Origin of the sequence: Burkholderia sp. 572 (assembly GCF_040545135.1) — a bacterium.
Classification (GTDB): domain Bacteria; phylum Pseudomonadota; class Gammaproteobacteria; order Burkholderiales; family Burkholderiaceae; genus Burkholderia; species Burkholderia cepacia.
The window spans coordinates 112,241-169,911 of sequence record NZ_JBEPLH010000016.1 but is presented as its reverse complement, the minus strand read 5'-3'; the positions used below and the strand labels follow the sequence as shown (position 1 = coordinate 169,911).

The following is a 57,671-nucleotide window of genomic DNA, read 5'->3' as shown; positions in this document are numbered from 1 at the left end:
CGCAAGCTGCCCGCGATCGCGGTTGCCGGTCTGCACGGCGAGCAGGTGCTGCGCGTCGCGCGTCGGCCGCTTGCTGACCATGTCGACGATGCCGCCGGGGCTCGCCTGCCCGTACAGCACCGACGCCGGGCCGCGCAATACGTCGATGCGTTCGAGCGTCCACGGATCGACGACGCTCGCGGCCCAGTTCACGCCTTTCGGCAGCGGCAGACCGTCGAGCATCTGCGGATTGATCGCCGCCGCCGCGAACCCGCCGAAGCCGCGCAGGAACACGCTCTCGAGCACGCCGCCGGGGCGCGAGTCCGCGTACGTGCCCGGCGTGTAGCGCAGGCTCTCGCCGACGCTGTGCACATCCTGCCGGTCCATCTGTTCGCGCGTGACGACCGACAGGCCCTGCGGCACCTCGACGATCGCCGTGTCGGTCTTGGTGCCCGCGCGCGACACGTCGGCCGCGATGCCGTTCACGGGGCCGACGCCCGTCTCGCGCCGCCCGTCGACGACGATCGGCGCGAGCAGCGGCGCATCCGCAGGCTCGCCCGCGTCCGGCGCATCTTGCGCGGCAGCCGAAGCGGCGATCGGCATCGTAGCCGCGCAGGCCAGTACGGCCGCCCAGCCCGGCACGCGCCGCAACGCCGCGCACGGCAACGGAAATCCAGGCCGCGCATCGCGGCCGATGTGTGATCGATTCATGTCGGGTTATCCGGAAAGCGGAGACGGGCGTCGGCGGATACGTCGCGCCCTTGGGTACGGAGACGGGCCGCTCTTGCAACGGCGACCTCGACTGAACAGCGAATGCGAATCATTTACGCCGACGCGGCGCGGGTAAATGCCGGTGGACGCAATCGACGAATGTGCGGCATGCATCGATCGGCCGCAGGTTTATTCGTCTGACGTTAACAAAATGTCACGTTTGAATGTCGTTATCCTGAACGACCAAATGAATGATCGGATGATAGGATAGCGACACCCTCAAGTTTCAAGCGACACACTTAATGTCAAGCCTGCCCCCGGCCACCCGACACTCCCTCGTCGATTCCGCGATCGAGATCCTCAAGTCCAACATCACTTCCGGCATCTGGCGCGTCGGCCAGCGCATTCCGACCGAGCTCGATCTCGCGAAGCAGCTCGAAGTCGGGCGCAACACGGTGCGCGAGGCGGTTCGCACGCTCGCGTATTCCGGCGTGCTCGAAGTGCGCCAGGGCGACGGCACCTATGTGCGCCGCAACGTCGATCCGGCCGAAACGATGCGCAACGTCGATCGTGCCGCGCGCAGCGACCATCTCGAACTGCAATGCATGCTCGAAACGGAATGCGCGCGCTACGCGGCGCGCCGGCGCACCGACGAGGATCTCGTGACGCTGCGCAAGCTGCTGAAGGCGCGCGGCGAGCGCGAAGCGTCGCGCGACGTGAAGAAGTTCGTCGAGCGCGACCGCGCGTTTCACATCGCCGTGGCCGCCGCCTCGCACAATCACGCGCTCGAAGCGCTGTATCGCTATTTCTCCGGCTCGATCCTCGCGAACGTGGAAGACATCCTCGTCGAACTCGACGAGGCCGAGATCCCCGAGCCGGACATGCGGGCGCACCAGGCGGTGCTCGATGCGATCGAACAGCGCGACGAGAACAAGGCGGTGCGCGCGACGCTCGCGATCCTCAAGCCGCAGATGACCTGGCTCGAGACGCGCGAGGCGCCCGCCGCCTGACGGGCCCCGTACGCCCGGGTATGGCCGGTGCGCGCTACGCGGCGACGGCCTCGATCACGTCGATCTGCCCGTCCGGCGCGGAGCGCAGCCCCGCGGGCCGCCAGCCGGCGGCGGCGAGCAGCGCGTCGTATTCGTCCCGCGTGCGCTCGCGGCCGCTGCCCCAGCACATCATGTGGATGTCGTAGAGCTTCGAGAAATGCGCGACGCCCGGCGCCGGCACGACCCGCTCGATCACGAACACGCGCGCGCCGTCGCGGGCGCTTTCGCGTGCCCGCCTGAGGATCGCCACGCATTCGTCGTCGTTCCAGTCGTGCAGGATCAGCTTCAGCAGGTAGACGTCGGCGGCCGGCACCGCGTCGAACATGTTGCCGCCCGCCTTGCTGCAGCGCGCGCTCACGCCCATCCGCTGCGCCCAGTCGTCCGCGTCGCCGTCGATCACCTCCGGCAGGTCGAACACGACACCGGTCAGCGCGCCGAACCGCCGCAGCAGGCTGCACAGCATGTGCCCCTGGCCGCCGCCGATGTCGCACGCGTGCGTACCCGGCGCGAACGTGACATCGCGCAGCGCATCGACGACCTGTTCCGACTGCACCGTCGAGAAGCTCGACATCGCGCGCTTGAAATCGCTTCGGTAGCGTTCGTGATCCTTCGCATAGTCGAACGCCATCGCGCCGAACTCGCGGACGAAGCCGTTCTGCTGCCCCTCGCGCACCATGTCGGGCAGGTGCGCCCAGATCGCGTAGTGCTCGGGGCCCTCCTGCAACAGCACGAAATCGCGCAGCGTACTCGCGGCGTCCGCGTGCAGCAGCGCCCCCGCCGCGGTGGCCCGGAAGCCGCGCCGCGTGTCCTCGTCGAGCAGCCCGAGCGCGGCGAGTGCGCGCAGCAGCCGGTACAGCAGCGGTTCGTCGACGTCGAGCGTCGCCGCGAGCGCGGCCGACGAAACCGGTGCATCCGTCGTGACCGCATCGAACACGCCGAGCCGCGTGCCCGCATACAGGATCCGGCTGCGCCACCGCCCGAACAACGTATCCAGCACCTGTTTTGCCGCATTTTCCATAAAGCACTCCTGAACAGGGTTCGACCGCGCCGGCGCGCGATGCACCGGGCGATCGCATCGTCAACGAAGCAGGCGGATCACTGCTCGTGCAGGAATTCCCGGATCGGGTAGCCGACATGGCGCTGCGCATCGAGCGTATAGCCGAGGATGCGGTCGCCACGCTTGAGCTCCGTGATGTTGTGCACGCTGCCTTTCGGCCCGAGCACACGCACGTGCCAGTCGTCCTGCGCAATGATGTTGATCGCGCGATTCGCGGCATTCTTCGCCTCGATCAGCAGCAGCGGCCGCGTCTCGACCTTCGCGCGCCCGACCACGACGCGGCGTGCCTTGCCCTGCACGTTGACGGCGAGGATCTCCGCGCCCGATTCGAGCTCGGCGAGGTAGCGGGTGCGGTTGTCCGGCGCGACGACATACGAATGGAGCGCGGCCGCGTTCACGCGGAACGGGCGCGTCGGCATGTACGGCAGCGGGTGCGTCTCGCTGCTGATCAGGATCATGCCGGTCGAATACGAGCCCACGAGGATGCCCTCGTCCTGCTCGAAGCGCGAGCAGGTGTCGACGCATACGCGCTCGCCCGGCCCCAGGTGCGTGAGCCCGACGATCTCGATTTCCTCGAGCTGCAGATCCTCGACCGTGTCGCTGCAGATCGACACGAGCTGCGTGGCCTGCCCGACCTGCGTCGGCGTGAGCAGCACGCCTTCGGGGCCGCGCTGCAGCACGTTCAGCGTCACTTCGGCATCCTCCAGGTCGGCGACGACGGTGATCAGCTCGCCCGCCGCGCGATCGGCGGCCGCCAGCAGGATCTCGAGCGGGATCTTGCTCGGGTCCTGCAGGAATTCGACGAGCAGCCACGGCGTGGACACCGACAGCTCGCACGCGCGCGTGAGCGTCGCCTCGCCCGTCACTTCGATGAACACGCCGAGCTCGACGCCGTCCGGCACCGCGAAATCGACCGGCAGTCCGTCCTTCACGAGGACGATCTGCACCTGCTCGAGCAGCGCGGCATCGGCCGGCTGCCGATCGACGACCGCGACCTTGCACGCGCTCGGCGGCAGCCGCCCGGCCTGCTCCGCATCCTTCACGACGAATGCGGACACGCCGACATGCAGCGCTTCCTCGGTGATCTCGTCCGCGAGCTCGCCGATGTTGCGCAGGTCAATCCAGGAAAGCTTCTTCAAGGCCAATCTCCTTCGAAGGGGATAAAGCAGGTTGAATGACAGGGTGAAACTAGCGACTGACGGAAACGGCCGAGCGCGACGCGGCGGCCCGCATCCGGCAATCCACCCAGCCGGCGCCCGGCTCGTAGCCGGCCAGCCTGACGCCGGGCGCGACATCGGCGAGCCCGACGGCCGTGCCGCCGTCGGTCCGGAACCGCACCGCGCGGTCGCCGCGCAGCACGACACGCGTGCTCGTGCCGGATGCGCTGCGCGTGTGCAACGCGACGAGCGGCGCGGATTCGATCCGCACGCGGCCGACCACGATCGCGCGCGTGTCGCCCGCCGCGCCGACCGTCAGGATCCGCTCGCCCGAACGCAGCAGCGAAAGCTGGCGCGCGCGGTCGCCGCCGCAGAACACGAACGATTCGGCCGAGCCCGCGTCGAAGCCGAACACGAGCGGCCGGCCCGGCGGGTGCGCGGCGCCGGCCGCGACGACGAGCAGCATGCTGGTCGCGCTCGCGCCGGCCAGCACGCACTCTTCGCCGTCGAGCTGCGAACAGCCGTCGATCACCGCATGCAGCCCGACGCCGAGCGGCTCGACGCGCTGCACCTCGAATGCCTTCAGCTTCAGCGGCTCGCGCGAGCGCAGCTCGCCGCACGCGGCCAGCACGCCGCGCAACGCGGCCGCATCGCGCGGTGCGAACGCGATGTCGACCGGCGACTGCGCATGCTTGCGCGCGAGGTAAGCCGCGCCGTGCGGATCGGCGAGCGACACGACGATGCGGCACGCGGCGTCGCGGACACCCTCGAGCAGGCGCTCGAGCGGCATCGTGGTCGCGAGCGCGTAGTCGAGCAGGACGAGCGCGTGCCGCGCGATCGCGGCGCGCGCGGCATCGAAATCGGCCGCGCCGTCGATCCTCACGCGAACGCCCGCGAGCGGCGCATGCGCATCGTCGACCAGCGTCGCGACGCCCGCCGTCGAAACGGTCAATAGCGCCGCCGCGCCGGCCGCGCACGTATCGCGACCGGCCTCGCCCACCACGACGCGGCGCGCGCCGGCCCTCGCCGCGTCGGCCGCGACGGCGCCTGCCTGCGCGCCGAGCGCGCGCAGGTCGATCCACGGATAGCGATGCATGGAAACCCTCGATGGTCGAAAAAGACCGGGTACGACGGCCCGGCGCAGCGGATCAGGCGGCCAGATGCGCGGCGCGCCGCTCGACGCCGTGCACCGCGTCCGACAGGCGGCGAATCAGCGGGGCGGCCTTCGGCGCGGCGAACACGTTGCGGCCGGCCGCGATGCCGAGCGCGCCCGCGTTCATCACCCGCGACGTGAACGCGACGAACTCGTCTTCGGGCAGCTTCGCGCCGCCCGCGACCAGCACCGGCAGCGACGAACCGGCAATGATGTCGGCCATGCTCGCGGCGTCGCCGCTGTACGGCAGCTTGACGATGTCGGCGCCGAGATCCGCCGCGACGTTCGCCGCATGGGCGATCAGTTCGGCCTGCGGACGATCGCCGAGGCCCGGGCCGCGCGGATAGATCATCGCGAGCAGCGGCAGCGACCAGCGCGCGCATTCGGTCGCGATGCGGCTCAGGTCGAGCAGCTGCTGGGATTCCGTTTTCGAGCCGAGATTCACGTGCACGCTGACCGCGTCCGCGCCGCTCGCCAGCGCGTCCTCGACGCTCGCGAACAGCGTCTTCGCGTTCGCGTCCTCCGCGTAGCGCGTGCAACCGTTCAGGTGCACGACGAGCGCGAGATCGCTCAGCACGTCGGGCGCCAGGAAGCGCGCGCGGCCCCGATGCACGACGATCGCGTCGCCGCCGTGCGCGGCGATGTCGCCAACCAGTTGCCGCAACTGCTGCGGATGGGCGATCGGCCCGTCCGCGAGCGAATGATCGAGCGGCACCATCAGACACTTGCCCGACGCGGCACGCACCACCCGCCGCATCCTGAGCGCCTTGCCAGAAACCGATAGAAGAGCGTTCATCCGTGATTCCTCGCCAGAAATGGAAAGGCCGGCCCGTTCGACTTCAGCCTGCCCCCGGGGTGCCCGCTTGCGGGCGGAACTGGAGCGACAACCGAGCAACGCTTGCAGCAAATCTTGCGACGTGTAAGACTTGCATAGACCCAATCATCCTATGATTGGATCATCCTTGCAAGTGCCTTGCGAGCGATCCAGTTTCCCGACCGGGGGACGCATTCGTCGCGGCATCGCTTCCCCTTTGCAGACAACGGCAGCACATCAACCTGTGAGGTGTCTATGAAGTTCGGCGTGTCCTTCCTGCCCGATACCGGCCCGGCCGACCGCCCGGCGGCCGACTATTACGCCCAGGCGCTGAAGCTCAGCGCGCTGTCCGAGCGGCTCGGCTACACGTACGTAAAGATGACCGAGCACTACCTGAAGCCGTACGGCGGCTACAGCCCGTCGCCGCTGATGTTCCTCGCGGCCGTGGCCGCGCAGACGAAGTCGATCCGCCTGATGACGGGCGGCATCCAGGCGTCGTTCCATCATCCGATCCAGCTCGCGGCCGAAGCCGCGCAGCTCGACGCGATCTCGAACGGGCGGCTCGAGCTGGGCTTCGCGCGCGCCTTCCTGCCGTACGAATTCGATGCATTCGGCATCGATCTCGACTCGAGCAAGACGCGCTTCCAGCAGACGATCGACGCGACGGTGCGGCTTCTTGCCGAGGAATCGGCCAGCGAGGACACCCCGTTCTTCCGCTACCGCGACGCGCAATCGCTGCCGCGCCCGACGCAGCAGCCGCGCCCGCCGGTGTGGGTCGCGGCGCTGCTCACGCCGTCCAGCTTCGAGTGGATCGGCGAACGCGGCTTCAACCTGCTGATGGCCGCGCCGCCGCGCAAGGCCGCGCTCGCGAAGACACAGGAGATGGTGGCGCTCTATCGCGACACGTTCGAGCGCCATCACGGCCACACCGGCCGCAAGCCGCAGGTCGCGATCAGCATCCCGCTGATGATCGGCACGTCGGACGCGCATGCGCTGGCACTCGCGGAGCCGCGCCTGCGCCATCACTGGCGCAATTTCGCGGAAGCGGCGAAGTCGTGGGAGCAGGTGCAGTCGCCGGCCTACCAGGGCTACAACGAAGCGATGAAGAACAAGATGGGCGGCATGGACACGGCCGACCTCGACGCAACCGCCGTGCTCGGCACGCCCGACACCGTGCGCCAGCGCATTCGCGCGCTCGAGGCCGACCTCGGCCTCGACGCGATCCTGTGGCACATCGACTACGGCGCGCAGCCGTACGAACTGATGAGCAACAACCTGGAGGTGTTCGCCCGCGACGTGCTGCCGGGACTATGACGCCATGCCGATTCCTTCCGGATCCACCACGGGCTCGCCCATGACACCGTCCCTGTCACTCGACACGATCGTCGTCGGCGCCGGCATCGGCGGCCTCGCCGCCGCGCTCGCGCTGCGGCGCGCCGGCCATCGGGTCACCGTCCTCGAGCAGAGCCGGGCGTTTCGGGAAGTCGGCGCCGGGCTGCAGGTCGTGCCGAACGCGACGCGCGCGCTGCGTGCGCTCGGCGTGCTCGACCGGCAGCGGCTGGCCGCCGTCGCCCCGATCGCGACGATCCGCCGCCGCTGGCAGGACGGCAGCCTGCTCGGTTCCTTCCCGCTCGGCGACGATGTCGAAGCCGAGTTCAACGCGCCGTACTGGAACGCGCATCGCGCCGACCTGCATGCCGCGCTGCTCGATGCCGTGCGCGACCCGTACACGGCCGGCCCGCCGGTCCCCGTCCTCGGCGGCATCGCGGTGCGCGGCCTCGACGCATACGGGCCGGACGGCGCGACGCTCGTCGATGCGGCGGGCACGCGCTGGCGCGCGGATCTCGTCGTCGCGGCCGACGGCATTCATTCGACGCTGCGCCACGCGCTGCTCGGCGACGACGCGCCGCACTACAGCGGCGACGACGCGTATCGCGCACTGATCGACGCCGATGCGCTCGACCCGCGCTCGCCCGTGTTCGAGATCGTCCGGGAACCGCAGGTGACGATCTGGCTCGGGCCCGGCCGGCACGCGATCCATTACTGGGTGCGCGACCGCCGGCTGCTGAACCTCGTCGTGATCGTGCCGGGCGACGGCAGCACGCGCGAATCGTGGAGCAGCAAGGGCGACCGCGCGACGCTCGAAGCCGAGCTCGCCGGCTGGGATCCGCGCCTCGTCGGGCTGATCCGCTGCGCGTCGGACCTGAGCCGCTGGTCGCTGCACGACCGGCAGCCGCTCACGCGCTGGGTGTGGGACAGCGTGTGCCTGCTCGGCGACGCATGCCACCCGATGCTGCCGTACCAGTCGCAAGGCGCCGCGCAGGCGCTCGAGGACGCGGTCGTGCTCGGCCGGTGCGTGACCGGGCTCGCGTCGAAGGACGCGCTCGGCGCCGCGCTGGTCGAATACCAGCGCCTGCGGATCGACCGCAGCGCGCGGATCCAGCTTGCATCGGCCGGCAACGGCGGCGTGTTCCACCTGCCCGACGGCCCCGAACAGCAGGCGCGCGACGCCGAGCTCAAGTCGCGCCGCGCCGACTTCAAGTCCTATCACTGGACCTGGGCCGACGCGTACCAGCTTTGACGCCCGCCCCGGTGCCGCGCGGCGCGACCCGCGCGGTACCGGGGCTCCTCGCGACAGGACCGCATCATGACGAACACCGTGGACATTGCGCAGCAACTGAAACAGGCGATGCGCGGCGTGGCCGCCACCGTCACGATCGTGACGACCGGCGGCGACGGCGCCGCCGCCGCACCGTGCGCGCTGACCGCCAGCTCGTTCACGTCGGTCGCGCTCGATCCGCCGACCGTGCTGGTGTGCATCAACCGGCGCGCGAGCATTCACGCGTCGATCACCGGCCGCCGGCGCTTCTGCGTGAACGCGCTGCGAAGCTGCCACGTGCCGCTCGCGCTTGCGTGCAGCACGACGGGCTCCGACGCGCGTTTCGCGCACGACGCATGGCGTACCGACGCGGCGACGGGCCTGCCCTACCTCGAGAACGCGCAGACGTCGTTCTTCTGCGACACGCTCGAACAGGTCGAGGTCGGCTCGCATTCGATTCTGGTCGGACGGGTCACGCGCGTCGCGATGTCCGCCGACGTGAACCCGCTGATGTACGTGAACGGCGCGTTCGCCGCCGTCCGCTCGCTGCCGTCCGATGCCGGCGTTGGGTAACGGGCGCACGTGACGTTGTTTCGAGCATTCGTTCGCGGGGTTCGCACCGGGCCCGGTTGCTCGAGGCAACACGCGCCCCCACCGATGCGTGCGTCACGCGTGATGCCGCACGCAATCGTTGCGTGCGCCGCAGTCACGCTGCGCGCGCACATCACGCACTACCATTGCGCCGCATGCACGCGATGAAACGGAGAAGCCGATGGCACCCGACCTGAACCTGCTGATTTCGCTCGATGCGCTGCTCGAAGAGGGCAGCGTCGTCGGCGCCGCACGCCGCATGAACCTCAGCCCGCCCGCGATGAGCCGCACGCTCGCGCGCATCCGCGAAACGGTCGGCGACCCGATCTTCGTGCAGGCCGGCCGCAAGATGGTGCCGACGCCGCGTGCGCTCGAACTGCGCGGCGTCGTCCGCGAAACCGTGGAGCGCGCATCGCAGTTGCTCGCGCCGTCCGCGGAAATCGATCTCGGCACGCTCGACAAGCAGTTCAACGTGCGTGCGAACGACGTCTTCGTCGGCCTGCACAGCAGCCGGCTGCTCGAGGAGATGGCGCGCGGGATGCCGCGCGCGATGCTGCGCTTCATGCCCGAGGAAGACGACGTCGACGACGACGCATTGCGCAGCGGCCGCATCGACCTCTTCATCAGCGCGTCGCGCCGCCTGGGGCCGGAGATTCGCGTGCAGCCGCTGTTCACGACGACCTTCGTCGGCCTCGCGCGCCACGACCACCCGATCTTCGACGACGACATCACGCCCGAGCGCTTCGCGCGCTGGCCGCACATCGGCGTCTCGCGGCGCGGCAAGTCGGCGGGGCCGATCGACGACGCGCTCGCCGCGCGCGGGCTCGCGCGCCACGTGCTGCTCGTCGTGCCGACGCCGTATGCGGCGATCTTCGCGCTGCAGGCGTCGGACCTGATCCTGCCGCTGCCCGAGCATCTCGCGCGCGGCGCGGTGCGGGCCGGGCTCGGCGTGCGCACGTTCGAACTGCCGGTGCCGCTCGAAACCGTGCTGATCACGCAGGCGTGGCATCCGCGCTTCCAGAGCGACCCCGCGCACCAGTGGTTGCGGCGTGTCGTGCGCGGGCTGTGCACCGGCCAGCCGGCGCTGCGTGCGGCGCATGCATGACGGATGCGTTGCACGCACTCGTCGAGTGCAAAGACGTCACTGTTCGGCATGCATGGCGCGACCGTAGACTGGCTTCGTCCTTTCTCATGGAGCGAGTGCAGTGCATGACGCAGCAGATCAGACGCGCGCCGTCGCGGCGCCGCCCCGCCGCCTGACTCGCGCGGCCGCGGCGCTGATCGCGCGCATCGACATCTTCACGCCGCGCGGCGCGTATGTCGCGCGCTCGGTCATCGCCGCCGCGCTCGCGCTCGGCGTCGCGTACCTGCTCGAACTGGAAACGCCGTATTCGGCCGCGTCGACGGTGCTGCTCGTGATCAATCCCGTCCAGGGCGCGGTGATCGGCAAGGGCGTGTGGCGCGTGGTCGGCACGATCGCGGGGATGGTCGTCGCGTTCGTGCTGATGGGCTGCTTCGCGCAGCAGCCGCTGCTGTTCATCCTCGGCTTCGCGTTCTGGCTCGGCGTCTGCGTCGCGGGCATGACGCTGCTGCGGCACTTCCGCGCGTCGGGCACCGTCGTGGCCGGCTACACGATCGGCCTGGCGACCTACGGCGCGATGCAACATCCCGAGCTGACCTTCGAACACGTGATCGGGCGCGGCTCGACGGTCGCGATCGGCGTGCTGTGCCTGAGCCTCGTGTCGATGCTGCTCGGCACGCGCGACGTGCACGCGAAACTCGACGCGCTGGTGACGCGCGTCACCGCCGACGTCGCGCGGGTCATCGCCGCGCAGCGCAACGGCCTCGCGGCGGCACCGGCCGACGACAAGCGGCACGCGCTGTTCGCCGGCATCTACGGCATCGACGATCTGCTCGCGCTCGGCAAGGCCGAATCGGAGGATCTCGCGCAACGCGCGGCCGCCGTGCGGCACGGGATGGCATCGCTGTTCGGCGCGCTCGCGGGCGGCATGCCGCCGCTGCCGGCCGACAGCCCCGGCGCGCGCTCGGTCGCATCGCTGCAGCCGCGTCTCGCGGCCGCGTGGCAGGCCGCCGCCGACGCATTGGGCGACGGCCCCGGCGGCGCGACGCACGCGCGTGCGCTGCTCGGCGACGCGCGCGAACGCCTGCGCGACGCGCTCGACGGCATCGCGCTCGGCGATCCGCGCGACGATGCGGCGTTGCTGATCGCCGGCGAGCGACTGATCGAGCAGATCGACGACTACCGCGCGGCGCTCGACGGGCTCGTCGAACTGCAGCGCCCGCGCCCGGGCTACCGGCCCGCGCGGGTGCGCTTTCACCGCGACACGGGCGCGGCCCTGCGCAACGGCGTGCGCGCCGCGTGCGCGATCGTGATCTCGGGCGCATTCTGGCTCGCGACCGGCTGGAACCAGGGCGACATGATGCTGCTCGTCGTCGCGCCGTACTGCGCGCTGCTCGCGACCGCCGGCAATCCGGCCGCCGGCGCGCAGGCGTTCATCAAGGGCACGGTGCTCGCCGTACCGGCCGCGTTCGTGTGCGCGTTCGGCATCCTGCCGCGCATCGAAGGCTTTCCGCTGCTCGTCGTCGCGCTCGCGCTGTTCTGGATGCCCGGCATCTACGCGACGAGCGTGCCGAAGACCGCGCTCGCGGGGCTCGCCTATCTCGTCGCGTTCAACACGCTGACCGGCGCGACCAATCCGTTCCGCCCCGACGTCGCGCTGTTCCTGAACCAGTCGGTCGCGTGGGTGCTCGCCACGTTCCTCACGCTGCTCACGTTCCGGTTGATCCTGCCGGGCAACCTGGCCACCGACGCCACGCGGCTGCGCCGCACGATCCGCGACGACACGCTCGCGCTCGTGGCCGGCCGGCGCGTCACGGCGGCGGGCTGGCAGCAGCGCCAGCAGCACCGCATCGCGCAGCTCGGCGCGCTGCTCGCCGGCCAGCCGGTCGCGATGACGCAGGCGAGCATCGAGGCGCTCGCGGCGCTGCACGTCGGCAAGGAGCTGCTGCGGATCCGCCGCGGCGCCGCGCGCGACGGCTTGCCCGACCCCGCGCGACGATGCGTGCGGGCGGGGCTCGCGGGCCTCGCGCGGCACGCGGCCGCCCCGCCGCGCGCGGCCCGGCATGCACGGCGCGCCGCGCACGCGCTGGCCGGCCTCGCCGCCGCGCAGCCGGGCAACACCGAACTGAAGTGGCTGATGGCCGCGTTCGCCGACGTCTACGTGCTGCTGCACACGTACGCCGCCTATTTCACCGCCGTTCCGGAGCGCGCCCGCGATGCTCAGTGAATTCCCGCTGGCCGGCATCTACCTGCCGCCCTTTTTCGTCTATGCGTGCGCGACCGTGCCGCTCTATCTGGCCGTGCGCGCGCTGCTCGCAAGGCTCGGCGTGCTGCGCCGCGTGTGGCATCCGGCGCTGTTCGAGTTCGCGATTTCGCTCGTGCTGGTCGCCGCGCTGATCCTCTATTTCTAGCCTCCCGTCGGAACGTATCGCGTCATGTCGCTCAAACCCCTCACCCGCTCCCTGCTGACGCTCGCCACCGTGGCCGTGGCGATCGTGCTGGTCGCCGCGCTCTGGCATGCATACGTCCTCGCGCCGTGGACGCGCGACGCGCGTGTCAGCGCGCACGTCGTGCGGATCGCGCCCGAAGTGTCGGGCACCGTCGTCGAAGTCGCGGTGGTCGACAACCAGCGCGTCGCGAAAGGCGACGTGCTGTACCGGATCGATCCGCAGCGCTTCGCGCTGGCGGTGGAACAAGCCGAGGCGCAGGTCGCCGCGACCGCCGAGTCGATGCGCCAGAAGCGCGACGAAGCGCAGCGGCGCACCGGCCTCGACGATCTCGTGCCGCGGGAGGACATCCAGCGCTCGAGCCGCGCGGTGGCGATCGCGCAGGCCGAGCACCGCAAGGCGCTGGCCGCGCTCGACGTCGCGAAGCTCGACCTCGAACGCACGACGCTGCGCTCGCCGGTCGACGGTTACGTGACGCAGCTGCGCCTGCGTCACGGCGACTACGCGGTCGAGGGCAAGCCCGGCATCTCGGTGCTCGACGCGCACAGCTTCTGGATCACCGGCTATTTCGAGGAAACCAAGCTGCGCCGCGTCGCGACGGGTGCACCCGCGACGATCCGGCTGATGGGCTTCGATCCGCTGCTGAGCGGGCACGTGACGAGCATCGGCCGCGGCATCGCCGACGAAAACGGCACGCTCGACGAACTCGGCCTGCCGGCCGTCAACCCGACCTTCAGCTGGGTGCGGCTCGCGCAGCGCATTCCGGTGCGCATCGAGATCGACCGGGTGCCGGCCGGCGTGCTGCTGGCGGCCGGCATGACGTGCAGCGTCGAAGTCGGCGAACGCGGGCGCGAGCGCACGCCGCGCGGCCGGCTCGCGTCGTGGCTGCACGCGTGGATGTGACGGAGGCGACGATGCGATGCCCGTTCCCTCCGGTGCGCGCGACGTGCCGCGTGCGCGCCTTCGTCGCGGCCTGCGCTTGCGCGCTCGCCGCGTGCACGACGGTCGGCCCCGATTACGTGGCGCCGCGGCCCGCGCACCCGCCCGGCTGGAGCGCGCCGCGCGACACGGTGACGGCCGACCCCGCGCAGTTGCAGGACTGGTGGCGCGCGTTCGGCGATGCGCAGCTCGATGCGCTGGTCGAGCAGGCGATCGCGCACAACCAGGATCTCGCGATCGCGCGCCAGCGCTTGCTGCAGGCGCGCGCCGAACGCGACCAGATCGCGAGCCGACTCGGCCCGACCGTCACCGCGGGCGGGAACGCCGATGCGCTGCGCTCGTCGCGCGCGCTCGAATGGCCGCCCGGGATCGGCCAGTCGCGCACCTACCGGCTCGGCTTCGATGCGTCGTGGGAACTCGACCTGTTCGGCGGCACGCGACGCGCGGTCGAATCCGCCGATGCGCAGATCGACGCGCTCGACGACGATCGCCACGCGATCCTCGTGAGCCTGCTGGCCGAGCTTGCATCCGATTACGCGGAACTGCGCGCGACCCAGGAGCGGCTGCGGATCGCAACGGACAACGTCGCGAGCCTCGACGCCACGCGGCAGCTGACCGAGCGCTCGAACCGGCGCGGCCTCGGCACGTCGTTCGCGGTCGCGCAGGCGCGTGCCGAACTGCAGCTCGCGCAGGCGGCGGTGCCGCCGCTGCAACAGGACGTCGCGCGCCTCGCCCACGCGATCGGCGTGCTCGTCGGCGGTTTTCCGGAAACGCTGCGCGACTCGCTGAGCGCGCCCGGCGCGACCCTGCCGGTCGCGCCCGCGCTGCCCGTCACGCTGCCGTCGGACGTGATCCGCGAGCGCCCCGACATTCGCGCCGCCGAACGGCGGCTCGCCGCCGCGACCGCGCAGATCGGCGTCGCGCGCGCCGAGCAGTTTCCGCATTTCGCGATTCCGCTGAGTCTCGGCACGACGGCGAGCCTCGTGCAGGACCTGTTCTCGGGCGCGAGCGTCGCATGGTCGGTCGCGCTCGACGGCACGCAGACGCTGTACGACGGCGGCCGCGCGAAAGCCGGCGTCGACGCCGCGCGCGCGGCCGCCGAGGCGGCCCGGCTCGCATACGAGCAGCGCATCCGCGGCGCGTTTCGCGATGTCGAGGACGCGCTGGTGGCGATCGGCGCCGCGCGCGACCAGCAAGCCATGCTCGCCGCGGCGGTCGACAGCAGCCAGGATGCGCAGTCGCGCGCGACGCGGCTGTACCGCAACGGCCTCGGCGAATACCTGTCGGTGCTCACGGCGCAGCGCGCGACGTACCGCGCCCGCGATGCGCTCGCGCTCAGCCGGCTCGCCCAGGTGCAGGGCGCGATCGCGCTCTACAAGTCGCTCGGCGTCGGCTGGCGCGCCGCGCCGCCGGTCGCGCAGGCCGGCGCGGCGCAAGCGAGCGCGCATTGAATGCCCACGCACGGCCACCCGACGCTTCGGCGTCGCTCATCCAACGGAGAACCCTCGATGTCCGCTCTCAATCCGAATGATTTCGCGTTACACGACATCCATCTCTTTCCGGTCTGCGTGTTTCGCCCCGAACACGCGACACCGGGCTACGCGCCGCGCTGGGAAGGCGAGATCGACACGCTGATGCGCCACGGCGAGCCGTTCGTGATCGTCTACGTCGAGCTCGACACCGACGAGAGCCACGACGACCGCAAGCATCGCGCGGTCTGGCTGAAGCAGAACAAGGTCGAGCTGGGCGCCGTCTGCAAGGCGCTCGTCAGCGTCGAACCCGATCCCGACCGGCGCGCGGAAGTGGCCGCGCAGGGCGAGGTCGCCGTCAAGGCATTCGGGATTCCGCATCACGCGGTGGCGTCGTTCGGGCAGGCCGTCTCGCTCGCCGCCCGGCTCACGCGGCAGCATCCGGGCAATGACGCGCTGCAAACCGGACAACAGGCATGACGGGGCCGGCATGCCGGGCCACGTCGCATCCGCCACCGACACGAGGGCCGGCATGCGCTATCCCGCCCTGACGATCACCAGCTCGCACACGCTGGCGTCATGTCCGTCGCGGCTGCCCGCTCCGGGCGAGATCCTGTTGTGGCGACTGCGCGGCGAATGGCAGCTCGTCACCAGCGAGCAAGGCCACCTCTGCCTGTCGAAGACGGAACTGCGGCGTGCCAGGATGCATCCGAACCGCGCGCACGGCCGCCGCTTCGCGATCGGCCGGTCGGCGCTGCGCGCGATCCTGGGGACGCTGGCCGGCCGCGCCGCCGACGAGCTCACGCTGATCGAGCGCGAGGCCGACCATATCGCGATCGCGGGCTGCGACTCGCTGGACGGGCTCGACATCGTGGTCGGCCACGCCGGCATCTGGATCGTGATCGCGATCGCCCGTGGCCCGATCGGGCTGGGCATGGCGCAAGCCGGCACGTACGCCGGCCCGGCATCGCGCGACCAGCTTCGGCTGGACAGCCTCTCGAATGCATGCGGAAGCGGACACGGCGCGACGCTCGCGTCGCTGGCGCCGTTTGCGGGACCGTTCCGCGAGGTCGATACGCCGCATGCGGGCCGCTGGCGCCTGCTCGACATCCCGCTCCCCGGCCTGGCCTGCGCGGCTACCGTTGCCGCGCGCCAGATGGACAAGATCCATGCGGTGGGCTGGCGCGGCGAACGCAAGGACTGGCTGGCCGACCGCGATCGCCACCTGCGGGCGGCGACGTCGTGCGGCACAGCGGCCTGCATCGCGGCCGAGACCGGATAAACCGGCGCAGCAATCCTCGCGGCGCATGCTTGCGCGCCGGCCGCTGTCGGCATCGATGATGGGATGCCGTTCATGGGAACGCGCGAAGGTTCCCGGTTATGGGAGCACGCGCTCCGGATGTAAAGCGCCGACACCGCCGCCGCATCGCCGTTCCGCGATTCTTTCGCCGCCTCCATCAAACCTCCATCTTTCCGCACAAAAAACTCCATCGGGCACACGCACACTGCGAACCGAAAATGCGGGCCATCGGGTGCCTGCGTCCCATGGAGTCCACATGAAGAATCAGAAACGAGCCTGCTACGGCGCCGTGTGCGCGCTGGTGGCAGCGATGCTGGCGGGCTGCGGGCCCTCCGAACAGCAGGCCGCCGCGCCGGCCATCCCGGTTGCGGCAATGACGCTCGCGGCCGCGCCCCTCGACCTGACCGAAGACCTGCCCGGCCGCGTCGCGGCGCACCGGATCGCCGAGATCCGGCCGCAGGTCAGCGGCATCGTGCAGCGACGGCTGTTCGAACAGGGCTCGGAAGTGCGCGCGGGCGAGCCGCTGTTCCAGATCAACCCGGCGCCGTTCAAGGCCGACATGGACACGGCCGCAGCGGCCCTGCAACGTGCGCAAGCCGCGCTAGAACGGGCCAAGGTGCAGACCACCCGCCTCAAGCCGCTGGTGGAAGCCGACGCGATCAGCCGGCAGGTCTACGACGACTCGGTGTCGCAACGCGACCAGGCTGCCGCCGACGTCGCGCAGGCCCGCGCGACGCTCGCGCGCCGCCAGCTCGACCTGAAATTCGCGACCGTCGAGGCGCCGATCACGGGCCGCATCGACCAGGCTCTCGTGACCGAGGGTGCACTCGTCGCGAGCAGCGACAGCCAGCCGATGGCACGCATCCAGCAGATCGACCAGGTTTATGTGGACGTCCGCCAGCCGGCCGCGTCGCTCGATTCGCTGCGCGGCGCGCTCGCCGGGCAGCCGGACACCGCGGGCAACGGCCTGCCGGTCGACGTGCTGCGCGACGACGACTCGCGCTACGACGTGAAGGGCCGCATGCTGTTCTCGGGCGTCAACGTCGATCCGGGTACCGGTGACGTGCTGCTGCGCGTGCTGGTCGACAACCCGAAGCGCGAGCTGCTGCCGGGCATGTACGTGCGTGCCCGCATCCCGCGCGCGCACTACGCCGACGCGCTGACCGTGCCGCAACAGGCGATCGTCCGCGCCGGCGGCAAACCGCAGGTCTGGGTGATCGACGCGAAGAACCAGGCACACCTGAAGGCCGTCGAGGTGGGCGAGCTGACGAACCGCAGCTATCGGATCAAGTCGGGGCTGCAGGCGGGCCAGAAGATCGCCATCGAAGGCATGGAGCGCCTGAGCGATGGTGCGCCCGTGACGGCGACCGCCTGGAAGGCGCCTGAAGCGGTCAAGACCGCTTCGTCGCACTGAGTCACGGGGAGCATCCAGTCATGTCCCAATTCTTCATCCGGCGCCCGGTCTTCGCGTGGGTGATCGCCCTCTTCATCATCCTGCTGGGCCTGATCGCCATCCCCGAACTGCCGGTTGCGCGCTATCCGTCGGTCGCGCCGCCGACCGTCACCATTACCGCCACCTACCCGGGCGCCACGCCGCAGACGATGACCGACAGCGTGCTGAGCCTCATCGAGCGCGAGCTGTCCGGCGTCCGCAACCTGCTGTACTTCGAATCGGCGTCGGATACGTCCGGCCAGGCGAAGATCACCGCGACCTTCAAGCCCGGCACCGATTCGGCGATGGCGCAGGTCGAGGTGCAGAACAAGCTCAAGTCGGTCGAGCCGCGCCTGCCGCCCGTCGTGCGGCAAAACGGCGTGATCGTCGAGTCTGCCTCCACCGGCTTCCTGTTGTTCGTCGGCCTGAAGTCGGACAGCGGCCGCTACGACGAAAACGCGCTGGCCGACTACATGGCGCGCAACGTCGTCGAGGACCTGCGCCGTGTCGAAGGCGTCGGCAAGGTGCAGCTGTTCGGCTCCGAACAGGCGATGCGCATCTGGGTCGATCCGCAGAAGCTGATCACCTACGGCCTGTCGATGAACGACCTGACGACGGCCGTCGCCCAGCAGAACGTGCAGATCGCCCCGGGCAGCCTCGGTGCGGCACCCGCGCTGCCGGGCCAGCGCGTGACGGTACCGCTCACCGCGCAAGGCCAGCTCACGTCGCCCGAGCAGTTCGCGAAGATCGTGCTGCGCGCGAACGCGAACGGCTCGAAGGTCGTGCTCGGCGACGTCGCGCGGGTCGAACTCGGCCCGCAGTCGTTCACCTTCGTCAACAGCGAGAACGGCAAACCCGCGACCTTCGCCGGCGTGCAGCTGGCGCCGGGCGCCAACGCGGTGAAGACCGCCGAGGCCGTGCGCGAGCAACTGGACATGATCGCCAAGACGATGCCGTCCGGCATGACCTACTCGATCCCGTTCGATACCGCGCCGTTCGTGAAGATCTCGATCGAGAAGGTGATTCACACGCTGATCGAAGCGATGGTGCTCGTGTTCCTGGTGATGTACCTGTTCCTGCAGAACGTGCGCTACACGCTGATCCCGGCGATCGTCGCGCCGGTGGCGATGCTCGGCACCTTCACGGTCATGCTGATGACGGGCTTCTCGATCAACGTGCTGACGATGTTCGGCATGGTGCTCGCGATCGGCATCATCGTCGACGATGCGATCGTCGTCGTGGAGAACGTCGAACGCCTGATGGTGGAAGAAGGCCTGTCGCCGAAGGACGCGACGATCAAGGCGATGAAGGAAATCACCGGCGCGATCATCGGCATCACGCTGGTGCTGACGGCCGTGTTCCTGCCGATGGCGATGTCGAGCGGTTCGGTCGGCGTGATCTATCAGCAGTTCACGATGTCGATGGCCGTGTCGATCATGTTCTCGGCCCTGCTCGCGCTGACGCTGACGCCGGCCCTGTGCGCGACGATGCTCAAGCCGGTCGAGCATGGCCACCACGAGAAGCGCGGCTTCTTCGGCTGGTTCAACCGCCGCTTCGACCGCATGACGAGCTGGTACGAAACGCGCGTCGGCAAGCTGGTCGGCCGCACGGGCCGCGTGATGCTGCTGTTCGTCGCGATCTCCACCGCGCTGGTGTTCGGCTTCCGCATGCTGCCGTCGTCGTTCCTGCCCGAGGAAGACCAGGGCTACTTCATGACCGGCTTCCTGCTCCCGTCGGATTCGACCGTCGAGCGCACGGGCGACGTGGTCAAGACCCTCGAGAAGCATCTCGCGTCGCGTCCGGGCATCGAGTCGAGCATCTCCATCATCGGCTACGGCTTCTCGGGCCTCGGCTCCAACGCGGCGCTGAACTACGCGGTGCTCAAGGACTGGGACAAGCGCGACGGGGCAAACGCAATGGACGAAGCGATGCGCGCGCAGGCCGCGATGGGCGGCGTGACGGAAGGCACGGTCATGAGCCTGTTGCCGCCGGCGATCGACGGGCTGGGCACCAGCTCGGGCTTCACGATGCGCCTGCAGGATCGCGCGAACCAGGGCTACGCGGCACTCAAGGCGGCTGAAGCCAAGCTGCTCGAACTGGCCGCGCAAAGCAAGGTGGTGACCGGCGTCTATCCGGACAGCCTGCCGGCCGGCACGAGCGTGAAGCTGGACATCGACCGCGACAAGGCCGAAGCGCTCGGCGTGTCGTTCACGACCATCAGCGACACGCTGTCGGCCGCGATGGGTTCGACCTACGTGAACGACTTCCCGAACGCGGGCCGCATGCAGCAGGTGATCATCCAGGCGGATGCGCCGGCCCGCATGCAGATCGAGAACGTGATGAAGCTCTACGTGCGCAACGCGACCGGCGGCATGGTGCCGCTGTCCGAAGTGGTGCGTCCGGTCTGGTCGGAAACCCCGCTGCAGCTGGTGCGCTTCCAGGGTTACCCGTCCGCACGGATCTCCGGCGGCTCGGCCCCCGGCTACTCCAGCGGCGCGGCGATGGCCGAGATGGAGCATCTGGCCGCGCAGTTGCCGCCGGGCTTCACGGTCGCGTGGACCGGCCAGTCGCTGCAGGAGCGTGAGTCGGCTTCGCAGGCGCCGATGCTGATGGCGCTGTCGATGGTCGTCGTGTTCCTGGTGCTCGCGGCGCTCTACGAGAGCTGGGCGATTCCGCTGTCGGTGATGCTGGTGGTGCCGCTCGGCCTGATCGGCGCGCTCGCCGCGGTGATGTTGCGCGGGATGCCGAACGACGTGTTCTTCAAGGTCGGGATGATCACCGTGATCGGCCTGTCGGCGAAGAACGCGATCCTGATCGTGGAAGTCGCGAAGCAGTTGCGCGAGGAAGGCATGGGGCTGATCGAGTCGGCCGTGCAGGCATCCAAGCTGCGGCTGCGCCCGATCCTGATGACCTCGCTCGCGTTCGGCCTCGGCGTCGTGCCACTGATGATCGCGACCGGCGCCAGCGCCGAGACGCAGCACGCGATCGGCACCGGCGTGTTCGGCGGCATGGTGACCGCCACCGTGCTGGCCATTTTCTTCGTTCCGGTCTTCTTCGTGTTCGTGATGAGCATCCAGGAACGCATCTCGGCATGGCGCGCATCCGGCAAGAAGCCCGCCACCGTGACCCACGAACAAGAAGGTTGATGCCATGCGATTGCTCATTCTTACCGCGGCCGTGTCCGCCGCCCTCGCGCTGTCGGCATGCTCGATGGCCCCGGCGCTGGTCAGGCCCGCGATGCCGGTGCCGACCGCCTACACGACCGCTGCCGCGGCCGACCAGCACGCGAACGCGGCCGATCTCGGCTGGCGCACGATGTTCGGCGACCGCCGCCTGCAGCGCCTGATCGAGCTTGCGCTCGACAACAACCGCGACCTGCGCCTGGCCGCGCTGAACGTGCAGGCCGCCGAAGCGCAGTACGGCATCCAGCGTTCCGCGCGCCTGCCGTCGATCGGCGCCGGCGCGAGCTTCACGCGCCAGCGCACGCCGGCCGACTCGCAATCGAACCCGCCGATTTTCGAGACGACGCAGAACCAGTACGGCGTGAACGTCGGCGTCAGCGCGTTCGAGATCGACCTGTTCGGTCGCGTGAAGTCGCTGTCCGATGCGGCGTTCGCGCGTTACCTCGCGACCGACCACGGCCGCCGCGCGGTGCAGATCGCGCTCGTCGGCTCCGTGGCCAGCGCGTATTTCGCGGAGCGTCTCGCGCAGGAACAGCGCGCGTTGTCCGAGCGCACGCTGAACGACTGGCGCCAGTCGCTCGACCTCGCGCGCCGGCTCAAGCTCGCGGATCAGGCGAGCGGCGTCGACATCGCGCAGGCCGAAGGCCAGGTCGCGAGCGCCAGCGCCGATCTCGAAGCGCGCTCGCGCGCCGTCGAGCAGGCAGGCAACGCGCTGCGGCTGCTGGTCGGCACCGACCTGCCGAAGAACCTGCCCGACCCGCTATCGCTGGAACGCCAGCCGGTGATGACGCAACTGCCGGCCGGCCTGCCGTCGGAATTGCTGTACCGCCGGCCGGACATCCAGCAGGCCGAGCAGAACCTCGTCGCCGCCAACGCCGACATCGGCGCGGCGCGCGCGGCGTTCTTCCCGCGCCTGTCGCTGACGTCGTCGATCGGTTTCCTGAGCCCGGGGCTGGGCAGCCTGTTCGCCGGCGGCCAGAACGTGTGGAGCTTCGCACCGCAGGTCACGTTGCCGATCTTCCAGGGCGGCCGGCTGCGTTCCGAACTGAATCTCGCGGAAGTGCGCAAGTCCAGCGCGGTCGTCGAATACGAACGCGCGATCCAGACCGCGTTCCGCGAAGTGGCCGACGGCCTCGCCGGGCGCGAGACGTTCAGCCGCCAGATCGACGCGCAGGCCAGGGTCGTCAAGAGCGCCGAGCGCCGTACCGATCTCGTGAACCTGCGCTATCGCGCCGGCATCGAGGATCGGCTGGAACTGCTCGACTCGCAGCGCCAGCTGTATGCCGCGCGCCAGGCCCTGCTGGATCTGCGCAACGCCGAACTGGGCAACGCGGTCGCGCTCTACAAGGCGCTCGGTGGCGGCCTGGTCGACACCGATGTGCCTCCCGCCAACAACGTGGCGAACAACTGAGCAACGCGTCGTCGCCGATCCGTTCGCGACGACCGAACGCACGGTGAAGTCCGGCGGCGCACGTGCCGCGCCGCCGGCCCGCCTGCAGGTCACGTTCACTTTCAGTGATACCGATGAACCCTCTGATACTCATTGCCGAAGACGATCCGGAGATCGCCGACATACTCGATGCCTACCTGGCTCACGACGGCTTTCGCACCTATCGCGTCGGTCACGGCCAGGCCGTGCTCGACGTGCAGCGCGTGCTGAAACCCGACCTGATCCTGCTCGACGTCAGGATGCCGAACAAGGACGGCTGGGAAGTCCTGGTCGAACTGCGCCGCCGCGGCGACACGCCGATCGTCATCATCACGGCGCTCGACCGCGAAATCGATCGCTTGCAGGGCCTGCGCTTCGGCGCGGACGACTACATCACGAAGCCGTTCAACCCGGCCGAGGTGGTCGCGCGCATCCGGGCGATCCTGCGCCGTCTGGAAACCGCCGCCGCGGGACGCTTCATCAAGGTCGGCAACCTCGAAATCGATACGCAAAGCTATCTGACCACGGTCCGCACGGACAGCGGGGAAACCAGCATCGCGCTGACGCTGACCGAATTCCGGCTGCTTGCCCACCTGGCCGGCTCGCCGAACCGCGTGTTCACGCGCAGCGAACTGATCGACGCCTGCCTCGCCGACGTCGATGCGCTGGAACGCACCGTCGACAGCCATATCAGCCGGTTGCGCAAGAAGCTCGAATGCGCGGGTGCGTCCGGGATGCCGGAGGTGATGCGCGGCGTCGGCTATCGGCTGCGAAGCAGCCAGTGAGCACGCATCATCGATCGAGGCTGCGTGTCGCGCGAATCGTCGGGCTCCTGACGGTTGCTGTCGTGCTGACGGTCGCGACCGGATGGTTCGTCGTCTACGGCCTGATCCTCGTCGTTTCGTCTCCCGCGACCGACAACCCGATCGCGGTCGTGATCCGGGAGACGCCGAGCTATCCGGTGCTCGCCGCCGTGCTGCTGGCCGGGCTGGTCGCGACGGTCGTCGACCTCGTCAAGCTGGCGCGCAGGACGCGTTCGTAACCCGCCGCGCCGCATTCGCCGCCCTCGTGAAACGACCTCGCCTGAACCTCCGCTACGCGCAGCAGATCGGGTTGCGTCATGCACGTCTCGACGAGCATGCGGGGGCAACGGCTTCGCGTCGTTCGTCGCGCCCGCTTCGATGGCGGACATCGTGCCCGGCGCTGCTGCCCATTCGATTCGTCGAAAGGCCGGCGAATGATGGCGCTCCCGTCGAACCCCGGCTCGCCATTGCCGTAACGGATCGTGCGCGCGCGGAAAGCCGCCCCGGCAAGGCCGCGCGGCGGCCTGCGCGTTTCGATAGCGGCTCCATCGTTTCTCCATCGAACCGCACAACAACGTCCATCGACGCCACACACACTGCGAAGCAAGTCATCGAATCCGCATGCGCGAGCCACCCGAACACATGGACACGTTTCCGACCCTGATCGCCTGCGAGCATTGCGACAGCGTCTACCGACGCCGCGCGCTGGCGCCTCACGAGGTCGCGCGTTGCGAACGGTGTTCCGCGGTGCTGTTTCGATCGAGCTGGCTCGATATCGACCGGTGGCTCGCGCTGGCGGTCGCGGCCGGCGTGGTCTTCGCGATCGCCAACCTCTGCCCGATCATGCGGATCGGCGTGCAGGGGCTGCACAGCGAAGCCACGCTGTGGCAATCCGCGCTCGCGCTGGCCCACGGCTTCGCCGCGCCGATCGCGATTCCGACGGCCTTCGCCATCGTCGTGGTGCCGTTCCTGCAGATCGCGACGCTGATCTGGTTGCTGGCCTTTGCCCGTGTGGGGCGTCGCGCGCCCGCGTTCGGCCCGCTGATGCGGCTGCTCGTCGCGCTGCGGCCATGGAGCATGATCGAGGTCGGATTGCTCGGCATCCTCATCGCGATCATCAAGCTGTCCAGCCTCATGCAGATCATTCCCGGCGCCGGCCTGTGGGCCACGGCCGTGCTGATGGTGCTGATCCCGCTGATCGCGGGGCACGACGCACGCCAGCTATGGGACCGGGTCGTGCCGGTGGAACCCGCCGGAGGCCGCCCGTGAGCCTGCCCGTACGCGCCGGTCAGCTGGGCATGGTCGGGTGCCATGCGTGCGGCCTCGTCTGCCGCGCGCACGCATCCGCCACAACCGACACCCATCCGCACGCCGCCGAAACGGCACGCTGCCCGCGGTGCGGGTCCGCGCTGCACGCGCGTCGTCCGGACAGCATCGTGCGTGCGTGGGCGCTGCTGATCGCCAGCCTGATCTTCTACATCCCGGCCAACCTGTTGCCGGTGATGCGCACCACGCTGCTCGGCAGCCACAGCGAATCGACGATCCTCAGCGGCGTCGTGGTGTTCTGGAAAGCCGGCTCGTACGGCATCGCGTCGGTGATCTTCATCGCGAGTGTCGTCGTGCCGTGTACGAAGCTCCTCGCGATCGCCATGCTGCTCGTCACGACCGGCCGGCGCAGCGTGTCGGCCATGCGCGAGCGGGCCGTGCTGTACCGCGCGGTCGAGCTGGTCGGCTACTGGTCGATGCTGGACGTGCTGGTCGTCGCGATCATCTGTGCGCTGGTGAAGTTCGGTCCGCTGTCCGAGATCGAACCGCGCGCCGGCATTTTGTTTTTCGGCATGGTCGTCATCCTCACGATGCTGTCCGCGATGAGTTTTGACCCACGCCTCATTTGGGACGCCGAAGAAGCATGAATCCTGCATCCGGCCCGCAAGGCCTCGAACCCCACGACCCGCCCGTGTCACGCAACCGCATGCGGCTTTCGCTCGTCTGGCTCGCGCCGCTCGTCGCGGCGCTGATCGGCCTGTCGATGGTGATCCACGCGTGGTTGTCCGTCGGACCGGAAATCACGATCGCGTTCAACACCGCGCAAGGCCTCGAGGCCGGCAAGACGCCCGTCAAGTACAAGGACGTCGTGATCGGCACCGTGACCGCCATTTCGCTGAGCGACGACAGTTCACACGTGGTCGCGACGGTTTCGTTCGTGAAGAATGCGCGCAACCTCATTCGCGACGACACGCGCTTCTGGGTCGTGCGGCCCCGCGTCGGCATGAGCGGCGTATCGGGCATCGATACGCTGTTCTCCGGCGCGTACATCGGCATGGACACGGGCCGCTCCGACAAGGCGCGCAAAGCCTACACCGGGCTCGAAACGCCGCCGACCGTCATCAACGGCACGCCGGGGACGAGCTTCGCGTTGCGGGCCGCCGATCTCGGCTCGCTCGATATCGGCTCGCCGGTCTACTACCGCCATCTGATGGTGGGCCACGTCGCGTCGTACAAGCTCGACATGCACAGTCGCGACATGAACCTGCAGGTGTTCATCGACGCGCCGTACGACCGGCTGGTGACGACCGATACGCGCTTCTGGAACGCGAGCGGCATGGATCTTTCGCTCGACGCGAACGGCCTGAAGCTGAAAACCCAGTCGGTCGCGACGATCGTGGGCGGCGGCATCGCGTTCGCGACACCGGAAGACGGCGGCACGACGGCCGCCCCTGCCGGCAAGCTGTTTACGCTCGCCGTCGACGAAGCCGCCGCGATGGCCGCGCCGGACGGCCCGTCCCAGCTCATCCGGCTGCGTTTCGAACAGCCGCTGCGCGGACTCGCGGTCGGGGCGCCGGTGGAATTCTCCGGCATCGAAATGGGCACGGTCGTCTCGACCCGGCTCGACTTCGACCGTGCGTCCCGGCGCTTCCAGTCCATCGTCATGGTCAAGGTCTATCCGTACCGGCTCGGGCCCGTCGTCGAGAAACTGCAGAAGACCGACGGCAACGGCAATCCGCGCGCGGCCCAGTTTCTCGCGGGCCTGGTCGAGCACGGGCTCCGGGCGGAGACGCGTACCGGCAACCTGCTGACCGGGCAGCTCTACATCTCGTTCGATTTCGTGAAGAACGCGCCGAAGGTGCCGTTCGATGCCAATGCGACGCCGCTGACCATTCCCACCGTCACGAGCACGTTCGACAAGCTGCCGGAGCAGATCGCCGACATCGTCGAGAAGATCAACAAGATGCCGCTGGAATCGATCGGCAAGCACGTCGATTCGAGCCTGACGAACCTGGACGCGACGCTCAGGCAAATGAACGGCCAGCTGCTGCCGTCGACGACGCGCACGCTCGACCAGGCGAACCAGACGTTCGGCGCGTTGCGCCAGGGTATCGCCGAGGACGGTCCGCTTCAGGAAAACCTGGCGAACACGCTGACCGAAGTCCAGCGTACCGCGCGATCGCTGCGCACGCTGACGGACATGCTGGGCCGCCGTCCCGAATCGCTGCTCCGGGGAACCGGGGCCGATCATGCACCGCTCGCGCCGGCCGGCACTTCAACCCCGCCTGTCCAGCAGGAGCCACGACAACCATGAGCTTCCCGATTCGCGCCAGGACGATCGCCCTGGGCGCCGGTGCCGTCATCGCGCTGACCGCGTGCGCGTCGAACCCGGTGCATTACTACACGCTCGTCTCGCCGGCCACGTCCGCGACGGCGACGGCCGCGCGCGGCACCGCGCCGCTCGCGATCAACGTGTTGCCGGTCGGCATCCCCGCCCAGCTCGACCAGCAGCAGATGGTCGTTCGCAGCGGCGCGGGCACCGCGGTGATACTCGACAACGAACGCTGGATCGCCCCGCTCGGCGACGAGCTGCGCGCGGCGCTTTCGTCGGCGCTCGTCGAGCAGCTGGGCGCGCGCAACGTCACCGGCCTGCCGCGCCCGTCAAACCAGACCGTCATGAGCATCCGCACGCAGGTGCGCCGCTTCGATGCGTGGCCCGGGAGCCGGGCCCAGTTCGAAGCCGACTGGGTCGTCGGCGTGCAGCAGGACATGCCGGGCCCGCGCATTTCGTGCAGCACGCGGCTCGACGAGGCCGCCCCTGGAAGTCATGCCGACATGGTGCGCGTGCAGCAGCGCATGATCGGGCAGTTCGCCGCCCGGATTGCGAGCACCGTGCGCAGCTTCGGCAGCGGGCGCCCCGCCTGTCCCGCCGATTCGTAAATCATCCCGCCGATGGGAGCCATCCATGGGAGCGCGCGAAGAGAGCCGGTTATGGGAACCGGCTACGTTGGTCCTTGAACCTTTGAAGCGATGCGCTACGCGCGCCGCCGGTAAGTGCCCGGCGTGCTCCCCGTCCAGTGCCGGAACGCGCGATGGAACGCGCTCGGATCGTCGAAGCCGATGTCGGCGCCGATCGCCGCGATCGTGTCGGGCGTGTCGGTCAGCCGCTGGATCGCGATGTCGCGCCGCAGTTCGTCCTTGAGCACCTGGAACGTCGTCCCTTCGGCGGCGAGGTGGCGGCTCAACGTGCGCACCGAGCAATGCAGGTGCTCGGCCGCCTGGTCGATCACCGGCAGGTCGGGCAACGCGGCCGACAGGTACTGCCGCACGCGATGGCACACGAGCTGTTCGCTGAACGATTCGAAGATCCAGTCGCCGGGCGCGCGCGCGAGGAACTTGCGCAGGTTGCGCTTGCTCTGCCGGATCGGCGCATCGAGGTAGTCCGCGCTGAAGCGCATCAGCGTGCGCTCGCAGTCGAACGCCACGGAGCCGGTGAAGAAATACAGGTGGTCGACCGCATGGCGCGGCCGCGGGCACGCGAACTCGATCTGCAGCAGCGGGATCTTCTGTCCGATCAGCCAGGAGCACACGCCGTGCACGAGCTTGAGCATCAGCTCCTGGCCGAGCGCGCCGATCGGGCCGATCGCGTCGTTCGGGCGCAGCAGCACCTGCGCGACGAGGCCGTCGCGCTTCGATTCGACGAAGAAATCGTCGAGCAGGATATGGAAGAATTGCCCGAAACGATGCTGCGCCGTTTCGAGGTTGCGCGCGTCGAGCAGGCTCAGGCACAGGTACTTCAGCGTGCCGCCGCGCAGCGGGCGCGAGAAGATGCCGGGCATCTCGTCGTCGAGGTCGATCGCGAGCGTGCGGTACAGCGTCGAGAACTGCTCCTCCGTCACGCGCGCATGCGGTTCGCCGAGCAGCTCGATCGGGATGCCGGCTCCGCGCAGGTAGCGCTCGACCACGTCGCGCTGCACGCCCGCGCTCGCCAGGAAGCCGTTGACGAGCGAGATCGGCACCGTCGCACTCGGCGAAGGCAGCGCCCGCCCGGGCCCGGGCTGGGCGGAAAGTGCATCTGAACCGGTCATCGCGTCCCCGTCGGTCGAACCGCTCGCATTGTACTTGAGCGGCCCGGGCGGGGCCTTCCGGGCCCGGGGCGCGCCGGGCCTTGCGCGGCGCGCCGACGCCATCAGTCGGTACGGCTGAGTTCCCGGCGCAGGATCTTGCCGACGGTCGACTTCGGCAGGCGGTCGACGAAGCGGATCAGCTTCGGCACCTTGTAGGCCGCGAGGCTCGCGCGGCAATGCGCGACGAGTTGTTCCTCCGAGACGTACGCATCCTGCGCCAGCACGACGAACAGCTTGACGGCCTCGCCCGTGCGCGCGTCCGGCACGCCGATGCACGCGCATTCGGCAACGCCCGGCATGACGGTCGCGACGGCTTCCACCTCGTTCGGGTACACGTTGAAGCCCGACACGATGATCATGTCCTTCTTGCGGTCGACGATCCGCAGGAAACCGGCTTCGTCGAACACGCCGACGTCACCCGTGCGGAAATAGCCGTCGGTCGTGAACGCGGCCGCATTCGCTTCCGGTTTCTGCCAGTAGCCGCTCATCACCTGCGGCCCCTTCACGCAGATTTCGCCGGCTTCGCCGATCGCGACTTCGCGATCCTGGTCGTCGAGCAGCTTCACGTCGGTCGACGGCAGCGGCAGGCCCGTGGTGCCCGTGAACGTGTCGATCGACTGCGGGTTGAACGACACGACCGGCGACGTTTCCGACAGCCCGTAACCCTCGCGGATGAAGTTGCCCGTCACCGCCTTCCAGCGCGACGAGATCACGTCGATCACGGCCGCGCCGCCGCCGGCCGACAGCTTCAGCCGCGACCAGTCGACTTCCGTCAGGCGCGGATGGCCGGCGAGCCCCGCATACAGCGTGTTCACGCCGACGAACACCGTCGGCCGCGCGGCCTTCAGCACGTCGATGAAGCCGTCCATGTCGCGCGGGTTCGCGACCAGCCAGTTCTGCGCGCCGATCGCGAAGTAGGACAGGAAGTTCACCGTCAGCGCGAAGATGTGATACATCGGGATCGCCGTGACGACGACCTCCTCGCCCGGCTCGCGCGCGGCCGGCACGATCGCGCCGAACTGCGCGATGTTCGCGACGAGGTTGCGGTGCGACAACGCGGCCCCCTTCGACAGGCCAGTCGTGCCGCCCGTGTACTGCAGCAGCAGCAGGTCCGCGCCGCCGAGCGGCACCGGCTCGAACGCGAGCGATTCGCCGGCGGCGATGGCGTCGGCGAGCGGGATCGAACCGGGCGGCAGCGCGTCGCATGCACCGGCCGGCGCATCGACGACGCCGAGATCGCCGCGCCCGACGCTCAGCACGGTACGCACGCGCGTGCCGGCGACCACCTCGGCGAACGTGCCCATCGACCCGCCGCACACCAAGGCGACTTCGACGCCTGCGTCGTTGAGCTGATGCTCGAGCTCGCGCGCCGTGTAGAGCGGGTTCACGTTGACCTGGATCGCGCCGATCTTCGCGACCGCGACGAACGCGACCGGAAACGCGAGCACGTTGGGCAGCATCACGGCCACGCGATCGCCCTTGCGCACGCCCACGACCTGCTGCAGATAAGCGGCCAGCGCCGTCGACAGGCGGTCGACGTCGGCATAGGTGAGCGTGCGGCCGTACGAATGGAACGCCGGACGATCGGCGAAACGGTGCATCGCGTCGTCCAGCAGCGCGCTTACGGAAGGATGGCGATCAGGATCGATCTCGGCGGGGATCGAGCCATACGACCCGGTCCAGTGTCTCTTCGTCATGTCTCACTCCACGGGGGACGGCGCGCCGGCCGCGCGCCGTTCGCACGACGGCCTGCACGCCGGAGAAGCGCGGGCCGTCGCCTGACCGGCGACTATCGCCCGTGCGGGCCGCTTTGAAAATGATCCGGGCGGCCGAAAAGATGATCGAAACGGACACGCGGGCGGGCGCGCTTGTCCAGACAACTTCGCCGGCCGGCGCAGGAAACCGCTTATTCCCCGGCACGAATTGCAAAGCAGCAAGCGGCATGGCACGGCCGGGCGCCCTTCTTCATAATCGACGCCTGTCATTCCGCTGTCGAAACCATGCAGCCGCTTTCCCTGGCCCCCGCCGACACCTTCTCGTCCGTCCGCTTCCTGCTGACCGACATGGACGAGACCCTGACCCATCACGGCCGCCTGTCCGCCCGCACCTACACGGCGCTCGAACGCCTGCAGGCGGGCGGCATCCGCGTGATCCCGGTGACGGCCGCGCCGGCGGGCTGGTGCGACCAGATGGCGCGCATGTGGCCGGTCGACGGCGTGATTGCCGAGAACGGCGGCCTTTTCATCCGGCGCGGCCCGGACGGGCACGGCGTCGAACGCCGTTACTGGCATGCGGACGATGCGCTCGCCGGCGCGCGCGACGCACTCCGGCGCATCGCGCGGCAGGTCGAGGCGGCCGTCCCCGCCGCCCGCCCCGCGGACGACCAGGATTTCAGGCTGACGTCGCTCGCGTACGCCCGCACCGGCGGCGACCAGGACGACCGGATCCGCGACGCGCTGGTCGAGGCCGGCGCGGACGCGACCATCAACAACCTGTGGATCATCGGGTGGGTCGGCGGGTACGACAAGCTGTCGATGTCGCTGCGCGTGCTGTCGGACACGTTCGGCGTCGATGCGGGCGCCGGCGCGGCGCGCGATTGTGTCGCCTATTCCGGCGACTCCACCAACGATGCGCCGATGTTCGGCTACTTCACGCACACGGCCGGCATGAGCACCGTGGTCGAGTATCTGCAGCAGTTGCCCGCGTTGCCGCGCTGGATCACGCAGGGCCCGGGCGGCAGCGGGTTCGTGGAGTTCGCCGACGCGATCCTGCGCACGCGCGCGGACTAGGGCCTGTTCACGCTAATAACGGGCTTGCGAACGTGCCTTTCCGCTCGCAGTGCAAGGAGTAAGGAGCGCCGTTTGGCCGTGCCAAACAAGCGACGCACGACGCCGCAATGTGGGCGGAAAGGCACGTTCCCCTGTTTAGAAAAATTCGTTCGTGGGGCTGGCCCCCAGAAGGGCCGATCGCCGCGTCATGCTCCTCGCGAATACGTCGAGTATTCGCTTCGTCGCAATCCTTGCGCTCGGCCCTTCTGGGGGCCAGCGCAAGCCCGTTATTAGCGTGAACAGGCCCTAGCGGGGCTGAGCGCGCTCGCGCATCGACTGTCGCGTGATCCTGTCGCGTGATCGTCAGGGTGAACCCTGTGGCGCATGGGACCGATCCCGAGCAGAATTGCGTGCCGTAAACGATATCGATTCGGACGCAGGATGTTCCCATGCCGCGCAGTGTGCCCTTGAACCCGACGACCGCCCGCGCAGCCCGCCTGCCGGACCTCGAGCCGGCCCACGCGTTGCGCCAGCAGCGCTTCACGCCGGCCAAGCTGGCCGTGCTGCTCGACGTGGCCGCGCAAGCCGGCATCGACCCGGTCGCGGTGCTCGACGGTACCGGCCTCACGCCGGCCGCCGTCGCGGACCCGTTCACGCTCACGTCGCCGCTGCAGTTCCTCACGGCCGCGCGCAACGCCATCGGCCGCTACGACGGCTCCGATCTGGGCGTGCGCGTCGGCCACCGGCTGCACGTGTCGAGCTACGGGATGTACGGCTACGCGATGCTGTGCTCGGAATCGCTCGCGCACGCGTTCGAATCGGCCGTCAAATATCACCGGCTCGCGAACGGCATGCTCGCGATCCGCTGGGTCGAACAGGGTGATACCGCGTCGTGGCTGTTTCCCGACCGGCACGAAGTCGCGCTGCCCGATCTCGACGAGCCGCTGTACCGTTTCCTGATCGACATGCAGTTCGCGCTGCACGTGACGATCATCAAGGACGTGATGGGTGCGTGGTGCGTGCCGGCGCGCGCGCAGTTCGCGCAGCCGCAGCCGGCGCACGCGGCGCTGCTGGGCAATGCGCTCGAATGCCCGATCGCGTTCGACCAGCCGCATCACGTGCTCAGCTATCCGGCCGCGTGGCTCGCGCGCGCGCCGCAGCTCGCGAATCCGATTACTGCCGCGCAAGTGTCGTCGCACTGCGCGAGCCTGCTCGACGAATTGCGCAGCCAGGCCGGCGTCACGCGGCGCGTGTACCAGGAACTCACCCGCACGCCCGGACAATTCCCCGATATCGACGCGATCGCGGCGATCCTGTGCATCACGTCGCGCACGCTGCGCCGCAAGCTCGAAGCCGAAGGCACCTCGTACAGCGAACTGCTGGCGAGCGTGCGCAAGGCGCTCGCGATCGACTATCTCAGCACGACCACGCTCAGCACCGAGGACATCGCATCGACGCTCGGCTTCAGCGATGCGGTGGGTTTCCGCCATGCGTTCAAGCGCTGGACCGGCATGACGCCGAGCGACGTGCGGCGCAACAAGCGCGGCGGCTGAGCGCGAGCAGTGACCGCGCTCAGCGCCCGTCGCCGGTCGCGGGCGCGGCCACCGCCAGTGCGAACTCGAACACCGCCCCCCGCCCGGGCCGGTCGACCAGCCGGATACTGCTGCCGTTGAGCGCCAGCATCCGGTGCACGATCAGCAGCCCGAGCCCGCCGCTCGTCACCGCGCCGCCGCTCATCGGCCGCTGCGGCCGCTGGAACAACCCTTCGCGCCGCGCCGCCGGAATCCCTTCCCCGGTATCGGCCACGGTCACGAGCACGCGGTCGCCGCGCGGCTCCAGCGCGACCTCGACCTCGCCATGCGCAGGCGTATGCCGCAGCGCGTTGTCGAGCAGGTTGGTCAGCACGCGCTCGATCATCCCGAGATCGGCCGACACGACCGGTACCCGCGCCGGAATCCGCGCATGCAGCGCGACGCCGCGCGCCTGCGCGGTCAGCTCGAACTTCTGGAACACGTCCTGCACGAGATCGACGAGCGAGAACGGCTCGCGCTCGGCCTGCACGCCGCCCGATTCGAGGCGTGCCAGCTCGAACAGCGCCTGCGCGAGCCGCCCGACCTTCGCGCTCTGTGCGAGTGCGATCGACAGGTACCGACGCCGTTCGGTGTCGGCGAGCGTGTCGGCCTTCAGCGACAGCGTTTCCAGGTAGCCGTGCAGCGACGTGAGCGGCGTGCGCAGGTCGTGCGAGATGTTCGTGATCAGCTCGCGCCGCTGCTGGTCCTGGCGCGTCAGCGCGCGCCACTGCTCGCCGATCCGGTCGGCCATCTGCGCGAACGCGGACTCGAGCACGACGATGTCGTCGCCGCGCCGGCCCGGCCGCGAGCGCGGCACCGGCGGCTGCGTGTCGGGCGTGCCGTTCGCGTCGAAGCGGCGCATGGCGTCCGTCAGCCGGCGCAGCGGGCGCGTGATGAAGCTGAACGCGGTGAGGCCCGCGAGCAGGCCGAGCAGCGCGACGAGCGCCATTGACCACAGCGTCGTGCGCAGCACGTTGCCGGCGTCCACGCGCGCGGCCAGCCGGTCGTGCGCCTCGCCGAGCAGCACCACATAGATGTAGCCCGACGGCGGCTGCCCCGCGCGTTGCAGCGGCGCGGCGCTGAAGACCTTGCGTGCGTCGGGACTGCGCGGGTCGTCGCCGAGGATCGGCAGCGGCTCGCCCGCGATGAAGCGCTGCACGGGGGCGAGATCGACGCGGTCGCGCTTCACGTGGCCGGGCGGCGCATCGTCGCCCTTGATGCGCCCCGCGTTGTCGAGCAGATAGACCTCGACGCTCGGGTTCACGCCCATCAGCTGGCCGAACAGCGTGCGCACGGCGTCCGGGCGCAGCCCGTTCGCGTCCATCAGCGGCGCGCTGTGGGTCACGCTGTTGACGATATTGGCGGCCAGGTCACGCGACAGCCCCTGCACGACTTCCTGTTCGCGCATGTCGTTCGCGCGGATCTGCAGCCACGCCGATGCGCCCGAGCACGCGAGCAGCAGCACCGAGAACACGAGCGACAGCCGCTGGGTGAGGGTGAGCTTCATCATCCGTCCCGCTGGCCCGGCGCGGCGAGCTTGTAGCCGCGGCCCCACACGGTGAGGATCCGCACGGGCTCCGCCGGATCGGCCTCGATCTTCGCGCGCAGCCGGTTGATGTGGGTGTTGACCGTGTGTTCGTAGCCTTCGTGCTGGTAACCCCACACGGCATTGAGCAGGTCCATCCGCGAGAACACCTTGCCCGGGTGCCGCGCGAAGAAATACAGCAGGTCGAATTCGCGCGGCGTGAGGTCGATGCGCGCGCCGTCCACGCTCGCTTCGCGCGCGATCGGGTCGATCGCCAGCCCCGCGACGTCGAGCGTACCCGCATCGATCCGCGAATCGCGCGCGAGCGCATCGACGCGGCGCAGCAGCGCCTTCACACGCGCGACGAGTTCGAGCACCGAGAACGGCTTGGCCAGATAGTCGTCGGCGCCGAGCTCGAGGCCGAGGATCCGGTGCACCTCGCTCGAGCGCGCGCTCGTGATGATGATCGGCGTATAGCGCGTCATCGCCCGCGCGCGCCGGCAGATCTCCAGGCCGTCGACGCCCGGCAGCATCAGGTCGAGGATCAGCGCATCCCAGCCGCCCTGCTCGAGCAGGCGCAGCCCTTCGGCGCCGTCCGCGCTGTGCACGACCTCGTAGCGCTCGTCGCGCAGGTGCAGGCTGAGCACGTCGGCGATGTCGGCGTCGTCTTCGACGATCAGGATGCGTTTCGGTTGGTCCATGGCGGCGGATGGCGGCACGTCGGTGCCGAGGTCGGGTATCGGTTCGGGCCGGCCCCGGGCCCGGGCCGGCTGGCCGGGTTCCCGGGGAGCGAATCGCGGCAATGCGCCGCGCTGCCGCCATTGTGCAAAATTTTGCGGGAGGGAGGGATCACATTTCGTTTATCTTTGCATCGTGTCCGCCCCTTGAGCCAATGCCGGTATGGCTCTCCAATCCGGCCCCATGAAACGGAACCTGCGCCGTTCCGTCCGGACGCAAGCTGGACACTCGGGCTCGGATCTGTCGAGCGATGGCGGCGCGCCCCGGATTGCCGATCCGAATCCGCGCTGCACGCCGTGTGAATGGCGCCTCCGGCATTCAGTGCCGCCGACCGGCACGCGCGGCGCACGGAACGCGCAGCGGGGGGCCGACAGCAAACGCCTAACCCGGACGGCTACGCGTTTGACGCGTACTCCCGGTTGCGACCGTCGACTCATTCAGCAATACCTTCGCCGCCTCCCACGCCCGTGCGGCGGCACGTGGATCTCCGATCGCACGCGCATCCGCTGTCGCCCCGCTCAGCAACATCACATACACGCCCGCCAGCTGATGTGCCCGGCGACGCGGAATGATCTCGGACAGCAATCGCTCCATGATGGCCAACAGGTCGTCCCGGTAGCGCACCGCGACGTCGGTCACCTTGGGACAGGTCGCGCCGAACTCGGCCAGCGCACGCTCGAACAGGCAGCCCGCAAATTCGGGGCTGCGAAACCAGACACCGTACCAGTCGAAGATCCCCTTCAGGCGCGCAGTGGCATCCGCCATGGGTTCGAGCTTGGCGGCAATGCTGTCCATGATGAAGGTGTAGCGCTGCTCCAGCACCGCCTTGATCAGATCGTCCTTGCTCGCGAAGTGATGGTAGAGCGTCATGCGAGCCACGTCCGCCTCGGCGATGATCCAGTCGATACCGACCGGATGAAAGCCATGGCGGGAAAACAACTCACCGGCCTTGTCCACCACCTGCTGGCGTTTGCTCGCGCGCATGCATGCTTCTCCTGACTACGGGGCGGCATCTTAGCACCACCGTCAGCACCGATTCTTCAGGTTGCAGGGCAAGCGTTGCAGGCTGCCGGTACGACCACGCCTTGCAGGGCGTCAAACACGTGGCCGCCATGCCCCTGCTCGCGGCAGTCTCAGCAAGGCACCCGGCCGCCGTTCATCATGCACCATCGCTGCGTCTCCTGTTGCGGGGCCGCATACGGTAGTCCGGTTCTCGGATCGATGTGATCGTACTGGCCCATCGGGTGTCGAGCCCGCCACGCGGCCTGCTCGGCATACTGCTGTTCGATCGCGGCATGCTCGCGTGCCAGATCCGCCTTCTGCGCATCGTCCAGTTTCTTCGTCATGGCCACGAGCCGTGCGAACTTCGGATCGCGAACATCCTGCAGGGGCGGAAACGGTGGCGTAGGCGGCATGATGAGCACCGGGCCGGTGTATTTCGGTATCGGGAACCGGGACGGCCGGCCGAAGTTCGCCGCCATATCCATCTCCCACATCGCAGCGCCCATTCCAAGCACATGCTCGTAGTCGCGATTGACGACCGCCAGCGTGACCGGCCCCGACGGCGCCGGCAATGGCTGCAGGACAGGCGGAAGCGTCTGTCGAGCCTCGGGATAGATGGTACGGACATACGTGATTGCAGCGACGGAGTACTGCTGGAGGACCGCCTCGTACGCGTCCAGTATCTGCGCTCGACCATAGCCGCCAGGATTCTCGAACATCGGCTTGTAAGCCAACACCTTCTGGCTATACAACGCATTCGCATTCCGCTGCTCTGCGGCAAGCTGTTGCTGAGGATCCGTCGGCGCAGACGCCGACAGGGGCGCACACCCCGAAAACACGCTGGCGGCCAGCAATAACCCGACTGTCGCGCCAAGAGCCGTCCGGCGTCGACGCGGGATGCGGGCGAGCGCCTGGTTGACCAGGGCGAACAAAACGGGAGTTTTCCTGAATGCGCTTGTCTGCATGGCACGGCGTCCGAAAGGCTTGGTCATCTTTGGCCCGGTGCCGATCGCAACTGCGAACGCGATGCGTCGCAGTACAGATTGAATCGGCACCAAGCCCTCATTGGGGGTGAACATCAATCCAGCGCACATCGCACGACGATGCCCCGATCGACGAGCGACTTCAGCAACCCCGTGTATGTCGGACATGCCCGGGAAGCATTGAGTGCGAGCACGTCGTCGATTTCCGCGCTGTCATTGCGCACGCATGCGTACTGTCGCGCAGTGGACGGTTGCAGCGAAGCAAACGCGCCGCACACATGCACGAATGCAACAATCTCCTCGAACATTCTCGTATTGATCTCGATGGCGACCATCATGTCGGAGCCATATCCGCATTCCGAATCCACTTTCGCCGCATAGGCCCGCAGGTCGTACGCGGGCAACCAGGGCGGATGCAATCCGTCGAGGCTCCGGGCGATTTCATCGATACCGGCTTTCAGCGTCATGGTGAAATCCTGCCTGTACCGGATTCGGCGTCGCCTCCTGCCGGGCAACAGGTGCCTGTCTTTACGGATCGGGAAGCAAGATATGACGAATGTATACTAGTCGATCTACTTTGACTAGAATCCCGAATGTCGAAGCGGAAACAGCCGGTGCATGCGCAACGGTCTCCGCTTTATTGCCTTTGAATATATTTTCCGATCCTGATATTCGGGAAGCGGAAGCGCTTCATAAAAACGTTACCCGGCGACGCATTCCCTCTCGCGATGCCGGCAACAGGCAAACACAAACGCACCGTACCTCGTAGCCCGCTTCCACGACCTCTACGGATTTCTCCGCCATGCCGCGCGCCTCCTTTCCGCCTCGTTTCGCCGCATCGTTCGCATCGAGCTGCCTGTATGGCGCCGGCCTGATGCTCGGCCTTGCGCTCACCGTGCCGGCCGCCGCACAAACGACCGTATCCGCGCCACGCGTCGTGTCCGAGTTGAAGGACATCCGCATGAAGCCGCTCGCGAATCTACCCATGGCTGGTAGCGCCAACGATCGCGGAGACTGCTCGCAACTGGTCATCCAGCCGAAATCGGCAGCGGCCAGGCTGGTGGCAGCGCAAGGCTGGGCCGTCATGTCGGACATGCCGCTGGGACCCTACCGCGCGATCAGCTTCGCGGGCCAGATGGAGGCAGCGACCAGCGGCACCTGCAGCATCACGCAAGGCAACGTGGCCGTGTTCGAGAACGGCAAGCTGATCGCGCTGGCCTATGGCAAATCGGCGGAAGATACCGCCATCGGCAGACTGGCCCCGCTCGACAGCGGCGCCGTGCGCATCTGGGATGGCGACATCGCGCCCTCGCCCGCCGGCGACCTGCACGTCGACCGCGACGGCACGCTGCGCCTGTCCAGGGTGGCCGACGCAGACGCCGTATGCCAAGGCCGCGCGAAGGTGCCCAACGTCTACAACATGCCGATCGACAAGGCCCGCAAGGCACTGATCGCCAACGGATGGAATCCGGTGCGAGGCGGCGCCAGCGGAGAGCCGCGGCAGTCCGCCCTGGTCAGGCGCGGCATTGTCGAGACCGAGTCCTGCGCGGGCACCGGGCTCGCCTTTTGCGACTTCGGCTACACCGGCCCTGCCGGCAAGCTGACCTTGACCACCGTAGGCGAAGGCGCCCTCCCGTCCGTCACGGACTACGACGTCAAGTGCCGCTGATCCCCCATCGCCCGCCGCGCTACCCGGCCGCGCCCTCCATGAATGCGGAGCGCCTCATGCAACGTCTGCACATGCGAACCTCGGCCAACGTCTTGCGTGCGCTGTCCGCTTGCGCGCTGCTGGTCGGCCTGAACGCGTGCGAGCGCGCGACGCCGTCCGTCCGCCCGATGACAGCACCTGCGTCCGCCGCATCCCGGCCTGCCCCCCATGAGCCGGCAATGGCCGCGGATTTGCCGCTGCAGGCGCTGTTGGGCGTGTTCGGCGGAGTGAAGCCGGCGACCTGGCCAGCGTTCGACAGCGTCACCGGCGTGCACTGGGACGACGCCGGGCCGCTCGTCAATCCGGACACGAACGCCCGCGAGGCCACGCGCTACCGTGGCGGCAGCCTGCTGCTTGCGGGTTTTGGCGAGGTGGACGTGCCGGACGGCAAGGTCGGCGAGAGCGCCGGCGTCAAAAAAGACAACGAAGGCCACGTCGGCGTCGTACTCAACGGCAATGCGACCGCCGTCCTGTCGATCGTGCTGCGGAAGTTCTACCCGAACGACGACACGCAGGACATTCTGCTGCGCCAGTTCGGCAGAGGTGCCGCGGTCAAGCGCATCGCCGGCAGCTGCGCGCGGGACTACGGCACCACTGCACCCAACACGCAAAAGAACGTGTTCTACCGGGTCAGTATCGCCAACGCTGCCGTACCGGTGTTTGCCGAAACCTACGTCGACGAAGATGGCGGCAATCACGGCCCCGGGGCAACCACCTTCGTGTTCTACCGCAACAGGCCGGACCAACGTATCGCGGGCATGCGGTGCAAGCGTGCCGACGCCTGAGCGAGCGCGCCTCGACATCGCGCCGCTCGCATGCGCCGAGCATGACGACACCTGCCCGCGGCCGCAACGGCAGCCGAAACCGCGAGGCGTCGAGCGCTCGACCGCACACCTGAACTGCTGATCGACTGGAGGACATCGACGTGACGCCATCACTACACGGGAAACGCAGCACCATGCGTTCCGCACGCCTGCGCCTGGCCTTCGCCGGGCTGATGCTGGGTCTCGGCTGGCACCACGCCGCGGCTGCGGCCGGTTGCGAGGCCAATTTCAGGCGTGAAGCCGACACCGGCACCGGCACGCGCTTCTCGACCTTCTCCACGGTGCCGGGACTGGACGCACGCAACGCCATCGCGCAACTCAAGCAGATTGCCGCGAGCGACGGCTTCGTGATCGGCGACGAAAATTACACCGGCCCGGCGGGCCAGTTGACCATCCAGCAAAAGCAAAGCGACCGCGCACGCGGCTTCGCCATTACGCTGACGGCCAATCAGGACACGAAAACCATTTCCGTGGCGACGACGTTGCCCCCGGGCATGCAGGCAGCACCCGAAGCCATCCGGGGCGGCATGTGCGGCATGCTCGGCCGCGTCGACATGAGCCGCAACGCAGTGGGCTCAGGCGTGGCCGCCACGGCGCCCGCGTCGTCCAGCGACGCGTTTCTCGGCGCGCCCGCCTTTACCACCTGCACCTATAACTTCCGCCCCGCGCTGGATGGCGTCACGGGCCGCCACTACACCACCTGGTTGCCGATCAAGGCGCTGAACCCGGCCGACGCGGCCTCGCGGCTGACACAAGCCGCCACCGCGGCAAAGCTGAGCGTGACGTCGAACGAACGATACGGCACGCTGACCGACGTCACGATCGTCCAGCCGCTCCCGGAACAGGGAGAGAAGCGCTCGTTCCCGATCCGCTTCATGCTGGAGGAGGCGCTGGGCGTGATCTCCGTGGTCGCACGACTCAACCCGAAGCAGGAGATGGACGACGAAACGCTGCGCAAGGAAATCTGCACGCTCGTCGCGGCCATGACGGCAGCACCACCGGGCGAATCGAAAGCGCCTCCGGCGCTTCCCCGCGAGCGCAAGCTGGAAAGCTGGCACACCGGCATCGACTGGCTGATCAACCGCGCCGTGGTGGCCGGCAAGTCCCTCGTGATCGTGCCCGCGATCAACCTCGACAAAAAATACACCGGCAACGAGGCGATCGACCCAAGGAAATGGGCGTTCCGTACCGACGTGACGGCCACCACCATCTGGCAAAACAAGACCGATGCCCATGACGTGATACGCGTGGGGCCGGACGAACCCTTCACCGAAGTGGGGCTGCACGGCTACGTATCGACCTTCGTGGCGGGCAACGCCCAGTACTTCGTCTACATCGTCAATCCGGGCACGTACACCGTCGCCGGCAACACCTACGAAACGACCTCCGAGGCGATGTCGCAACTCGGCACCCGGCAGAAGCCGGGCAGCTCGCCGCTGGGGCTGATCGCCTTGCTGCCCAAGAAGAACACCGACTTCATCCAGTCGCAGGAATGGTTCAACGCGCAGTATCGTGACCGTGAGGTCACGAATACGTACTGCTCGTCGGTCTTCGTCCAGAGCGGCGGCTGCGCATTCTGGGCGACGGAAAAGAGCACGGTGTCGGAGATGACCGAGCCTGCGGGATGGAAGACCGTCACCCGCGAGAAATCCGTCGACGGGCTGGCAGTCTCGACCAGGCTCAAGCGCGAATTTGCTTCGTTCAGCGTAGCGCCGGGCGAAGCCATCGTGATCGACGGCCTGTACCCTACCCCGCCCAACGCGGACTACGACAAGCAAGCCTGCGAGATCGCCGGCGGCCAGATCCAGTGCGACCTGACGCGCTACACGCTCACGCGCATCGCGGCCGACATGGCGCACGTAAGGGGGCTGGCTTCCGACCCGGGGTTCTACCCGCGCGCCACGCGCATCCTGTCCAATGCCAGGTATCGCCCGCTCAGGCTCCTGGGCAAGCCGGGAGAACTTCGCTCGGTGTACGGCCAGGACTATTCGCTTGGCGTGCGTTAGACGCATGCCCCGAACATCGCGCCGGACATTGCCATGACCGCCAAACCGCCCATTGCCCGCAGCCTGTTCCGCACGTCGGGGGTTGTCGTGGCGGCCTTGAGTTTTTGCTTGCCCTTTGACTGCGTATACGGACAGCTCGCGGACTCGGCCGCGCCGGACCGCGCAGGCGAATCGCCCGTCGAATCCCGGGCGCCGGCGAACCTGAGCACGACGCAGGCGCTACAACGCATGCTGGCGCTGCTTCAGGACAGCAGCCAGGTGACCGACATCACGCCCGAAACGGTACACCGCATCTTTGGCGTGCAGACCAAAGCGATCGACAAGGATCAGTTCGGCTATGGTCAACGCCTGCCGGGCAACTGGGCATTCAGTCTCCAGCGGCTGACGATCGGTGATACCGGTACGCGTGTGGATCTGATGTTCGATCCGATTCCCGGCGCGCCGGCCTCCCCGTTGCCGGCGTGCGAGCCCGACTTCGCCCGGTTCACGGAGGCACTGGAGTCCATGGGGTTCAGTCGTCACCCTCACTATGGCGAACACGGCCGGTGGCTCTTCGATGCTTTCGAGCGTCAACGCATGCATGTCTCGGTCTACGCCATCGACGCACGCTCCGATAACGGCGAGCCACTGGGTCCGGCTTGCGTCAAGGCGGTACTGGTGCAATAGCGCAAGCCGCCTGCCTTTGCGCAGGCACTGAATTGACTCACACGGCGAGCTCGAAAAACGATCGCGCAACGACCTGACCGTTGACGATCAGCTCCACCTCGTGCCGGCCCGCATAGTGCCGGCGCGTCGTGAAATCACGCATCGGACGACTATGCTGCAGCGTGACGCGCTGCCCGGGTTCGAGCGTCAGCCCCTTCAGCTTGAACACCTTCGGCGACGCGTCGCCATTCTGCTTCACATACGCGATACGGTAATCGACGACGAGCCGCTGCGCGGTCTCGGCCGTCGATTGCAGCTCGCACGCGAGCGTAATCGACTCGCCGAGCACCACCTGCGCGGGCGTCACGCCGAACGGGCCGATTTCCAGACGCGGCGCGCTGTCGGCACCCAGGATCGCGAGCGCTCGCGCATTGCCCTGCTTCACGAGGGTGCGGAGCGCATGACGGACGATCCATCGCGTATGCGGATGGTCGCCGCCCCATCGTTCGGCCCGATCGAGCACCCACGCCGGATGCGTCTTCGCCACGTCGTTCAGGTGATTCGCGACCGAGCGGCGCACATAGGCGCTCGGGTCCGAGCGAAGGTTGTCGAGAATCCGCGCGGCCAGCGACGGGTCGGCCTCGATCTCGCGGAGCCGGAACGACCAGGGCAGACGCGGGCGACTTCCCTCGCTCGCCAGCCGGCGCACGGCATCGTCCGCATCGTGCGACCAGGCTTCCATCGTCGCGAGCGCACGCGCCAGGTCGATGCGCAGGAATTCGCGCACCGCGAATTCCGATGTGCCGAACGGCGTGAAGTATTTCAGCGCGTCCATCGAACGGTCAAACGCGTGACGACCGTACTGCCCGACGTAATCGGGCGCGATGAGCGATACGAAACCCCGGCCCAATCGCGGCGCTGCCTCCTGCAACAACGCCAGCACGGCATCGTACCCGCCCTGCAGCGGCCGTGCGCCCGTGTCGATCGCGAGACTGGCGCGCCTGACGCGCTCCATCAACGTCAAGCCGTCGAGGCCTTCGAGCGCCGTCGCCAGAAACGCCGATCGGTCGAAGGCAGGCTCGATCGAATGCAGCGCGTCGGACAGTGCGTGGAATTGCCGCTTCCCCAGCGACTCCTTCAGCGGAACGGGAACTTGAGTGGTTGTCATGACGTGGAGATCCGACGCGCGTCGCGGATCATCGGGTGCGAAAACGCACAGTATCGCCGAAGCCCCTGCCAGATTCTGTCAGCAGACTTTAGCTGTCCGGCTTGCGCCGATGCGCGTGCAGCCGGCATGCGCGAATCGCGAATCGCGAGCGGATGCGCGGTATTCATTCATGCGTCGGTTCTCGCCGCGGCTCAGCGGATGGATCGTCGCCGAAAAGCCGGTTTCGCAACTGGCCGCCGGTGAAGGCAATCGCAATCAGCGACAGATAACCGGCGACGAGCAGATGCCGCCAGCTGTCGAGCGCGGCGCGATGCGCGACCAGCGCCGCATCAGGCGCCGGTACGGCAAGACTTTCCGGCACGATCGCGCGCGTCATCTGCACGAAGCCCGCCGCCGACAGCACGGGCAGCAGGACGAGCAAGGCCAGCAGCACGAACCTTGCGCGACGAAAAAACGCGCGCCGGCGCAGATGAAACCACAACCCGAGACTGCCGTGCACCCACCCCGGCGCAAGCAGCGCGATCTGCAGCCCCTGCGTGCCGCTCGTGAGGAGCGACACGATGACCCGCTCGTAGTTGGGTTCGAAGCCGTAGAACGAGGTCGCTACGCGGGTCCCGACAACATGGCGGATCAGCAGCATGGGCAGGCTGAGTCCCGCCCAGAGACGCAGCCATTCGGCGGGCGGCAGCGACCAGTGCCGGCGGCCGTAAATGGTGCGAATCGCCAGCGCGAAATGCAGGCCGGCCGCGCCGTACAGCACGATCGTTCCGGGCAGGCTTTGCCAGAGCCCGATCGCCAGGTGCAGCCCGCGCTCGGCGATATCGATCGACCAGATGCCGAGCGCGTGATTGATCATGTGAATCGAAATATAGAGCCACAGCAGGATGCCGGACCCGAGCTGCAGCCTCCGCGCGGTCTTGCGCATCAGGTCATGCGCCGACACCGGTCGACCGTCGTCGGGGTCGTGCGTATGCGGTGCGTGACGCAAGGCACGATTGCTCCGTGGCGGGCGCATGCCGCCCTCCCGCAACCACGACGACCGCTGCGCCCCGCTCGCGTTCGAGGCGCCCTCGCGATCGTGTTGCGCCCGGCCCGGCGTGTCCCCGGTCTGCCTCTCCCTGTCGTGCATTGGCGCCTCCTCTCCATGCCTCCAGTGCGTGATCGACATACCGGGAAACCAGCGCGTTTATTCCCGCGATGGGCGACATGCCGCGGAATGCGTCGCGCGGCTTCGGGAATAGGTACCGTGCTCGCCGGGTATACCGTGTGTGAGCGCACGACGGAACGACGACAGCTGCACGTCGGCACCCGCCACGTCGGAGAGAGAAACGAGCCGGGTCAAGGAGACCATCATGTCCAACGTTCTGTCCCACTGGATTCTGATCGGCTGCGACGCATACGACGAGTACGTGTTTGTGCCGTGGCTCGATAAATCCGTGTATCTGCGCACGGTCACGCTGCGTCGCGTCTGTCTGCTGTGACGGCAGATGCGCATTTTCGAGCGGAATTCTTCCTGCGCCATGACGTCCGCTCCGAAGCCGCCAGGCACTCGCTGCCGTGCTGTACAACTCTCCGTCGACACACTTCGTCACGCGATTGGTGGATGGCAAAACCGCTTGATTTCAGTGTAATATCCGCCGCAGAAGACCATTTGTATTACCAATCCAAATAATGAAAACAGTCCGCCGGATTCAACCTGGCGACTGAAACGGGGAAAGCTTGAACTCGCCATTCAATACCGGAACATCCGGATTCGTCGGGCCGTACGTGCCGATCCACGTCAGCCGGATCTCTTCTTCTCTACGCCGCCACTTCCCGCGCGGCCGTCCCGAATTCGACTGATATCCCGCGCCGAGCGGCCCGTTCCGCGTCGCGTGCCTTCGTAGCACACGGCCGATACGCCGCCATCCCGCGATTCGGACATACGTGCGCTTGCTCGCACGGCGCCTTCACGTCGATCGATCAAAAGAAGAGGATTACTGAATCATGACTGCGTGTACCCACTGCGGCACCGATCTGCCCGTCGGGCTCAAGTTCTGCAAGCAATGCGGAACACCGGTGGCGGCCACTCGTAACGAAGCGGCCGGCGCACCATGCCGGAGCTGCCATGCCGTTCTGACGCCAGGCCAGCGTTTCTGCAACAAGTGCGGGACGCCCGTCGCATCCGCGAATGACAATGGCGCAATCGAAATCGACGTGCCTGCTCCACCTGCCGAGTCCGCACCGCAACCCGCATACGCAGCCGCGGAATCGGCTCACGCGCCTGCGCACGACATCGGCGTCGAATCACCGGCGTCGAACACCGCCCCGAACGATACCCCGCACGTCGCGAACATCGCCGATGCGGAATCGGGTCGCGCGAGCGCACCGCTGCCATCGCATGGCGTCGCGGCAACCGTCACGTCAAACGCAGCGGCAGACCATCGCGGTGATACGGTCGCTGCGTCGCAGGTCTCGCCCGTCGCCACCGATGGGCAGTCCGGGCCTGCGGGCGCATCGGCAAGCACCGATGCGGCGCTCGCCGCCGACGAAACGATCGCCGTCGAAACGGTCGCCGAACCTCGCGACGTACCGGACACCGATACCGCGCCGGCGCCGGATACCGAACCCATGCGCCCAGTATCCGGCGTGGTGTCCCGGCCGATCGCACAGCCCGCACCGACGAACGACGATACGTCGGCAAAACTCAAGATCATTGCGGCGGGCGTCGCGGTCGCCGTCGCCTGCGCGGGCGGCGCATTCTGGTGGCACGGCCGCCAGGCGAGCGCCCCCGCAATGCCCGAGCCGGTCGCCGCATCCACGGTGCCGGCCGTCCCGGCCAACGCCGCGTCGGACATCACCGGAGCAGGTACCGTCATCGCCAGCGCGGTCGTTGCGACGACGCCGGCCGACACACCGGCATCCGCGCCGATCGATACGGCCACCGCCGCCGCAGCCGCGACCTCGCCCGCGTCGGGCCCGGCCGTCGTCACGAATGTCGCGACGGCTTCGGTGCCCGCGACGCCGCCCGCGTCGAACGCGTCCAACACGCCGCCTGCATCGGCGAACGCGCAGCAGACGTCGCCCTTCGCGAAACTGCAGGACGACGCACCCGCACCGGCCGCACCCGCCGCCGTTGCGGAAGCATCGCGCAACAAGCCGCGCCCAGCACCGCCCGTGCGCCCGTCCACGGCGGCCAACCCCGCATCGCCCGCCGTCGACGGCCTGCTGAAACGCGCGCAGGGCGACCTGTCGCGCGGCCAGTACGACAAGGCCATCGCGACAGCGGAAAGCGTCCTTGCGATCGAGCCCGGCAACCGTCCGGCGAAGACGCTCATCGGCAAGGCGAAGGCGCGGCAGATGGATGCACTGCGCAACAACAGCACACTTGAATGAAGCGCCGGAGAACACCGACATGACAATCCAGAAAACCCTCGCCGCGGCCTGCGCGGTCACCTTGCTCGCCAGCGGCTGCGCCACCCAGAACGGCGCCGGCGGGATCTCGTCCGAATCCGTGCTGCGCTGTACGGCACTCGGCGCCGGCGGCGCACTGGTCGGCGCGCTGATCGGCGGCACCAAGGGCGCGATCGGCGGCGCGGTGGCCGGGCTCGCCGCGTGCGCCGTGATCGAAGTGGCGACACGGCAGACGAAAACGGCAGCCGAAGTCGATCGCGATTACCGCGCGAGCAACCGCAACAACCTGCCGCCCTACGCGAAGATCGACGCATACAACACGGTCGTGACGCCGCGCTCCGCCGTCAAGGCCGGCGAGCCGATCAGGCTGGCCTCGCAGATTCGCGCGGTGTCCGGCACGAACGAGCCCGTCCAGGAGGTCAAGGAAGTCGTGACTGTGTATGCACCGTCGGGCGAACAGTTCAAGCGCGGCGAGAAGGTCGTCAACGCGACGCCGGGCAGCGGTGAATTCGACAACAGCTTCACGCTGAAACTGCCGTCGGGTGCACCGCAAGGCACGTATACGCTGAAAAGCCAGGTCTACCTGAACGGCAAGCCGGGCTCGGTCCGGCAGTCGAGCATCCAGCTCGCGCAGGTCGACGGCGTCACCGTCGTCGCGCTGCTCGACGCCCCCGCCGCACACTGACCCGCCCGCACCTGCAAGGAGATTCAACGATGTCAACGCTCGATCACGCCCCCGTGTCGGGGAAGTTCGGACTGCTGCGCGCTGCCGAGGCCGTCACGAACTGGCGCGCACTCGCGATGTGCGCTTTCGCGCTCGTCGCCAGCATGCTGATGGGTATGCTCACGATCCAGGTACTCGGTCACAGCCCCGTGCTCGGCGTGCTGTTCGTCATCGCGACCTGCGCGATCTCGCTGATCGGCTATTCCGCGGTCGGCATCGTGCTGATGCGCGATGCCCAGGGCGAGCCGGTCGGATTCGTCGACGCGCTGCTGCAGGCGACGTTCACCGTCCACCGCCTGATCGGGGTCGGCGTGCTGCTCGCCGTCGGCTGGGTGCTGTTCCTGCTCGCGCTGCTGATCGTGTTCCTGGTCTGCAAGATCCCGGGCCTCGGCCCGCTGCTCTATGCGATCGCGTATCCGCTCGCGGCGATCGTCGCGGGCGCGATCTTCGCCGGCATGTGGTACGTCGGCTATCCGCTGGCCGCGCCCGCCATCTGGCAAGGCAACTCGACGCTGCAGACCGCCGCGCGCCTGTTGCAGATCGGCCGTCGCCAGCTGCTCGGCGTGATCGTCAGGATGTTCGGGCTGCTGCTGCTCGTCGGCGTCCTGTCCGCGGTCGTACTCGGGATTCTCGGCACGGGCGCCGCGATCGCCTCGTCGATCTCGGCGGCAACCGGCACCAGCCCGCTGGGCGGCCTGATGAGCACGCTCGGCGGGCTGGGCGGCTTCGGCCGCCATGCCGGCGCGTACGGCCTCGGCGCGGACGCGGCGGAAGGCGGATTCGACTACCGCAGCATGGCCTATCTGGGCGCGTACGGCTTCGGCAACGGCCTGCTGGTCGCGATCGGCCTCGTGATCCCGTTCCTGACGTTCGTCAACGGCACGTGCCTCATCTATCTGCAGACGGTCAGCGGTGTCGATTTCTCCGCGACCGAAGAGAAACTGAGCCAGCACGTCGCGGACGCGAAACGCCACGCCGAACAGGCACGCGAGCGCGCCGCCGATCACCTCGCAAAAGCACGCGCGTCACACGCCGCCGGTGCGGCCGGCGCGGCTTCGCTGCCGGCGTCGGATACGTCATCGCCCGCCACGGACGAAGCCATGGCGTGTGCGCAGTGTCACAAGCCGATGGCCGCCGACGACCTGTTCTGCGGCGAATGCGGCGCACGCCGTCACGCGTGACGGCTGCATGATCGCGCCGGCGCCTGCTGTCGATCGGCAGGCGCCGGCCGGTTCAGCCGCGCGAGCCTCCCCGGCTCGTCCACGCCGTCACCACGCGGCAAACACGTCCTGCGCGATCCCGAAACCCGTGCTCATCCCGGCGCCGCTCGTCACGACGACGACACGCGTGCCGTCGTCCGGTGCTTCGATCACGCAATCGGCATCGGGCGCCGACGGATAGCTGCCGGTCCAGCGCTCGACCACATCCGGTTCCGGCACATCGAGCGTCTCGTGCAGCAGGCGCAGGATCTGCGCATCGATCTCCTGCGTTGCGAACGGCAGCGGCGCGGCGCCGTATTCATGCGAATCGCCCACCACGAGACTGCCGTCGGCACTCTGCACCACGATCAGGTGGATGCCGTACCCGACGCACACGGGCTCCTCCGCGTTCAGGCGCGCACGCAACGCGCCGGCGGCGGGCAGCGCCGCGAACCCCGCGTAACGCAGCAGGCTCAGGTCGCTCATCACCGCGGCGCGCAGCGCCAGCGGGCGGCGCGGCCGCACGCGCAGCATCTGCAACTGGCACAGGCGGACCTCGTGCCGCGCGAACCAGTCGCCGTACAGGTGACGGCTGTCCGCATTGCCGCAGACGATCACGCGCTCCGCGTGCAGCACGCCGCGCGACGTCCGGACCGTCGGCGTGCGCACCTCGTGCACCATCTCGCCGTAGCGGAACCGCACGCCGAAGCGTTCGGCCAGCCATGACGCCAGCAACCCGATCGCGGTACGCGGCTCGATGCGCAGTTCATGCGGGCTGTGCAGGACGCCCTGCGCGCCGTCCAGCCGCAGCTCGGGCGCCACGGCCGCCGCTTCGCCGGGCGTCATGACCCGGCAGCCGTCGGCCATGCCGGTCTGCATGAACGCATCGATCAGGTACATCGCCTCGGGGCGACGCGCAATCAGGTGCAGGCCCTTGTGAAGCACGTCGATGCCGGCTTGCGGCGCCACGTCCGCCCAGACCTCGCGGCTCGCCCGCGCACGCCGCCAGCTGTGCCCGGCGTGCTGCCCGGTAACCGTGACGAAACCGAAATTGCGGATCGACGCGCCCACGCATGCGGCATCGCGTTCGATCACGCAGACGCGCAGCCCCTCGAGCGCCGCCGTATAGGCATGGGCGAGGCCGACGATGCCCGCGCCGACGACGATCACGTCGTAAGCATCCGCCGCTGCGATGGCGTTCACGATGGCAAGCTCCTTCTGTCGAGATGTGACGCACCGCCCGTTCGGAGCGGGCGTGTCGGTTGCCGTGCGCCGCGTCCCGCGGGTAGATCCCCGGGACTGGCGCGCGATCCCGCACTATCGCGACGCGAGATGACATCCGCGTGAAAAACCACAAAACGGCATGTTTTGGCAAAATTTGCCATTGCACGACGCCGTGGAGAATCGCATCGATCCGTTGGTGCGCGGCATTCGCATATGCCGTAGCCGGCGCGTGGCGCAACGTGACCGGCGCGGCAGGACGGCGCGATGCCGAGGTCAGTACAGCAGAAATGCCGCACGTTCGCGCGCGAACGCGACACTCCGCGTCTCGACCACCCGTTCGATATCGCCGAGCGGCCGCCCCGCATCCAGCATGTCTGCCACTTCGCGCGAGCCGATCGACGCGCGGATTGCATCGATCCGGAATTGCAGCGGATATCGCCGATGCAACGCCAGCGCGAGCGCCAGCCCGATCTCACCCGGCCGCGTCGCGCCGGGCCGCCGTTGGATGCGCACGCCTTCGCACAACCTGCCGCGATACGGCCCCTCCGTCGGTACGAACCGGACCGGCGTGAACGTCGCAGCCAGCCCCGTCGCGCGAAGATCGCCGGCGAGCACGCGCCCGTCGATCCACGGCGCGCCGATCACGCCGAACGGCGTCGCGGTTCCGCGCCCCACGCTGAGCGCCGCCCCCTCGATGAGCCCCGTCTCCGGATAGAGCGACACGGCGGCGCCATCCCGCAAATTCGGCGACGGCGGCACCCAGCCGAGCCCTGTGTCGTCGAAGCGCATCGCGCGCGCGTAGTTCGCCATCGGCACCACGGTGAGCGCCGCGCCGATATGCAGGCGCGCATTGAAGAGCCGCGCGAGCTCGCCGAGCGTCATGCCGGGCTGCAGCGGCAACGGGTAATAACCGGTGAACGTCGCCGGCTCCGCATCGGCCACGGGGCCGCCGACCACGTCGGCGCCCAGCGGGTCGGGGCGGTCGAGCACGAGCACCGGGCGGTGCGCGGCGGCCGCTGCCTCCAGCGCGTAGCCGAGCGTGGCCAGATACGTGAAGAAGCGCACGCCTGCATCCTGCAGGTCGATCACCAGCACGTCGACGTCGGCGAGCCACTCGGGCGCGATCCTGCGCCGGTCCCCGTAGAGGCTGTGAACGGTCACGCCGGTCGCGGCGTCGGTCGTGTCGCCGAACGTTTCGTCGACATCCGTGCCGAGCCCGTGCTCGGGCGCGAACAGCGCGACGAGCCGCGCGCCCGGCACCCGCGCGAGCAGGTCGGCCGAACGCCGGCCGAACCGGTCGAATCCGCTCCTGTTGGTCAGGAATGCGATTCGCATGCCGGCCACGGCGGCGAAGCCGCTTGCCGCGAGCACGTCGATGCCGGCCAGCACCGGCCCGCGCGAAACCGGCAACCGGCCGGCCTGCGCGACGGCCGCAGCCATCGTCGGCACGCGTGTCGCGATCTGCAATGACGTCACCGGCGCGGCCGCGCTCGATACGAGGCCGACCACGAGCGCGCGCAGCGGCATCGCGGTGCCGGTTTCGTCGGGATACAGCCGGCTCGTCAGCACGATCGCGAAACGGCGCGTCACGGGATCGATCCACAGCGCCGTGCCCGTATAGCCGAGATGCTCCAGCGCACCGGCCGGCGGCAACCGATAGCGGTTCGCCACGAGCGGCGGCCCGACCCGCCAGCCGGGCGTATGCCAGTCGCCTTCGGCGTCGAGCGTGGCCGGCGTCTCGAGCGCGGCGACACTGCCGTCGCCGAGCACGCGTGTCTCGCCGAGCGTGCCGCCGTTCAGGAGCATGCGCGCGAAGCGCGCCAGATCGCCGGCACTCGAGAACAACCCCGCATTGCCCGCGACACCGCCCATCGCCGCCGCGACGGGATCGTGCACGCGCCCCCTGAGCAACCGCCCGTCGCGAACGAGCGTCGGCGCGACGCGTGCCCGTATCGCCGTGCCCGGCCTGAAGGTGGTATCGGCCATGCCGAGCGGCGCGAACACGTGACCCGCACACCATGTGTCGAGCGGCTGCCCCGACACGCGCGCGACGATCTCGCCGAGCGCCACGTAGTTGACGTCGCTGTAGCGCACACGGGTGCCGGGAGGCTCCGCGGGCATCATCGCGACGATGTCGGCCAGCACGGCCGCACGGCTGCGCAGTGCGCGCGACGACGACACGCCGGCCGGCAGCCCCGACACGTGCGCGAGCAGCTGACGGATCGTGATCGTGTCCTTGCCGTGCGCCGCGAATGCGGGCCAGTAGCGCGCGGCCGGTGCGTCGAGGCCCAGCAGGCCGCGCTCCGCGAGCTGGAAGATCGCGACTGCCGTCGCCACGGGCTTGGTCAGCGACGCGAGATCGAAGACGGTATCGGCCGTCATCGCCTCCGCGTGCTCACCCGTCACCCGCAAGCCGCGCGCCACGCGCACCTGCACGCCGTCCGCGTCGCCGGTCACGACGACCGCGCCGGCAAGATGGCCGTCGGCGATTTCGGCCGCGATCGCCGCATCGATCGCGGCCGCCTGGTGTTGCGCCGCCGTCGCCGGTGCCGCGTCGTGCACCGCGCGAGCGCCGGCCGGCGCCAGCGCGAACAACAGCGCACCGGTCAGCGCGGCAGCGCAGCGGGATCGTAACGATTGCGCGGATTCCACAGCATCCATCCGTCCGTGCCGGCCGCGTCCGCGGCGTCGACCTGCGCGCGGATGTCCGCCGCGTCGAACGCGCGCCGGTCGAACGCATAGTCGCGAAATGCCTGCAGCCACGGCCGGAACCGCACGCCGTCGAGCCCCGTACGGCGCATCGCTTCCGCGAGCGACCGCCCGACGATCTCGCCGGGGTGATCGGTCGGCTTGCGGCAGCCCGGCAGCCCCCACGTGAAGCCCGACGGATACAGCATCGGCGAAATGTAATCGACCAGCCCGCCCAGTGAGCCGAGCCGCTGCCCGATCTGCGTGTCGTCGGCATTCCAGCACACGTAGCCGAAGATATCGGCCGACAGGTAGCGGTTGTAAGGCCGCAACCGTGCGCGCGCGCCCTCCAGGAATCCGGTGATCGCGGCCACGCGGTTCGCCTCGGTGTTGGGTTCGTGGAACCGCAGGCCGCTCGCATCCGGAAAGCGCAGATAGTCGAACTGGATCTCGTCGAAACCCATCCGCGCGGCCTCCTCGGCCACATCGAAGTTGTGTTCCCACGCGGCGCGCACGGTCGGATCGATCCAGCGCAGATGCTCGCGATCACGCCAGATTCCGCCGGCCGCGTCGTGCACCGCCCAGTCGGGATGGGCGGCCGCGAGCGGATCGTCCTTGAATACGACGATGCGCGCGATCAGGTAGAGCCCGCGCAGGTGGAATGCGCGGATCAGCGCCGGCAGGTCCGCGACGCGCGGGCCCGGCTCGCCGCTCGCCGCGCCGATCGCTTCGCGTGCGTCGCTGCGATACGGCGTCATCCCGCGATCGCCCTTCACGTCGATCACGAACGCGTTGACGGCCGTGCGGCCCGGGAGCGCGAGCGCCGCGTCGCGCAGCGTGCGATCCGCGACACCGTAGACCGACAGGTAGACGGCCTTCGGACGGAACGGTACGAGCCGCACCGTGCGTGCCGTCTCGCCGGCGGCGAGCACGACCTCCGCGCGTGCATAGCCGGGCGCGGTCACGCTGAGCGTCACGTCGCCCGCCGGCGCGGCAAACATGCCGGCGGCCGATGCAACCAGGCTGCTGCCCGACGCATAACCGAGCGCACCCGACACCGGCCGGCCGCTGCCGGCATCGACGACCGTCACCGGGACGGTTCCGGCCCGGGCGGCGACACACGCGAGCGCCAGCAGCATGCCCGCCAGCACGCGGCCGAGCGTCGCTGCGCCCTGCCACCCGCCTCGAAACGGCTCATGCCGGTGCCGCCCGGCACGCGGCCAATGGACGATTGCACGATTCTTCAAAGCACACCTCGCGACGCGAATTCCTGCGGATATTGTTGCGAATCCGCCGCCACGCCGCGTGAGGCAGATCAACGGCACGCGCTGCGCCGCTGCCCGAAACGCGTCGATCGCAATGCGCGTCTAGGGCGTGCCTGCGCCCGGACAACCGCTGCAAAGCCGCATCACATCGCGCCGGTCCGGGTTCCGCCAGTAGAACCGCATATCGACGGCGCCGTGCGCCGGCACGACGACGTGACGGACTTCCTGAACGGCCCGATCGCGCGCCGATACCGTATATCGCCCCGGCGGCACGCGCGCGAACAGGAACGGGCCGGCCGTGTGCGCGTCGAGGATCGTCGACTTGCCGGACGCCAACGTGACGTCGATGTCGGACAGGTAATGACCGGCCTTCGTCGCGAACGTGATCCGCAAGTTGTAACGCGGCGCAGCGGCGCGAAACGCCGCGACTTCCTCCTCGCCGACGCCGCCCGTGATGTATACGGCACCGTTCCGCACGATCGGCTCGGGCAGCGCTTGAGCCGGCACGCTCGCGGCGGCGGCCATCAAACAGGTCGACAGCAGTAGCGACCCGACGATTCCAGTCCGCATTTCGTTCTCCCGATTCAGGCACGCGGGTGGCGATGCGGCTCGTTCGTCCGGGCGCGTCACGGCCGGCGTGCCGCGACGTGACGCATTCGCATCGTTGACGAAGCCAGCGTCGCGCGGAACGTCGATTTCCGGTTGACGCAGGTCAAGTGCTCCCGACCGGCCAGCGGCGCGGCGAGCCGGCTCGCGGCTCACGATCGGGCGGCGCGGCGGGCCCGCACGACGCGCCACGCGCGGCGGCGCGGCGCCATTGTCCGTTCCGGCTGTCAGCCGATATTGCGCGGCGCGTCGGAAATTTCCGACACGGCGACCCGACGTCGGACAGCAAGCTCAGACCGCGCTGATTGTCCGGCCATGTTCCGCCGCCAATACTGGAGACGTGACAGGATGCAACGCGTACCGCGGCTCGCGAGCAAGTGTTCCGCACGGCCGCCACCAGTTCCAGGAGCTGGCCATGACTCACCCGAACACAGCCCATGCCGACGATGCCGCGCCGCACCACGACCTTCCGGTCGGCGCCCACCTCGTGACCCGGCGCCCCGGTTACGTTCACCACGGGATCTACATCGGCAACGGCAACGTGATCCACTACGCGGGCCTGGCACGCAGTCCGGGCGGCGGCCCGGTCGAAGTCGTCTCCCTCGACGACTTCTGCGCCGGCTTCGGTCTCGCGATGGTCCGGCACGCGCGGGCTCAGTACGACGGCACGGAGGCGGCGCGGCGCGCAACCTCGCGCCTCGGCGAATGCCGCTACCGGCTGCTCACCAACAACTGCGAACACTTCTGCCTGTGGTGCCTGTTCGGCGTCGGCAGGAGCGAGCAGGTCGCGTCGTGCCTGCGCAACCCGCTTCACGGCATCGCGGTCGTCGCCATGCTGCTTGCGTGCGTGCTGGCCGGGCGGCTGCATGCGGCATCCGTCGAACGCACGCCGGCCCCGCGTGCCTGCCCGGCTCGATGCGGGGCCTAGCGCGACCTGAATCGACCTGACGCCCCCGCCCCTCACCCGCGTGGGCGAAAGGCAGCATGCGCCCGCCCCCAGCGTTTCGCCTGCGCGATCGCGATACGGATCGCGCTGCCCTCGGCGCGCCCTTGCCGCAGCAGCGCGTTGGCGATCTCGATCGCCTTGCCGCGAACCGGCGGCGGCAGGTTCCGCATCGACGGCGGATAGCGTTCGTCATTCCACGGCATGGTCGATCCGGCTCGTACAGGCTGGCCGATTCCGCAGTGCCGGCCGGCGGGAAGCGCGGCAGGAACGCAGCGATGGTGCAGCGGGCCCCACAGGATCCGGCCCGGCGTGACCCCCGACGGAGACGACATCGGCGAACGACCGCGGTAACCCCGCGATCCGGTGACCGGTCACGGCCTCTCCCCGGCGGTTTGCAGCAATCCGTTCATGCATCGCGTGCCGCACGCATCCGTCATCAGATAGCGCGGCAACGCCATCGGGAGATCCGTCAGCCGAACGGGGCGGGCATCGATCGTGAACGCCGCGACATAGCCTTCGCGAGCGGCCAGCCGGTCGGTCAGCGCATCATGGACGCCGAACGGCCAGGCCAGCAGCCGGATCGGCCGACCGGTTTCGGACTCGAGCCGCTCGCGCGACCGGTCCAACTGGAACGAGACGAATCGCTGGTAATCCGCTTCAGTGCGCCGCGCGCGCTCGGTGGCGAAATTCGGATGCCAGTAAGTATGCGACTCGATGTCGTATCCGCCGGATCGGCCGAGCGCGCGCAACTGATCCCACGTCATCGCGTAGCGGGCGTTGGAAATCGCCGACGGATAGACGAACAGCGTGACCGGCACCGGATGCGCCGCCAGCAGCGGGCGCAGCACGTCGTAGACGGAACGGTGACCGTCGTCCACCGTGATCGCGACCGCGCGCGCCGGTAGCGCATCCGTCTGGCCATCGTGCCAGCGCACGACGTCGGCGAGCGGCACGATACGGTAGCCGCTCGCCTCGATCGCGTGCAGTTGCTCGACGAATGTCCCGGTGCGCACCGTCATCGAATCCACGCGTTGCGTCGCAAACCGGTGATAGACGAGTATCAGCACGCGTTGCGACACGGGCGCGACCGTGCCGGCGCCGGCGGACGACATCCGCGGCAGGCACGACAGCAGCAGCAGGCAGACGATCGCGCGCAAGCTCATGCCGCGCCTCGCGCCATGGCCGTGCCGCGTGCCTGCGCAACCAGTTCCGCATGAATCCGCTCGACGTCCTCGCGTGTACACAGTGCCGTACCGGGATGCTCGACCGACGCGGCCGATGCCGCCAGCGCATACCGGCACGCGTCGTCGAACGGCACGCCGCGCGCCAGCGCCCAGATCATCCCGCCGACGAAACTGTCGCCGGCACCCACCGTGCTGCACACGGCCGCGGGCCTGCCCGGCAGGCGCAGCGCGCGCTCGCGCGTGACGACCCATGCGCCGCGCGCGCCGAGTGTCAGCGCAACGATGTCGGCGCGCCCCTGCGCGACGAGCTCGCCCGCCTTCCGGCATGCCGATGCTTCGTCGAGCGGTTCACCGGCCAGCGCGCTCAGTTCGTCGAGGCTGGGCTTCACGAGATGGACACCGGCATCGAGCGCGGCGCGCAGCGCCGGGCCCGCCGCGTCGACGACCACCCGGCTGCCGTTCGCGGCGGCCGTCCGCGCGAGCGTCGCATACAGGTCGTCCGGCGCGCCGGGCGGCAGGCTGCCGCTCAGCACAAGATAGCGCGGCGCGGGTTGCAAGGCCGCGATGCGGGCCGCGCAGTCGCGCCACTCGGCGGCCGTGACCAACGGCCCCGGCATCAGGAAACGGTATTCACGCCCCGTCGCGGTCTCGGTCACGCACACGTTCTCGCGCGTCTCGCCGGCAATCCGCAGGCGGACGGACGGCACGTGTTCGGCTTCGAGCAGCAGCGTCAGCACGTCGCCCGTCGGCCCGCCCGCCAGGTACAGCGCAACGCAGTCGCCGCCGAGCCGGTGAACGGTCCGGGCGACGTTGATCCCGCCGCCGCCCGGGTCCCGCCTGGGTCGCGCGCAGCGCAGCTTGTGCGTATCGACGATATGTTCGACCGACGTCGAGACATCGACGGCCGGATTCAACGTGA

The 57,671-nt window shown here is 68.8% G+C and carries 52 protein-coding genes and 1 pseudogene (2 of these 53 running past the window's edge); 32 read left to right on the top strand and 21 right to left on the bottom strand.

Going from position 1 to position 57,671, the window contains the following annotated elements:
- A protein-coding gene (locus ABIC51_RS28205) for a TonB-dependent siderophore receptor (protein ID WP_226129667.1) crosses the window boundary here: on the bottom strand, positions 1-690 show its 5' end (the start). Its footprint begins 1,560 nt before the window's first position; only the first 690 of its 2,250 coding nucleotides appear in the window; its start codon is at positions 688-690; its stop codon lies off the left edge, out of view.
- Positions 691-992: 302 nt separating this feature from the next.
- Between ABIC51_RS28205 and ABIC51_RS28200 the strand changes: the two genes are divergently transcribed.
- Positions 993-1,700, top strand: a complete 708-nt coding sequence (locus tag ABIC51_RS28200) for a FadR/GntR family transcriptional regulator (protein ID WP_021164174.1) — start codon at positions 993-995, stop codon at positions 1,698-1,700.
- 34 nt (positions 1,701-1,734) lie between these two features.
- Here ABIC51_RS28200 and ABIC51_RS28195 read toward each other — a convergent pair whose 3' ends face one another.
- The 4 genes from ABIC51_RS28195 to ABIC51_RS28180 form a co-directional block, all read right to left on the bottom strand.
- The gene (locus tag ABIC51_RS28195) at positions 1,735-2,757 is read right to left on the bottom strand and encodes a methyltransferase (RefSeq protein WP_060349195.1); all 1,023 of its coding nucleotides are present in this window, start codon (positions 2,755-2,757) and stop codon (positions 1,735-1,737) included.
- A gap of 77 nt (positions 2,758-2,834) precedes the next feature.
- Positions 2,835-3,935 (bottom strand): 3-dehydroquinate synthase II family protein, encoded by a 1,101-nt coding sequence (locus ABIC51_RS28190; protein WP_021164176.1) that lies wholly within the window; start codon positions 3,933-3,935, stop codon positions 2,835-2,837.
- Between the two features lie 49 nt (positions 3,936-3,984).
- Entirely contained in the window at positions 3,985-5,049 is a 1,065-nt protein-coding gene (locus ABIC51_RS28185; RefSeq protein WP_175901426.1) for a 3-dehydroquinate synthase II family protein, read from the bottom strand.
- Positions 5,050-5,101: 52 nt separating this feature from the next.
- On the bottom strand, positions 5,102-5,902 hold the full coding sequence (locus tag ABIC51_RS28180) for a 2-amino-3,7-dideoxy-D-threo-hept-6-ulosonate synthase (RefSeq protein ID WP_021164281.1): 801 nt from the start codon (positions 5,900-5,902) through the stop codon (positions 5,102-5,104).
- 285 nt (positions 5,903-6,187) lie between these two features.
- On the opposite strand from ABIC51_RS28180, the gene ABIC51_RS28175 reads away from it, so the two are divergent.
- The 19 genes from ABIC51_RS28175 (at position 6,188) to ABIC51_RS28085 (ending at position 27,398) form a co-directional block, all read left to right on the top strand.
- Complete coding sequence (locus tag ABIC51_RS28175) at positions 6,188-7,234, top strand: LLM class flavin-dependent oxidoreductase (RefSeq protein WP_230942759.1); 1,047 nt, start codon at positions 6,188-6,190, stop codon at positions 7,232-7,234.
- Between the two features lie 40 nt (positions 7,235-7,274).
- Positions 7,275-8,501 carry an FAD-dependent monooxygenase gene (locus ABIC51_RS28170; protein ID WP_226129669.1) on the top strand — a complete coding sequence of 409 codons (1,227 nt, stop codon included), beginning with the start codon at positions 7,275-7,277 and terminating at the stop codon, positions 8,499-8,501.
- A gap of 66 nt (positions 8,502-8,567) precedes the next feature.
- Complete coding sequence (locus ABIC51_RS28165) at positions 8,568-9,092, top strand: flavin reductase family protein (RefSeq protein ID WP_175855800.1); 525 nt, start codon at positions 8,568-8,570, stop codon at positions 9,090-9,092.
- Between the two features lie 199 nt (positions 9,093-9,291).
- Positions 9,292-10,215 carry a LysR family transcriptional regulator gene (locus ABIC51_RS28160; protein ID WP_059685911.1) on the top strand — a complete coding sequence of 308 codons (924 nt, stop codon included), beginning with the start codon at positions 9,292-9,294 and terminating at the stop codon, positions 10,213-10,215.
- 100 nt (positions 10,216-10,315) lie between these two features.
- Positions 10,316-12,418 (top strand): FUSC family protein, encoded by a 2,103-nt coding sequence (locus ABIC51_RS28155; RefSeq protein ID WP_334054389.1) that lies wholly within the window; start codon positions 10,316-10,318, stop codon positions 12,416-12,418.
- A complete protein-coding gene (locus tag ABIC51_RS28150) occupies positions 12,408-12,602 on the top strand; it encodes a DUF1656 domain-containing protein (RefSeq protein WP_060172851.1) in 195 nt (64 codons plus the stop codon). Before ABIC51_RS28155 ends, ABIC51_RS28150 begins: the two co-directional genes overlap by 11 nt.
- A 24-nt stretch (positions 12,603-12,626) precedes the next feature.
- Entirely contained in the window at positions 12,627-13,541 is a 915-nt protein-coding gene (locus ABIC51_RS28145; RefSeq protein WP_027792349.1) for an HlyD family secretion protein, read from the top strand.
- An 11-nt stretch (positions 13,542-13,552) separates the two neighbouring features.
- Complete coding sequence (locus tag ABIC51_RS28140; protein WP_226129452.1) at positions 13,553-15,028, top strand: efflux transporter outer membrane subunit; 1,476 nt, start codon at positions 13,553-13,555, stop codon at positions 15,026-15,028.
- 57 nt (positions 15,029-15,085) lie between these two features.
- Positions 15,086-15,526 (top strand): hypothetical protein, encoded by a 441-nt coding sequence (locus ABIC51_RS28135; protein ID WP_021162534.1) that lies wholly within the window; start codon positions 15,086-15,088, stop codon positions 15,524-15,526.
- A 52-nt stretch (positions 15,527-15,578) separates the two neighbouring features.
- Positions 15,579-16,328 (top strand): 4'-phosphopantetheinyl transferase family protein, encoded by a 750-nt coding sequence (locus tag ABIC51_RS28130; RefSeq protein ID WP_226129454.1) that lies wholly within the window; start codon positions 15,579-15,581, stop codon positions 16,326-16,328.
- A 274-nt stretch (positions 16,329-16,602) separates the two neighbouring features.
- On the top strand, positions 16,603-17,760 hold the full coding sequence (locus tag ABIC51_RS28125; protein ID WP_027792345.1) for an efflux RND transporter periplasmic adaptor subunit: 1,158 nt from the start codon (positions 16,603-16,605) through the stop codon (positions 17,758-17,760).
- A 20-nt stretch (positions 17,761-17,780) separates the two neighbouring features.
- Positions 17,781-20,924, top strand: a complete 3,144-nt coding sequence (locus ABIC51_RS28120) for a multidrug efflux RND transporter permease subunit (RefSeq protein WP_027792344.1) — start codon at positions 17,781-17,783, stop codon at positions 20,922-20,924.
- Between the two features lie 4 nt (positions 20,925-20,928).
- Complete coding sequence (locus tag ABIC51_RS28115) at positions 20,929-22,371, top strand: efflux transporter outer membrane subunit (RefSeq protein ID WP_226129456.1); 1,443 nt, start codon at positions 20,929-20,931, stop codon at positions 22,369-22,371.
- Positions 22,372-22,484: 113 nt separating this feature from the next.
- Entirely contained in the window at positions 22,485-23,174 is a 690-nt protein-coding gene (locus ABIC51_RS28110; RefSeq protein WP_027792342.1) for a response regulator, read from the top strand.
- Positions 23,171-23,431: a hypothetical protein gene (locus tag ABIC51_RS28105; protein WP_226129458.1), complete on the top strand. Its 261-nt coding sequence runs from the start codon at positions 23,171-23,173 to the stop codon at positions 23,429-23,431. Before ABIC51_RS28110 ends, ABIC51_RS28105 begins: the two co-directional genes overlap by 4 nt.
- A 382-nt stretch (positions 23,432-23,813) precedes the next feature.
- A complete protein-coding gene (locus ABIC51_RS28100) occupies positions 23,814-24,461 on the top strand; it encodes a paraquat-inducible protein A (RefSeq protein WP_146254515.1) in 648 nt (215 codons plus the stop codon).
- Positions 24,458-25,105 (top strand): paraquat-inducible protein A, encoded by a 648-nt coding sequence (locus ABIC51_RS28095; protein ID WP_027792339.1) that lies wholly within the window; start codon positions 24,458-24,460, stop codon positions 25,103-25,105. The genes ABIC51_RS28100 and ABIC51_RS28095 overlap by 4 nt, the downstream gene beginning before the upstream one ends.
- Positions 25,102-26,772 carry a PqiB family protein gene (locus ABIC51_RS28090; protein ID WP_226129460.1) on the top strand — a complete coding sequence of 557 codons (1,671 nt, stop codon included), beginning with the start codon at positions 25,102-25,104 and terminating at the stop codon, positions 26,770-26,772. The genes ABIC51_RS28095 and ABIC51_RS28090 overlap by 4 nt, the downstream gene beginning before the upstream one ends.
- Positions 26,769-27,398: a PqiC family protein gene (locus ABIC51_RS28085; RefSeq protein ID WP_060286206.1), complete on the top strand. Its 630-nt coding sequence runs from the start codon at positions 26,769-26,771 to the stop codon at positions 27,396-27,398. The genes ABIC51_RS28090 and ABIC51_RS28085 overlap by 4 nt, the downstream gene beginning before the upstream one ends.
- Positions 27,399-27,493: 95 nt before the next feature.
- On the opposite strand, the gene ABIC51_RS28080 is transcribed toward ABIC51_RS28085, so the two are convergent.
- Positions 27,494-28,648 carry an AraC family transcriptional regulator gene (locus tag ABIC51_RS28080; RefSeq protein WP_027792336.1) on the bottom strand — a complete coding sequence of 385 codons (1,155 nt, stop codon included), beginning with the start codon at positions 28,646-28,648 and terminating at the stop codon, positions 27,494-27,496.
- Entirely contained in the window at positions 28,648-30,282 is a 1,635-nt protein-coding gene (locus ABIC51_RS28075; protein WP_354006721.1) for an AMP-binding protein, read from the bottom strand. The genes ABIC51_RS28080 and ABIC51_RS28075 overlap by 1 nt, the downstream gene beginning before the upstream one ends.
- A 303-nt stretch (positions 30,283-30,585) precedes the next feature.
- Between ABIC51_RS28075 and ABIC51_RS28070 the strand changes: the two genes are divergently transcribed.
- The gene (locus ABIC51_RS28070; protein ID WP_226129463.1) at positions 30,586-31,374 is read left to right on the top strand and encodes an HAD-IIB family hydrolase; all 789 of its coding nucleotides are present in this window, start codon (positions 30,586-30,588) and stop codon (positions 31,372-31,374) included.
- A 428-nt stretch (positions 31,375-31,802) separates the two neighbouring features.
- Positions 31,803-32,906 (top strand): AraC family transcriptional regulator, encoded by a 1,104-nt coding sequence (locus ABIC51_RS28065; RefSeq protein ID WP_027792333.1) that lies wholly within the window; start codon positions 31,803-31,805, stop codon positions 32,904-32,906.
- A 19-nt stretch (positions 32,907-32,925) separates the two neighbouring features.
- Here ABIC51_RS28065 and ABIC51_RS28060 read toward each other — a convergent pair whose 3' ends face one another.
- The 5 genes from ABIC51_RS28060 to ABIC51_RS28040 all read right to left on the bottom strand — a co-directional run bounded on the left by ABIC51_RS28060 (position 32,926) and on the right by ABIC51_RS28040 (position 37,639).
- On the bottom strand, positions 32,926-34,431 hold the full coding sequence (locus ABIC51_RS28060; RefSeq protein WP_226129465.1) for a sensor histidine kinase: 1,506 nt from the start codon (positions 34,429-34,431) through the stop codon (positions 32,926-32,928).
- Positions 34,431-35,150, bottom strand: coding sequence for a response regulator transcription factor (locus ABIC51_RS28055; protein WP_021162521.1), 720 nt, complete (start codon positions 35,148-35,150; stop codon positions 34,431-34,433). The genes ABIC51_RS28060 and ABIC51_RS28055 overlap by 1 nt, the downstream gene beginning before the upstream one ends.
- A 418-nt stretch (positions 35,151-35,568) precedes the next feature.
- Positions 35,569-36,171, bottom strand: coding sequence for a TetR/AcrR family transcriptional regulator (locus ABIC51_RS28050; protein WP_226129467.1), 603 nt, complete (start codon positions 36,169-36,171; stop codon positions 35,569-35,571).
- 149 nt (positions 36,172-36,320) lie between these two features.
- Positions 36,321-37,268, bottom strand: a complete 948-nt coding sequence (locus ABIC51_RS28045) for a hypothetical protein (protein WP_226129469.1) — start codon at positions 37,266-37,268, stop codon at positions 36,321-36,323.
- On the bottom strand, positions 37,268-37,639 hold the full coding sequence (locus ABIC51_RS28040; protein WP_124533491.1) for a hypothetical protein: 372 nt from the start codon (positions 37,637-37,639) through the stop codon (positions 37,268-37,270). The genes ABIC51_RS28045 and ABIC51_RS28040 overlap by 1 nt, the downstream gene beginning before the upstream one ends.
- 335 nt (positions 37,640-37,974) lie before the next feature.
- Here ABIC51_RS28040 and ABIC51_RS28035 point away from each other — a divergent pair, with 335 nt between their 5' ends.
- From ABIC51_RS28035 to ABIC51_RS28020, 4 genes are all read left to right on the top strand, one after another.
- Complete coding sequence (locus ABIC51_RS28035) at positions 37,975-38,841, top strand: hypothetical protein (RefSeq protein ID WP_226129471.1); 867 nt, start codon at positions 37,975-37,977, stop codon at positions 38,839-38,841.
- Between the two features lie 56 nt (positions 38,842-38,897).
- A complete protein-coding gene (locus ABIC51_RS28030) occupies positions 38,898-39,665 on the top strand; it encodes a hypothetical protein (RefSeq protein WP_226129473.1) in 768 nt (255 codons plus the stop codon).
- Between the two features lie 173 nt (positions 39,666-39,838).
- Positions 39,839-41,710, top strand: coding sequence for a hypothetical protein (locus tag ABIC51_RS28025; RefSeq protein ID WP_059696753.1), 1,872 nt, complete (start codon positions 39,839-39,841; stop codon positions 41,708-41,710).
- Between the two features lie 33 nt (positions 41,711-41,743).
- A complete protein-coding gene (locus tag ABIC51_RS28020; RefSeq protein ID WP_146254522.1) occupies positions 41,744-42,376 on the top strand; it encodes a hypothetical protein in 633 nt (210 codons plus the stop codon).
- 37 nt (positions 42,377-42,413) lie between these two features.
- On the opposite strand, the gene ABIC51_RS28015 is transcribed toward ABIC51_RS28020, so the two are convergent.
- Entirely contained in the window at positions 42,414-43,523 is a 1,110-nt protein-coding gene (locus tag ABIC51_RS28015) for a DNA alkylation repair protein (protein WP_334005788.1), read from the bottom strand.
- Between the two features lie 163 nt (positions 43,524-43,686).
- A complete protein-coding gene (locus ABIC51_RS28010) occupies positions 43,687-44,652 on the bottom strand; it encodes a hypothetical protein (protein ID WP_341772873.1) in 966 nt (321 codons plus the stop codon).
- 223 nt (positions 44,653-44,875) lie between these two features.
- On the opposite strand from ABIC51_RS28010, the gene ABIC51_RS28005 reads away from it, so the two are divergent.
- The 5 genes and pseudogenes from ABIC51_RS28005 (at position 44,876) to ABIC51_RS27985 (ending at position 48,821) form a co-directional block, all read left to right on the top strand.
- A complete protein-coding gene (locus tag ABIC51_RS28005; protein WP_021162513.1) occupies positions 44,876-45,004 on the top strand; it encodes a hypothetical protein in 129 nt (42 codons plus the stop codon).
- Positions 45,005-45,509: 505 nt separating this feature from the next.
- Positions 45,510-45,662 (top strand): annotated as a pseudogene (locus ABIC51_RS28000) (double zinc ribbon domain-containing protein); the annotation flags it as partial.
- Between the two features lie 57 nt (positions 45,663-45,719).
- Complete coding sequence (locus ABIC51_RS27995; RefSeq protein ID WP_354006724.1) at positions 45,720-46,898, top strand: hypothetical protein; 1,179 nt, start codon at positions 45,720-45,722, stop codon at positions 46,896-46,898.
- Positions 46,899-46,917: 19 nt separating this feature from the next.
- The gene (locus tag ABIC51_RS27990; RefSeq protein WP_224051807.1) at positions 46,918-47,601 is read left to right on the top strand and encodes a hypothetical protein; all 684 of its coding nucleotides are present in this window, start codon (positions 46,918-46,920) and stop codon (positions 47,599-47,601) included.
- 29 nt (positions 47,602-47,630) lie between these two features.
- Positions 47,631-48,821, top strand: a complete 1,191-nt coding sequence (locus ABIC51_RS27985; protein WP_354006720.1) for a hypothetical protein — start codon at positions 47,631-47,633, stop codon at positions 48,819-48,821.
- Between the two features lie 87 nt (positions 48,822-48,908).
- On the opposite strand, the gene ABIC51_RS27980 is transcribed toward ABIC51_RS27985, so the two are convergent.
- From ABIC51_RS27980 to ABIC51_RS27965, 4 genes are all read right to left on the bottom strand, one after another.
- Entirely contained in the window at positions 48,909-50,042 is a 1,134-nt protein-coding gene (locus ABIC51_RS27980) for a TIGR03364 family FAD-dependent oxidoreductase (protein WP_354006719.1), read from the bottom strand.
- 294 nt (positions 50,043-50,336) lie between these two features.
- A complete protein-coding gene (locus ABIC51_RS27975) occupies positions 50,337-52,724 on the bottom strand; it encodes an exo-beta-N-acetylmuramidase NamZ domain-containing protein (RefSeq protein ID WP_175855826.1) in 2,388 nt (795 codons plus the stop codon).
- The gene (locus tag ABIC51_RS27970; RefSeq protein ID WP_060082729.1) at positions 52,670-53,890 is read right to left on the bottom strand and encodes a putative glycoside hydrolase; all 1,221 of its coding nucleotides are present in this window, start codon (positions 53,888-53,890) and stop codon (positions 52,670-52,672) included. Before ABIC51_RS27970 ends, ABIC51_RS27975 begins: the two co-directional genes overlap by 55 nt.
- Positions 53,891-54,118: 228 nt before the next feature.
- A complete protein-coding gene (locus ABIC51_RS27965; protein WP_060082641.1) occupies positions 54,119-54,586 on the bottom strand; it encodes a hypothetical protein in 468 nt (155 codons plus the stop codon).
- Between the two features lie 451 nt (positions 54,587-55,037).
- On the opposite strand from ABIC51_RS27965, the gene ABIC51_RS27960 reads away from it, so the two are divergent.
- Positions 55,038-55,550, top strand: coding sequence for a lecithin retinol acyltransferase family protein (locus ABIC51_RS27960; protein ID WP_175855828.1), 513 nt, complete (start codon positions 55,038-55,040; stop codon positions 55,548-55,550).
- 32 nt (positions 55,551-55,582) lie between these two features.
- Here ABIC51_RS27960 and ABIC51_RS27955 read toward each other — a convergent pair whose 3' ends face one another.
- The 3 genes from ABIC51_RS27955 to ABIC51_RS27945 all read right to left on the bottom strand — a co-directional run.
- Positions 55,583-55,771, bottom strand: a complete 189-nt coding sequence (locus tag ABIC51_RS27955) for a DUF2188 domain-containing protein (protein WP_059696763.1) — start codon at positions 55,769-55,771, stop codon at positions 55,583-55,585.
- Between the two features lie 168 nt (positions 55,772-55,939).
- Positions 55,940-56,731, bottom strand: coding sequence for a polysaccharide deacetylase family protein (locus ABIC51_RS27950; RefSeq protein WP_175855830.1), 792 nt, complete (start codon positions 56,729-56,731; stop codon positions 55,940-55,942).
- Positions 56,728-57,671, bottom strand: partial view of a 1-phosphofructokinase family hexose kinase gene (locus ABIC51_RS27945; protein ID WP_060082643.1) — the 3' portion only. 19 nt of this gene lie beyond the right edge of the window; the window shows 944 of its 963 coding nt (coding positions 20-963); the start codon falls outside the window, past its right edge — the gene reads right to left on this strand; it ends in the stop codon at positions 56,728-56,730. The genes ABIC51_RS27950 and ABIC51_RS27945 overlap by 4 nt, the downstream gene beginning before the upstream one ends.

Coding starts and splice junctions, on each gene's coding strand:
- ABIC51_RS28180 (WP_021164281.1), bottom strand. CDS start 5,902: ATGAACGCTCTTCTATCGGTTTCTGGCAAGGCGCTCAGGATGCGGCGG.
- ABIC51_RS28040 (WP_124533491.1), bottom strand. CDS start 37,639: ATGACGCTGAAAGCCGGTATCGATGAAATCGCCCGGAGCCTCGACGGA.
- ABIC51_RS28135 (WP_021162534.1), top strand. CDS start 15,086: ATGTCCGCTCTCAATCCGAATGATTTCGCGTTACACGACATCCATCTC.
- ABIC51_RS28005 (WP_021162513.1), top strand. CDS start 44,876: ATGTCCAACGTTCTGTCCCACTGGATTCTGATCGGCTGCGACGCATAC.
- ABIC51_RS28200 (WP_021164174.1), top strand. CDS start 993: ATGTCAAGCCTGCCCCCGGCCACCCGACACTCCCTCGTCGATTCCGCG.
- ABIC51_RS28070 (WP_226129463.1), top strand. CDS start 30,586: ATGCAGCCGCTTTCCCTGGCCCCCGCCGACACCTTCTCGTCCGTCCGC.
- ABIC51_RS28085 (WP_060286206.1), top strand. CDS start 26,769: ATGAGCTTCCCGATTCGCGCCAGGACGATCGCCCTGGGCGCCGGTGCC.
- ABIC51_RS28035 (WP_226129471.1), top strand. CDS start 37,975: ATGCCGCGCGCCTCCTTTCCGCCTCGTTTCGCCGCATCGTTCGCATCG.
- ABIC51_RS28110 (WP_027792342.1), top strand. CDS start 22,485: ATGAACCCTCTGATACTCATTGCCGAAGACGATCCGGAGATCGCCGAC.
- ABIC51_RS27985 (WP_354006720.1), top strand. CDS start 47,631: ATGTCAACGCTCGATCACGCCCCCGTGTCGGGGAAGTTCGGACTGCTG.
- ABIC51_RS27990 (WP_224051807.1), top strand. CDS start 46,918: ATGACAATCCAGAAAACCCTCGCCGCGGCCTGCGCGGTCACCTTGCTC.
- ABIC51_RS28075 (WP_354006721.1), bottom strand. CDS start 30,282: ATGACGAAGAGACACTGGACCGGGTCGTATGGCTCGATCCCCGCCGAG.
- ABIC51_RS28010 (WP_341772873.1), bottom strand. CDS start 44,652: ATGCACGACAGGGAGAGGCAGACCGGGGACACGCCGGGCCGGGCGCAA.
- ABIC51_RS28145 (WP_027792349.1), top strand. CDS start 12,627: ATGTCGCTCAAACCCCTCACCCGCTCCCTGCTGACGCTCGCCACCGTG.
- ABIC51_RS28140 (WP_226129452.1), top strand. CDS start 13,553: ATGCGATGCCCGTTCCCTCCGGTGCGCGCGACGTGCCGCGTGCGCGCC.
- ABIC51_RS28055 (WP_021162521.1), bottom strand. CDS start 35,150: ATGGACCAACCGAAACGCATCCTGATCGTCGAAGACGACGCCGACATC.
- ABIC51_RS28015 (WP_334005788.1), bottom strand. CDS start 43,523: ATGACAACCACTCAAGTTCCCGTTCCGCTGAAGGAGTCGCTGGGGAAG.
- ABIC51_RS28125 (WP_027792345.1), top strand. CDS start 16,603: ATGAAGAATCAGAAACGAGCCTGCTACGGCGCCGTGTGCGCGCTGGTG.
- ABIC51_RS28160 (WP_059685911.1), top strand. CDS start 9,292: ATGGCACCCGACCTGAACCTGCTGATTTCGCTCGATGCGCTGCTCGAA.
- ABIC51_RS28115 (WP_226129456.1), top strand. CDS start 20,929: ATGCGATTGCTCATTCTTACCGCGGCCGTGTCCGCCGCCCTCGCGCTG.
- ABIC51_RS28120 (WP_027792344.1), top strand. CDS start 17,781: ATGTCCCAATTCTTCATCCGGCGCCCGGTCTTCGCGTGGGTGATCGCC.
- ABIC51_RS28025 (WP_059696753.1), top strand. CDS start 39,839: ATGCGTTCCGCACGCCTGCGCCTGGCCTTCGCCGGGCTGATGCTGGGT.
- ABIC51_RS28090 (WP_226129460.1), top strand. CDS start 25,102: ATGAATCCTGCATCCGGCCCGCAAGGCCTCGAACCCCACGACCCGCCC.
- ABIC51_RS28100 (WP_146254515.1), top strand. CDS start 23,814: ATGCGCGAGCCACCCGAACACATGGACACGTTTCCGACCCTGATCGCC.
- ABIC51_RS27955 (WP_059696763.1), bottom strand. CDS start 55,771: ATGCCGTGGAATGACGAACGCTATCCGCCGTCGATGCGGAACCTGCCG.
- ABIC51_RS28045 (WP_226129469.1), bottom strand. CDS start 37,268: ATGTTCACCCCCAATGAGGGCTTGGTGCCGATTCAATCTGTACTGCGA.
- ABIC51_RS28130 (WP_226129454.1), top strand. CDS start 15,579: ATGCGCTATCCCGCCCTGACGATCACCAGCTCGCACACGCTGGCGTCA.
- ABIC51_RS28170 (WP_226129669.1), top strand. CDS start 7,275: ATGACACCGTCCCTGTCACTCGACACGATCGTCGTCGGCGCCGGCATC.
- ABIC51_RS28195 (WP_060349195.1), bottom strand. CDS start 2,757: ATGGAAAATGCGGCAAAACAGGTGCTGGATACGTTGTTCGGGCGGTGG.
- ABIC51_RS28050 (WP_226129467.1), bottom strand. CDS start 36,171: ATGCGCGCGAGCAAACGCCAGCAGGTGGTGGACAAGGCCGGTGAGTTG.
- ABIC51_RS28060 (WP_226129465.1), bottom strand. CDS start 34,431: ATGAAGCTCACCCTCACCCAGCGGCTGTCGCTCGTGTTCTCGGTGCTG.
- ABIC51_RS28020 (WP_146254522.1), top strand. CDS start 41,744: ATGACCGCCAAACCGCCCATTGCCCGCAGCCTGTTCCGCACGTCGGGG.
- ABIC51_RS28065 (WP_027792333.1), top strand. CDS start 31,803: ATGCCGCGCAGTGTGCCCTTGAACCCGACGACCGCCCGCGCAGCCCGC.
- ABIC51_RS28165 (WP_175855800.1), top strand. CDS start 8,568: ATGACGAACACCGTGGACATTGCGCAGCAACTGAAACAGGCGATGCGC.
- ABIC51_RS28185 (WP_175901426.1), bottom strand. CDS start 5,049: ATGCATCGCTATCCGTGGATCGACCTGCGCGCGCTCGGCGCGCAGGCA.
- ABIC51_RS27960 (WP_175855828.1), top strand. CDS start 55,038: ATGACTCACCCGAACACAGCCCATGCCGACGATGCCGCGCCGCACCAC.
- ABIC51_RS28150 (WP_060172851.1), top strand. CDS start 12,408: ATGCTCAGTGAATTCCCGCTGGCCGGCATCTACCTGCCGCCCTTTTTC.
- ABIC51_RS27975 (WP_175855826.1), bottom strand. CDS start 52,724: ATGGATGCTGTGGAATCCGCGCAATCGTTACGATCCCGCTGCGCTGCC.
- ABIC51_RS28030 (WP_226129473.1), top strand. CDS start 38,898: ATGCAACGTCTGCACATGCGAACCTCGGCCAACGTCTTGCGTGCGCTG.
- ABIC51_RS27970 (WP_060082729.1), bottom strand. CDS start 53,890: ATGCTGCTGGCGCTCGCGTGTGTCGCCGCCCGGGCCGGAACCGTCCCG.
- ABIC51_RS27950 (WP_175855830.1), bottom strand. CDS start 56,731: ATGAGCTTGCGCGCGATCGTCTGCCTGCTGCTGCTGTCGTGCCTGCCG.
- ABIC51_RS28080 (WP_027792336.1), bottom strand. CDS start 28,648: ATGGCGTCGGCGCGCCGCGCAAGGCCCGGCGCGCCCCGGGCCCGGAAG.
- ABIC51_RS27965 (WP_060082641.1), bottom strand. CDS start 54,586: ATGCGGACTGGAATCGTCGGGTCGCTACTGCTGTCGACCTGTTTGATG.